A 54780-nucleotide genomic window follows, 5' to 3' on the forward strand; every position below is an offset into this window, starting at 1 on the left:
GGCAGCGTAGCGCCCGAAAGTGTCCGAGTGCTCAAAGGGCTCTTTCCGGACGCCTGCGGGTCAACGCCCCCGGAGTGACGCGCGCTTGCGCCACGCTACGAGCACCGCGGCCAGACCGGAGACCGCGATGAAGGCCGTGGAGATCAGGAAGGCGGGCGAGGTGGGCGTCGCGGCCTGGGCGCCGGCGATGACGTACGCGGCCGTGTTCGGCACACTGCCGAGCGTGGTGGCCAGCAGGAACGCTCCCCAACCCATGCGGGAGACCGCCGCGCAGTAATTGGTGGCGCAGAACGGCAGGCCGGGGAAGAGCCGGATCGCCAGCATGGAGCGGAACCCGTGTTCGCTGAGCTGCCGGTCGGCGGCGGCCAGCCAGCGGGCCCGCAGAAAGGGCCGCAGTGCGTCCTGGCCCAGCAGCCGGCCGAGGGCAAAGGCCAGGCCCGCGCCGAGGACCGTACCGGCCAGGGCCGACAGGAAGCCGGACAGGCTGCCGAAGATGGCGCCGGCCGCCAGGTTCAGGACCGGCCGGGGGACGAAGGCGGTGGTGCACACCCCGTACGCGAGGCCGAAGATCACTACGGCGCTGCCGCCGGCCCACTCGGGCGGCCAGCCGTGCGCCAGCAGCCGCTGCGGCTGCCAGACGATCATCGCGGCCGCGGCGCCGGCGAGCAGGACGAGGAGTACGGCGAGGCGGGCCCAGGGGGAGAAGAGCACACGCGTGCAGCGCGCGGCGAGGCCGTCGGGCGTTGCGGCGGGTTCGAGCATCCCGGGAGCGTAACCGACAAGCGTGGCGAGGAGGTGTATTCGCGATCGCTGTGGGGTGAAGTGGGGGGGAGTGAGGAAGGGGAGAGGGGGAGGTAGGGGGTGGGGGTGGTGAGGTGGATGAGGGAGGAGAGGGAGAAGGTGGAGGGGATGAAGGCGGATGTGGGGCGGTGATAAATCGTTCGACGTGGCGCGCCGCGCACGAGATCCTTGGCGCATGTTCCGGCAGCCGTACCTCGCGCTCACGTCCGCAGTCGCGGACGCGCCGAAGGCTGCCGTCGACTCGCTCGCGGCCCTGATCGCCGCGCTCAAGGCCGAAGCCGCCGTCGACACCGTCGCGGCAGGCACCACCGTCGCCCCCGCCGCGGCAGGCACCACCGCAGCCGCAGCCGCGGCAGGCACTGCCGCCCCCGTCTCCGGCGGCGCGCGAAGCTGACCCTCTCCGGATCGACCGGCGAACCCCGCAGGGGGAGGGTCGGTGGGGTTCAGGGGTTCCCACGGTGGCATGTCACGCCGACGCCGCCGTATTCACCGCATTGCTTCGCGAGGAAGAACAGCCATGCCCAAGACGGCATACGTGCGGACCAAGCCGCACCTGAACATCGGCACCATGGGCCACGTCGACCACGGCAAGACCACCCTGACCGCCGCGATCACCAAGGTGCTCAGCGAGCGGGGCAGTGGCACCTTCGTGCCCTTCGACCGGATCGACCGGGCCCCGGAGGAGGCCGCGCGCGGCATCACCATCAACATCTCGCACGTCGAGTACGAGACGGACACCCGGCACTACGCCCACGTCGACATGCCGGGCCACGCCGACTTCATCAAGAACATGGTCACCGGCGCGGCACAGCTCGACGGCGCGATCCTCGTCGTCTCGGCGCTCGACGGGATCATGCCGCAGACCGCCGAGCACGTCCTGCTCGCCAAGCAGGTCGGCGTCCGGTACGTCGTCGTCGCGCTGAACAAGGCGGACGCGGGCGACCCCGAGCTGACCGACCTGGTGGAGCTGGAGGTCCGCGAGCTGCTGACGGTGCACGGTTACGACGGGGACCACGTACCCGTCGTACGGGTCTCGGGGCTGCGCGCTCTGGAGGGCGACCCGCGCTGGAGCCAGGCCATCGAGGCGCTGCTCGACGCGGTGGACACGTACGTGCCGACGCCGGAGCGGTACCTCGACGCGCCGTTCCTGCTGCCGGTGGAGAACGTCCTGACCATCACCGGCCGCGGCACGGTCGTCACCGGCGCCGTCGAGCGCGGCACGGTACGCGTCGGTGACCGGGTGGCGGTACTGGGCGCCGACGCGGAGACGACCGTCACCGGCGTGGAGACCTTCGGGAAACCGATGGAGTCGGCGCAGGCCGGTGACAACGTCGCGCTGCTGCTGCGCGGCCTGCACCGGGACGAGGTGCGCAGGGGGCACGTCGTCGCGGCGCCGGGCAGCGTGACGCCACGACGGCGTTTCACCGCCGAGGTGTACGTCCTGTCCACGGAGGAGGGCGGCCGCCGCACACCGCTGTCCACGGGCTACCGCCCGCAGTTCTACATCCGTACGGCGGACGTGGTCGGCGACATCGACCTCGGCGAGCGCGGTACCGCCCGGCCCGGCGAGACGGTGACGATGACCGTCGAGCTGGGGCGCGACATCCCGCTGGAGCCCGGGCTGGGCTTCGCCGTCCGCGAGGGCGGCAGGACGGTGGCGGCGGGGACGGTCCGTACGGTCGCCGAGGTCTAGCCGGAACCGTCTGGGCCGGGGCTGGCCGGGCCGGGCCGTAGGTGGGTGTGGTGCGGGTGCGGTAGGAGTACTGCGCCCGCACCACACTCGAACCGCGCCTGCTCCGCACCCGTACCGCACCCGTACCGCGCCTGCTCCGCACCCGCCGGTGCGCCGGGTCCCGGAACGGTGCGGCTGCCACACTGCCGTACGAAGCCGCTGTACCGCGGCGACCGGGACGCGACCGGAGAGGGGACCGCGATGACGGGCACGGCGTTGGTACTGGGCGGCGGGGGATACACCGGCATCGGATGGGAGATCGGCATGCTCGCCGGGTTCGCCGAGGCCGGCGTGGACCTCGCGACGGCCGATGTGGTCATCGGGACCTCGGCCGGTTCGATCGTGGGCGCCCAGCTCACGTCGGGCCGGCTGGCACCGGACGAACTCTTCACACGTCAGCTGGCCCCGGTCACGGGTGAGACCGCGGCGCGTATGGGGACGCGCGAACTGGCGCGGTTCGCTTACCTGGCGCTGCGCTCGCGCGACGCCGTGGACTTCGGCGCACGGATGGGGCGCCTCGCGCTGGGCTCCCGCGCGGCCGCGGGCCCCAGCCGTCGCGACGCCGTCGCCCGGCGCCTGGTCAGCCACGACTGGCCGGCGCGTCGGCTGATGGTCACCGCGGTGGACGCGACGACCGGGCAGCGGACGGCCTTCGACGACACGAGCGGGGCGGACCTGGTCGACGCGGTCAGCGCGAGCTGCGCCGTGCCCGGTGTGTGGCCGCCGGTGCGGATCGGCGAGAAGTGGTGGATCGACGGCGGGGTGCACTCCAGCGCCAACGCGGACCTCGCCGCCGGATACGGCCGGGTCGTCGTCCTGGCGCCCGTGGCGGCCGGCGGCGGACCCATCGCCACCGCGCGGGCGCAGGGCGCGGCCCTGGCACGGCGGGGCGCACGGGTGTGCGTACTGGTGCCCGACCGCGCGGCCCGCGCCGCCTTCGGCCGCAACGTCCTGGACCCGGCGAAACGCGCCGCCGCGGCCCACGCCGGACGCCGCCAGGCAGCGGCACATCTGAAGGAGGTTGGTTCGGTGTGGGGGGAGTGACGGGGCGAGGAGGAGTGAGGAGGTGAGGGGGAGCGAGGGGGCGGGAGGGGGCGGGAGGTGCGGAGAAGGCTGTGGCGGCCGGTTCGAGGAGGGTCGTCGCGCGCCTTCGTACCGGCACAATGGGACGGTGGACGAAGCAGCCGAGCAGATATCGGGCACGCCGGTCGAGGGCGGGGCGGTCGAGCCGGTCCCCGGGGTGATCGTTCCCCGTACCCGTGCCCGTACCGGTCCTCCCGGCCTGGCGGCAGCAGCGGCGCAGGCCGTGGCGTCGGCGGCACCGGACGACCTGGCCGCACCGGCAGGTCCGCCTCCGCCGACCGCTTCCCAGGCCGTGCCGGAGACCGGCCCCGGCCCCGACCTCGATTCCGCCCCCGCCTCCGGCTCCGGCCCCGGCCCTGACTCCGATCCCGATCCCAGTCCCGATCCCGGTCCCGGTCCCGGCCCCATTCCCGTCACCCGCGCCGTCGACTGCGGCACCGCCAAGCTGATGCCGGACGTGGACCGGCCGCGTGCCTGGCTGCTGACCGTGGACGGTGCCCCGCAGTCGTATGTCGACCTCGACGCGCCGACCGACCTGGAATTCGAGTACGCGCGCCGGCTCGCGGCCGTACTGGACGCGGCCGCCGACCCGGCCGAGCCGCTCGACGTACTGCACCTGGGCGGCGGGGCGCTGACCCTGCCGCGCTATCTCGCCGCGACCCGCCCCGGCTCCCGCCAGGACGTCGTCGAGGCCGACCGCGGGCTGCTCGCGCTGGTCGCCGAACAACTGCCGCTGCCTCCGGACTGCGGGATCACGGTACGGGCCGAGGACGCCCGTACGGCACTGGAAGCGGCGCCCGGGCACAGTGCGGACGTGATCGTGGCGGACGTCTTCGGCGGCTCGCGGGTGCCCGCGCACCTGGCCTCGGTCGAGTACGCGCGTGCTGCCGCCCGCGTGCTGCGTCCGGACGGGATCTACGCGGCGAACCTCGCCGACAGCGCGCCCTTCGACTTCCTGCGGTCTCAGTTGGCGAACCACGCGTCCGTCTTCGGCCACCTCTGTGTGATCGCGGAACCGGCCGTGCTGCGTGGCCGCCGCTTCGGCAACATCGTGCTGGCCGCGTCCCGCGTCGAGCTGCCGCTCACGCAGGTGGCCCGGCGCGCGGCCGCCGACGTGTTCCCCGCGCGGGTCGAGCACGGCGCCGCGCTACGGCGGCTGATCGGCGACGCCGTGCCCGTGCACGATGCCCAGGCCGTGCCGTCGCCCCGCCCGCCGGACGGAGCCTTCAGCATCGGCTGAGCCCACCGGGCCTGAGGCGACCCTAGGGAGCGGACGCGCCGGACCCGCTCCCAGCAGCCGACGCACCCGCAACCCCCGCATCACGCGCATCACCCGCAACACCGACCGGCGCCACCGGCCCGCCCCCCTCAGCCCCCGCGGCCGATGCCCCGGAGAGCCCTGGGGCCGCGGCGGGGCGGCGCGTGAGGCGACGGACGTCCGGCACGCACAGCACCGCCGCCGTCAGCAGCGCGATCAGCGCGGAGCAGCCCCACAGTGCGGCGGTCCGCCCGATGAGGTCCTGTACGGGCCCGGCCAGCGCGGTGGCCACCGGAGTGATCGCCAGTGAGCCGAACCAGTCGTACGACGAGACCCGGGAGAACTTCTCCTCCGGTATCTCCTGGTGCAGCGCCACCATCCACATCACGCCGAACACTTCGAGCGCGATGCCGGTGCCGAACATCACCAGGAGGAGGGCGGTCACCGGCACCGGCACGGCGAGCGCGGCCGAGGGAAGGGCGAGCGGGAAGACGCACAGGATGCCGGTGAGCAGGATGCGGCGGGGCTTGAGCCGCATCATGAGCAGCGCGCCGCCGACCGTGCCCGCGCCGAAGGCGGCCAGCGCCAGGCCCCACGGCCGGGGGCCGCCCAGGTGTTCCTCGGCGACCATCGGCCCGTACACCGCCTCGGCCGCCACCACGACGGCGTTGACGACCGCGAACTGACCGACCACGGCCCACAGCCAGGGCCGGGAGACCACCTCGCGCCAGCCGTCGCGGAGGTCCTTGAGAAGTCCGGCCGTGGGGGCGCGCCCGGGGATGTGGTGGACGTCGAGGAAGGCGCGCAGCGCGCCCGCGACGGCGAAGGCGGCGGCGTCGACGGCCAGCACCCAGCCGGGCCCGACGGCGGCGACCAGGGCGCCGCCGAGTGCGGCGCCGCCGATGTTCGCGCCGTTCATGCTCATCCGGAAGAAGGCGAAGGCCCGGCTCGCGTGCTCGCCGGAGACGCTGGAGAGGACCATCCCCTCGGAGGCCGGCGCGAAGAACGCCTGGCCGGTGCCGCCGAGGGCGGCCAGCACCGCCATCTGCCACAGACGCGCCTCGCCGGTCAGGACCAGGACGGCGAAGAGGCCCTGGGAGACGCAGTTGAGCGCGTTCGCGGCGACCATGACGCGGTGGCGCGGCAGCCGGTCGGCGACCGCGCCACCGATCAGCAGGAAGACGACGAGCGGAATCGTTCGGGCGGTGGCCACCAGGCCGACGTCGGTGGCCGAACCGCCCGTGCCGAGCACCGCGAACGCCGCCGCGATCAGCGAACCGGCGCTGCCGAGGTTGGCGACCACGGCGGCGGTGGTCAGCAGGGTGTAGTTGCGTCCCGCCCAGGCGGGGCGGCGGAAACGGCGGCGAGTGCCGTCGCGGCCGTCCGTACGAGAGGTCAGCACGGCCGCTCCCGGGTCCGCCACGGGGCCGCGTGCCGCGCGGGATTCGGGTTCTGCTCGCCTCCGGGCGGCTGCTGACCTGGCCACATGAGCCACCACGATAAGCGTCCCGGGTGGTGGGGCGGAACGCCGGGCGGGGCTTCCCCCAGCAAGCTACTCGTAGGTAACATGCCGCCATGTCCTCCGAGACCAAGCCGTCGATCGGCGAAATGATGGCGGCCACCGTGCCGATGGCCCGTACGCTCCACCTGGAGTTCACCGAGACCAGCCCCGAGCGGGCCGTGGTCCGGCTGCCCGACCAGGCGGATTACCACAACCACGTCGGCGGCCCGCACGCCGGCGCGATGTTCACACTCGCCGAGTCGGCCAGCGGCGCGATCGTGCTCGCGGCCTTCGGCGACCAGCTCTCCCGGGCCGTACCGCTCGCCGTGCGGGCCGAGATCGGCTACAAGAAGCTCGCCATGGGCCCGGTCACCGCCACCGCCGAGCTCGGCCGGCCGGTCGCCGAGATCGTCGCCCGGCTGGACGCGGGGGAGCGGCCCGAGTTCCCGGTGAACGTCGCCATCACCAGGGAGGACGGCGCGGTCACCGGCGAGATGACCATCGTCTGGACACTGCGTCCGAACGCTCCCGCCGCGTAGGGCTTCCACAACTTCCTCCGGACCCGAGGCAACTCCATGCCCCCGAGGCGCGTCTCGTACGGAGAAATGGCCCGGTCACCGGCCCGCCGACCGATGCGTCACCCCCGGCCCGTCGCGCACCCCGCGACGGGCCGGGGCCACGACGCCGGACAGCGGGGCGGCCCCAAGAGATCGAGTAGGCTTCCCGGGCGCGCCGTGGCGCGCGGACGCGGGGAGAATCGCGATCATCGACGGCGTCGTCGGACGCCGGGCGGCGGCCCACGGGGGCCCTACACCTAGTGGAGGATGCGGCGTTGCAGATGGAGTGGCTGGAGACGGTACCGGCCGTGAGCGTGTACCTCCTGGTGGGGTTGGTCATCGGCCTGGAGAGCCTCGGCATTCCGCTGCCCGGTGAGATCGTCCTGGTGAGCTCGGCGCTCCTGGCCGCGACGACGACGGACCACATCGATCCGCTGGTGCTGGGCGCCTGCGCGTCCGCCGGCGCGATCATCGGGGATTCCATCGGCTATCTGATCGGCCGCAAGGGCGGACAGCCGCTGGTCAACTGGGCCGGGCGGAAGTTCCCGAAGCACTTCGGGCCCGACCAGGTGGCGATGGCCGAGGAGAAGTTCGACAAGTGGGGCATGTGGGCGGTCTTCTTCGGCCGCTTCATCGCCCTGCTGCGGATCTTCGCCGGTCCGCTCTCGGGTGTGCTGAAGATGCCGTACTGGAAGTTCCTCATCGCCAACGTGCTCGGCGGCGTCGTCTGGGCCGGTGGCACGACCGCGCTGATCTACTACGTCGGTGTCGTCGCCGAGTCCTGGCTCAAGCGGTTCTCCTGGGTGGGCCTGGTGGCCGCGGTGCTGTTCGGCGTCGGTTCGTTCGTCGTGATGAAACGGCGCGCGGCGAAGGCGGCGGCCCGGCGCGAGGTGGCCGCGGCCCAGCCGGCCGACGCGATGGCGGAGTGACGGGTGGAGAGCCCGGTGGAACGGCCGGTGGCGTGACGGGCGGATGTCCCGTCGGACGCGTCAGGTGAGACGGAGCCCGCGGCGGGTCCCTGGGAAGGGGCCGCTGCGGGCTCCGTCGTGTGCGGCAGGGGGCATGGCGGTGCCGCGGCCAGTGGTGGTCGCGCCCTTCACGGCAGCGGGTGCCAGGGCGGGCGCGGGTGCGGGCGCGGGCGCGTTCGTCGGCTCCGGTGCGGCCAGAGTGATGGCGAGCAGAACCTGGCTGTGGGCCGGCCCGGGCCCGTACCAGGCGTCCTGATACGTGTGCTCGGCTGCCCGCCGTAGGCACGCGGCGGCGGTACGGGGGTCCGCGCGACGGAGCGCGAGGAGGCCGCGGGCGTGTGCGACGCGGGCCAGCGTGTCCGGGTCGGCGTGCCGGGCGGCCGCCCGGCCGGCCCGGTCGAGCAGCGACTCGGCGGTGCGGTGGGCGTGGTCCTGCGCGGCGAGCCAGCCCGCCAGCCACAGGGCCCGGGCCCGTACGGCGGTGTCGTCCCGGGAGTGCCGCAGCAGCCGGGCCAGGTGGGCGCGCCCCTCTCCCCGACGGCCGCAGTCGGCCCACCGGAACCACAGGGAGACGGCGGTGTCCAGCGCGGTGAGGGCGTCCGCCGCGTCCTGCGGGGGCAGGGTCAGCGCCGCGCGCAGATGGTGCCGCTCGGTCTCCGCCAGGTGGACGGCCACCCGGCGGTCGGAGCCCTGCCAGGCGATCTGCGCCTCGGCGGCGAGCGCCGCGCAGGCCGTCCGGAAGGCGCGCAGCGTCGCGGCCTCCTCGCCCGCCGTCCGGAGATGCGCGAGGCCCACGGCGCGGGCGGCGGCGGGCAGGCGGTAGCGGGGCGGACGCGGTGGCCGGGCCGGGGTGGGGGTGTCGGTGGGTTCGAGGCCGGGGGGACGGGGGCTCGGGGCGGCGTCCGGTGCCTGCCGTACCAGGGCCAGTACGGAAGCCCTGAGCAGGCGGCCGAGCGCCGCCTCGACCTCGTGCGCAGAAACGTCACTGCGACCGGCCACGCACCCCGCCAGCCACCCGTCGAAGTCCCCGGGGAGGACGGACAGCCGCGCCCACACCAGCCGGTCCGCGGGGGAGCAGGCACCGAGCGCGGCAGCCGGGGCGCGGATTGCCACGTCGTAGGGAGCGGACAGCGCACCGCCAGCCGATGCGCGGGGCATCTCGTACGCAGCAGTTGGCGCGGACAGCGTCGTCCTGCCGCCCCACCGCACAGGAAGCGGCCGCGCATGAAGCGGCCGCACCGCGAGGACACGTTCCGCGCCGAGCCCCAGCGGCTGCCGCGCGGTGGCCACGATCCGCAGCCCGGCCGGTACGGCGGCCCCGGCTCCGGCCCACGGCCGGAGAACCGCCCCCGCTCCCGTCCCCGCCCGCAGCAACTGCCGCACCAGCCACGCACACGCGCCGGCCATCGGGTCGCAGTCGTCCAGCAGGACGGTCAGGCCCCGCCGGGCGCAGTGGGCGGCCAGCGTCTGCGGCGGAGTGTCGTACGGCAGGCCCGCCGCCCGGTTGAGGGCCGCGGCGACGCCCGAAGCGTCCACGTCCTCCCGGCAGCCGACCCGCACGAAGCCGCCGCCAAGGAGGCCGCCGGCGCGGCCGTCGCCCCGCGTGGCCTCTTCCAGGACGGCGCGGGCGAGTGTGCTCTTGCCCACGTTCGCGGGGCCGGTCACGGTCACCAGCGGCGTACGGGCGAGCAGCCCGCGCAGTGCGCTGCGCTCCGCCGCGCGCCCCGAGATCCCGGGCGGCGGCGGGTCCTCGGCCCCTGCGCTCATCGGTCACCCCGTCCGTGGCACCGTCTCGTGCCGCCCCGTCGCCAGTCGGAAAAACACGATGCCCAGAGCCGGTGCGCGAATCAACCACAACCCGGCATACCGATCGAGGGAACCTGAACCCGCCTGTTCGACATCCATACCCCTGGAGACGCACGACGGAGTGCGCGACCGTGCCGCCGTCGTACGGCGGGCGGCCGGACCGGCACCCCTGGGGGAGCCGCGGACGGCCGGCCGGCTGATCTTATTCTGGTGTCTTTCGCCTGAAGCGGTGGAGGTGGAAACCGCTGCCCCCGCCCGACACGAGTCTGCAAGGAGTTCGTCCCGATGAAGCGCCTGCGTACCAGTACCGCGGCCGTCGCCGCGGTGAGCCTGTTGGCGATGGGGCTCGCGGCCGGCTGCGGCAGCAAGGACCGGGACGAGGTCGACGCCTCCCACGTGCCGCAACTGCGGCAGCAGGCGCGCGAGGCGAGCAGCGGGACCGCCAAGGTCGTCCAGCCCACCGGGCCGCGTTCGCACTTCGTGACGCAGCGCACCACGGGTGACGACGGGACGAAGATAGTCAAGACCCGGTGGCACGGGGAGAAATCCGGATTCACCGGCGACATATGGTCCTGGGTGCCGCCGCAGTACGACCAGCCCCAGTACGCCAAGAGCGGCTTCCCGGTCCTGATAGCGCTGCCCGGTTCGTACGGATACCCGAACAACTACTGGATCGGCGGTGACTTCAAGCTGGAGGAGAAGATCGCCGAATGGTCGCAGTCCGGCAAGACGCTGCCGTTCATCCTGGTGATGCCGGTCCTGAACCCGAAGAAGAAGTACCACGACGGCAGTGACATACCCGGGCAGCCGAAGATGGGCACCTGGCTGACCGAGGACGTCCCGGCCTTCGCCCGCGCCAACTACCGCACGTACGACAGCCGTGACGGATGGGCGTTCATGGGTTCCTCCTCGGGCGGCTTCGCGGGCCTGAAGGCCGTGCTGAAGCACCCGAAGAAGTTCAAGGCGGTCATCGCGAACGGCCCCGACACCGTGCCGGACTCGCCGATGTGGAACGGTCACCCCGCCGAGAAGCGCGCCAACGACCCGCGCTGGCTGGCCGAGCAGCTCAAGGCCCGGGGCGGCCCGGACGTCTACCTCGCCTTCGAACTGGGCTCGAAGGAGGAGGCAGTGCCGTACGTGGAGAAGTTCATCCGGGAGCACACCGGCGGCCCCATCCACCACACACTGTTCGAGATCCCCGACGGCAGGCACAGCGGGCACACGTACATCCAGCGGATGCCGGAGTCGCTGCACTGGATCAGCGAGCAGATGCTCGGGCCTGTCCCGATGGAGACGCGGCCGAAGTCCTGAACCGCGCGGAGGGCCAGACGGGCGCAGGACGTGGGTGTCTGTAGCCCAGGTCGCCGAGTCGGCGGCCCGTGCCGTCTCAGCTCGGTGAGCGGGGGCGGGCGGTGGTGTGCAGCCAGGGCCGTGCCAGTCGGCGAAGGGATAGCGACCCTGGACGGTTTCCAGTCCGGGCCTGTTGTCTGTGGTGGGCCGCAGCGGGGCGGTCCGGATGCTCGGGCATGGCTCGCCTCCTGACGTCGGGAGGGCGGAGCCAGCCGAGGCCCGGGAACGGCCGCTTCCTGCGAAACCACCACCGGGACTCGGATGTCCCGCCCCACGATCCGCAGTCCCGCCCGCGCTGCCCGCGGCCCCGTCGCCTACTGTGCCCCCGGGCGCGAGTCCGAACGGCAACGGTACGGTCCGGTGACGAGGAGTACGGGTATGGAGCAGCGAGCACTGATCGCGGGCGTGGGCGGCAAGGCGCCGTCGGTCGATCCGGCGGCCTTCACGGCGCCGACCTCCGTCGTGGTCGGTGATGTCACGCTCGGGCCCGGTGCCGGGGTCTGGTATCACGCGGTGCTGCGCGCCGACTGCGGCCCGATCGTGCTGGGCGCGGACAGCAACATCCAGGACAACTGCACCGTGCACGTCGACCCGGGCTACCCCGTGACGGTCGGTGAGCGGGTCTCGGTCGGGCACAACGCCGTGCTGCACGGCTGCACGGTCGAGGACGACGTACTGATCGGTATGGGCGCCACCGTCCTCAACGGCGCGCACATCGGCGCCGGGTCGCTGGTCGCGGCGCAGGCGCTGGTGCCGCAGGGGATGCGGGTGCCGCCGGGGTCGCTGGTCGCCGGGGTGCCCGCCAAGGTCAGGCGTGAGCTGACGGAGGAGGAGCGGGACAACATCCGGCTCAACGCCACGATGTACGTCGAGCTGGCGAAGAGCCACGGGGTGGTGGCGGAGGGCCGGTAGCGGCCCCTCGCGTCCGGTGGCCGGGTGCGGGGCCGCCGCCGATCATCGGGGGCATGGATCCGTCCTCCGCACCGTCCGTCCTGCGGCCCATGCTGGCCACCCCCGGACCGTTGCCCGCTCCCGGGGAGGAGCGGGAGTGGGCGTTCGAGGCGAAGTGGGACGGGGCGCGGTGTCTGGCCGACGCGCCGGGTGACGGGACGTTGCGGCTGGTCACCCGGGCGGGCAACGACGCGACGGCGACCTACCCCGAGCTGGCGCCGCTCGGTGAACGCCTGCGGGACCGGCCCGCGGTCCTCGACGGCGAGGTGGTCGTCATGAACGCCGACGGGCGGCCGGACTTCGGGCTGCTCCAGCGCCGGATGGGCGTCACGAACCGGCGCCGCGCGGCCGCGCTGGCCGGGGAGCACCCGGTCCACCTCGTCCTGTTCGACGTCCTGCGCCTCGACGGGCGGCCGCTGCTGGAGCTCCCGTACGTGGACCGCCGCGCCGTCCTGTCCGGGCTCGGGCTCGACGGCGGGCCGCACTGGTCGGTCCCCTCGTACGTGACGGGCCACGCACAGGCGACCTGGGAGGCGACGCTGGACGCCGGCTTCGAGGGGGTCGTCGCCAAACGGCTGACGTCCCGCTACGCGCCCGGCGTCCGGTCGTCCGAGTGGCGCAAGACGAAGCACCTGGTGACCCTTGACGTGGTCATCGGCGGCTGGACGGAGGGCCGCGGCGGCCTCGCCGGGCTGCCCGGCGCCGTACTGGCGGGGGTGGACGAGCCGGGCGGGCTGCGGTACGTCGGTTCCGTGGGCTCGGGGCTCTCCGGCCGCGAACGCCGGGAACTGGCCGGGTACCTGGAGGTCGTACGGCGGGACACCTCACCCTTCAGGAACGCGGTCGACGTGCCGGGCGCCCACTGGGCGGAACCACGGCTCGTCGCCGAGGTCACCTTTTCCGGCTGGACCTCGGCCGACCGGCTCCGGCAGCCGACCTGGCACCGGCTGCGCCCCGATCTCACCCGGCTGGACTGACGGGGCCGGAGAGGGGCTGGTCGGGGCCGGTCAGCGGTGCACTCGGCACGGCACGGGAAGCACCGCCGCGCAAGTCGTCGAACGGGCTTCCGGTCGGGCCGGGAGCGGGGCGGCGACCGGGCGCACCGCGCCGGCCTGCTGCTTTCCCGCTCGGCGGACTCCGGGCGCGGCGGGCGGAAAAGGTGCAGCGCACGGGACCGGTGGAGTGGTCGGTCCTGCCCGGTGGTTTGCCGTGTCGCCGTGGGGTGACCCGACAGACGACGTGAAGCTCCAGCCAGCGTGTACGACCGGCAAGGAAGGGAGCGGCCATGCCCTTGCTCGCCGCCCTCTGGCCTCTGGCGATGCTCGGACTCGTGATTGCCCTGGGCCGGTACGAAGACGCCCTGCTCCGCCCCCGTCGGCCGCACCGGCCGCCCCCGGCCGAGCCGTCGGACGCGGCCGCCCGCGGTCGGCAGTACCGCAGGCCGGGCCCGTACGGCCGGGCCGCCTCCATCGACCGTTACCGGCACTCCTCGCCGCTGACCAGGCTGCCCGCCCACCCGCTGGTCCTCCGGACCGGCGCGCCCCAGCGGCTTCCCCGGAGCCACGGGCACCGGCCGTCCTCCTGACTGACCTCTCTCGACGAGCGGGTTGTCCGGGAGGGTCCCGGCGGGTGGCGGGGAGCGGCGCCGGCGGCTGTGGTCTCAACCGGCCCGGCGCCTGCCTTCCGGCGGCCGCTTGCGGAAGGCTGGGGGACGGGTAACTCACCGCACCAGTCGGTAAACACCCCTTTTGAGTGATGGTTCGCGTGACGGTGGGGACGAGGGGGCCCGTACTGCCCCGCAGGGATGAGGGCGGGCACGTCGCGCGGGGGCTACGCCGCGGCGAGAGCGTCCGCCAGTGAGCTGTGCAGCGGGATGGTGCGGTGCACCCCGGTCAGCCGGAACGCCTTGCGGACCATGGGGCGGTCCGCGGCCACGCTCAGCGTCACACCGCGCTCCCGCGCGGTCCGCTGGCAGCGCAGCAGGGTCTGTAGTCCGGCCACGGTGATGATGGGGGCGCGCAGATCGATGACGACCCCGTTGGCCTGGGGTTCGCGCAGCAGGCCCTGGAGGCCGGCGTCGACCTGGCCGGTGTTGGCTATGTCGATGATCTCGGGAACCTCGATCACGAGGCGGTCGGCGATGCGGTAGTTCGACAAGTACATGATGACTCCGGCACGGGGCGCGGAACGCCCGGTGTGGTTCGGCATGGATGGTTCGGCATGGATGGTTCGGAGCGGTCCAGGAGCGGTTGGAGTGCGGTCACGGGAGCGGTTGGAGCGGTTCCGGAAGCGGGGGAGGGCGGATCCGGAAGTGGCAAGGCCGGTGCCGGTCCCCGAGCGGAGCCCGGCTTCGCGGGCGGGGCGCTCACGGCCGTGGCACCGGCCCGTACGTACGGATGCGGTCAGTCGGCCGGCGCCCGGCCGAGCGGCAGACGGCGCGGCACGCGCGGCGAGGTCCCGCTGCCGGTCGACGGCCCGGTCAACAGGCCGGTCGACCGGCTGGGCAGCGGTCCGGACCCGGCGCCCTCCTGCCGCGGCACCGGGCTCGGCCACCAGTCCTGACCGCCCTGCTCCAGATGGCGCAGCAGTACGCCCTCGCGCAGTGCCCACGGGCAGATGACGACCCGGTCGATCCCCATGCTCTTCATCGCCTGGTGGGCGACGACGGCCCCGGCCGGCGCCTGGCGGCAGCGGGCGGCGGAGATGCCCGGCAGCTCCGCCCGCTCGGCCGCGGTCCGCTGGGAGAGCCGCCGCACCGCCTCCCTCAGGTCGGTACGGGCCAGCCCGCGCGTGACGAACGGGCCGTCGCGGCCGGGCGCGGCCCCGCACAACCGGGCCAGTTGCTGGAACATCCGGGACGTGGCCACCACGGTGTGCGGCTCCTCCCAGCGCACCCGGGCCGCCACGTCCTTGAGCGTGGCACGTACGTACCGGCGCAGCTCCCGCAGCCCCTCGCGGCCGGGTCTGCCCTTGCCCGGCAGGAACTCGCGGGTCAGCCGTCCCGCCCCCAGGGGCAGGGAGAACGCGAAGTCCGGGAGGGCGCCGCGGCCGAAAGCGACCTCCAGCGAACCCCCGCCGATGTCCAGCAGCGCCATCGGACCGGCCTGCAGCCCGACCCAGCGCCGCGCCGCCCGGAACGTCAACTCCGCCTCCACCTCACCCGGGAGCACCGCCAGCCGCATCCCGCTCGCGGCACGCACCGTCTCCAGCACCTCGTCGCGGTTCGCGGCGTCCCGGACCACCGCCGTGGCGTAGGCGAACAGCCGGTCGCAGCGCCACCGGCCCGCGTGCTCCCGGGCCTGTGCCACCGCCTCCGCCAGCCGCTGTGCCGCCTTCGGGGGCACCGTTCCGTCCACGGTCACCTGCTCGGCCAGACGGACCGGGCTCTTCAGGGAGTGCGCGGGCAACGGCACGCCGCCGACGACCTCGCTGATGAGCAGATGTACGGAGTTCGACCCGGCGTCGAGGACGGCTAAGCGCATGTCTGTGCGGGTACCCCTTCCGGCCTGTTTTAGCGCCCTGGTACCAGCCAGGCCGGGGCGTTCGCTGCCGGAGGGACGTGCCATGGGCCGGAGGCGGACGTTCCGGACTCCGGGGGGCGGATGTTGCGCGGTGCGGGGGCCGCACTCCGGCGCGGGGTGCGGCCCCCGCGCCCCGGTGCACGCCCGCACTCCTGCCAGGAGCTTGTACGGCCGGTTCCGGGATACCCGGGGGCACATCCGGGGCGGCCCTTTCGCCCCAAGAGCGACAGGCCGCCGGAGCGGCCTGTCGAAGGGAGTGCCTGCCATGTCAGCGTCCGACCGGGAAGAATCGCTGATCACCGCCTTGCTGGAACTGGCCGACCCGGCCACGGGGCAGGACGCGGCCGGGTCCGTGGAGCGGCTCGCCGAGTACTGCGTACGGCTCCCGGGGGTGCAGGCGGGCGGTGTGCTGGTGGCGTGCGACCGGCAGCCCGCGCTGACGGTGGGTTTCGGTGACGCGGGCGTGCGACTGGAACGCGTCGAGGCCGCGCTCGACGAGGGGCCTTGCCGGGACGCCTGGCGTACGGGGCGGAGGCTCACCGACGTACCGCTGAGCCACCCGGACTACCGGGCCCGCTGGCCGCGCTTCACCACCCAGGCGCTGGACGAGGGATTCAGCGCGGCCACCGCCCTGCCGGTGCGCTACCGGAGCCGGCGGCTGGGTTCCCTCAACTTCTTCCACCAGCACCGGGCGCTGGCGCGCAGGGAGGTCACGACGGGGCAGGCGCTGGCCGACGCGGTGGCCATCGGGCTGGCGTACCGCGGGGACCTGCGCGACCTCAGGGTCCGGGCCGGGCAGCTCCAGACCGCCCTGGACAGCAGGGTGATCATCGAACAGGCCAAGGGCGCGCTCGCCGAGCGCCAGGGCCGTACCCCCGAGGACGCGTTCCAGGTGATGCGCAGCTACGCCCGCTCCCACCAGCGCAAGCTGACCGAGGTTGCCCGGCAGGTCATCGGCGGACCGGCCGAATCCGGCCCGTTCGCCCGGCCCTCGCCCCGCTGACCGGCGCGTTCGCGCCGGGACCGGCCGCCGGGGCGCTGGTTGCCGGGGGGCCGGCCGTTCTTCCCGCGTTCCCTCGTTCGCTCTCGGCTTCGGGCTGTTTCGCGAAAGGGCCAACGGGCACTCCGTACCGCATGGCACGGGAGGGCTGAGACGTGCGGGGCGGGAACGGAAAGACATCGGTGAGTCCTGGAGGCAGAGAAGCAATGGATCACGGTACGAACAAGGCCGGCCCGGCCCGGGACGACATGATGAAGAAAGAACTCCAGGGCGAATTGAAGGCCGACCGCGCACTGCGCGCCGAAGAGGACCACGAACTGGAGCCCTCGGGAGAGGACCAGCCCGGGGTGAGCCGGACGGCCGGTGGCACGGCGCCGGGCAGCGTTCCGGACGGTATGACGCCGGAGGCCGTGGAAATCCGTACCGAAATGGCCCAGCACCTGCGCCGGAGTCTGTATCCGGCCGACCGCGACACCATCATCAGCACGCTGCGGGAGAACAACGCCCCGGACCGTCTGGTCGCACTGGCGCAGCGCCTTCCGGAGAACGAGCGGTACGAGAACGCACAGCGCATCGTGGAATCACTGGGGCTCAGCAGGTAGCGGCGCACCGCGACCGCAGGAGAACCCGAACGACCGTCACCGACGGTCACCGACGTCGCCGGAGAACGCCTGGCACGGCGGGCCGTGAGAAAGGGCCTGCCGCGGGCAGGAGACCGGCACCGCGCTGGAAAGAGAGCTGTCATGTCCGATGAAGCGATGGGCGACGAGGTGTATCAGCCGTCCGCGTCCGACAACCAGGGAACGTCCGACGAACTCGACATGGAAGACGCTCTCGACGAGCCGGACTACGACGACATGCTGGACCAGGGCTACTCGCCCCCCGAAAAGCCGCTGGCCGTGAATCAGAGCGGTACCACCGCCAACGAGCAGCGCGAGGGCGAGAGCCTCGACGAACGGCTCGCCAAGGAGGTACCGGACGTCGAACCGCCGGACGGCGACGGCATCGGCGACCAGCCGGACGCCGAGGGCGAACCGGTGGACCGCCAGGTCGGCGACGAGCGCGCCGGCCGGATGACCGGCACCGACGAGGGCGACGCGCTGCGGCTGCGCAACGACGAGATCGGCCGTGATGTGGGAATCGACGGTGGCGCGGCGTCGGCTGAGGAGGCCGCGGTGCACATCGTCGACGATCCCGACCTCTCGCGTTGACAGTACCGACCTCGCGGGCCGAGGGCTTGCCCACGGCCCGCAGCGGAGGCGGCCGCGCTTGACGCGCCGCAGGTCAGGATGCCTTCGCGTGGCTCCGGCCGTCGCCGCTGCCGGAGAGGGCTTCGACAAGATCGGCACGTGTCATCGAGGACCGGCCCTGGAGGTCGGCCTCGGTGGCGCGTTCGTACAGTTCGGCCTTGCTGAGCTGTGACAGGTCGGCGGTGGATTTCCGGCCGCTGTTCCCGCCCTGCCGGGAACGGTGTCCGCCGGTACGGCGCTTCGCCGGCTCCTTTCTCCCCTTTCCCTTCCGCTGTTGCGCCGCCGAGCCCCTGGCCGTGTCCACACTGGCCTGCAAAGCGCTCATCAGATCCACGACATTCGTGGACGCCGGCGCCTCCTGGGCCTTCTCCACCGTTTCGCCCTTGCGCTTGGCCTCGATGAGCCGGCGCACCTGTTCCTGGTAGGTGTCGTGGTATTCCTCGGGACGCCATGCGGTACTCAGGGCCTCGACGAGCTGCACCGCGGTCTTCAGTTCCCGGTCCGGGATCTTCGTCCGGCCGGGCAGGTCAGCGATCTCGTCGCGTGGGTCACGGATCTCGTCCGCCCAGTGCAGGGTGTGCAGGACCAGGATGTCGCCCTCCGCCTGCACCGCCACCAGATAGGCGCGGTTGCGCATGACGAAGGTGGCGATGCCGGCCTTGTGGGACTCCTTCAGGGCCTGGTGCAGCAAGGCATAGACCTTGCCGTAGTCCTTGCCGCGTGGACCGAGGTAGTAGGTGGTGTCGAAATACACCGGGTCCACCTCGTCGAGGTCGACGAAACCGCTGATCTCGACCGCCTTGGACCGGCCGGGCGCGATGTCGTCCAATTCCTCGGGCTCGACCAGCACGTACGCGTCACCCGCGTCGACCCCTTTGACGATGTCCTCGGCGGGCACCTCTTTGCCGGTGCGTTCATTGACCCGCTTGTTGCGGATCCGGTCGGACGTTCCGCGCTGGATCTGGTGGAAATGCACGGTGTGGCTCTCCGTCGCCGCGTACATCCGCACCGGCAGATTGACCAGACCGAAGGACAGGGACCCGCTCCAAATGGCTCGTGCCATGGCCTGCACCACCTCCGAAAACCATCGCACGCCGGATACCGGCCCGCCGCATCCCGGCGGCGGCACACGGATCGAACCGGAGCGGTACACGGGCCGGAAAGGACGGAAAGTCGGCACGTGTTCGCGACGGCAGGGCGGGTACCGGCGTAGACACATCAGCACGTGGAGGTATCGACCATGACCGGGAACGACCAGCGGAATCCGGTGGACGAGCACCCGAAGCCGGAATTCCCCCAGCAGGACCAGCCGCATCCCGGCGCGACGGACGACATGACGCCGCGGCCCGACCACGGTGAGACGTCGTACGAGGGTGCCGGGCGGCTGCGGGACCGCCGCACGCTGATCACCGGCGGTGACTCGGGCATCGGACGCGCGGTCGCGCTCGCCTTCGCCCGTGAAGGGGCGGACGTCGCCTTCACATATCTGGAGGAAGAGGAGAAGGACGCGAAGGAAACCGTCCGGCTGGTCGAGGAAGCGGGGCAGCGGGCGCTGGCGGTGTCGTGCGACATCCGTACGGAGGAGCAGTGCCGCGCGCTGGTGGACCAGGTGGTGCGGGAATTCGGCCGTATCGACGTCCTGGTCAACAACGCGGCTTACCAGATGGCGCAGCCCGAGGGAATCGAGGGCATTTCCACGGAGCAGTTCGACCGGGTGCTGCGCACCAATGTCTACGGCATGTTCTGGCTCTCCAAGATGTCGCTGCCGCACATTCCCGAGGGCGGCAGCATCATCAACACGACGTCCGTACAGGCGTACCAGCCGAGCCCGCAGTTGCTCGACTACGCGACCACCAAGGGCGCCATCGTCACCTTCACCCACGCGCTGGCCGGCGACCTCGCCGAGCGCGGCATCCGCGTCAACGCGGTGGCCCCGGGGCCGGTGTGGACCCCGCTCATCCCCGCGACGCTGCCGGACACCACCGGATTCGGCAAGCAGAGCCCGCTGGGGCGGGCGGCACAGCCCGTGGAGATGGCCCCCGCCTATGTCTTCCTCGCGTCCCAGCAGGCCAGTTACATCACTTCGGAGATCGTCAACGCGACCGGCGGCACCCCGCTGCCGTGATCGCGGTCGTCCGACCAGGGAGGTTCCCATGCTCAGCGCCATCGCCGACGTGTTCCGCGCCATCGGGAGCACGCTCGCCTCCGTCGTCACCCTGCCCTTCCGCGCCCTCGCCCGCCTCTTCGGCGGCGCCTCGCGCGGTGCCCGGTGAGCCGTCGGCACCGGCCCGGACCGCGGACCGTCGTCATCACCGGCGCCAGCGCCGGCATCGGCCGCGCGACCGCCCGGCTCTTCGCCGCGCAGGGCGCCAACGTCGCCCTGGTCGCCCGCGGCCGCACCGGACTCGACGCGGCGGCGGCCGAGGTCGAGGAGCGGGGCGGCCGGGCGCTGGTGCTGCCCGCCGACGTGGCCGACGCGGACCAGGTCGAAGCGGCGGCCCAGGCGGCGGAGGACGCCTTCGGGCCGATCGACGTATGGGTCAACGACGCCTTCAGTACGGTGTTCGCGCCGTTCACGGAGGTCGACGCGGAGGAGTACCGGCGCGCCACCGAGGTGACGTACCTGGGGTTCGTCAACGGCACACGGGCCGCGCTGCGGCGGATGCTGCCGCGGGACGCGGGCGCGATCGTGCAGGTCGGCTCCGCCCTCGGCTTCCGCTCCGTACCCCTTCAGTCGGTGTACTGCGGCGCCAAGCACGCCATCAACGGCTTCACGTCCAGCGTCCGCACCGAACTGCTGCACCAGGGCAGCCGGGTCGCGGTCACCGTCGTCCAGATGCCGGCCGTCAACACGCCGCAGTTCGACTGGGTGCTGTCCCGGCTGCCGAAGACTCCCCGACCGGTCGCGCCGGTCTACCAGCCGGAGGTCGCCGCCCGTGCCGTGCTGCACGCGGCGGACCATCCCCGGCGCAAGCAGTACTACGTCGGCCTTTCCACGGTGGCGGCCATCCTGGGCAACCGGGTCGCGCCCGCGCTCCTGGACCGCTATCTCGCCCGTACGGGGTACGCCTCGCAGCAGACGGAGCAGCAGGCGGAAGCCCACCGGCCGCAGAACCTGTGGCAGCCGGCGGACGGCTCTGACGGTGTCGACCACGGCGCACACGGTGTCTTCGACGACACCTCCCACCCGCGCTCGCCCCAGGCGGCCCTCGCGCGGCACCCCGTACTCGTGGCGGCCGCCTCGGCCGCGGCGGGAGCGGCGGTGGGCGCCGTACTGGGGCCCGTACGACGCAGCAGGCGCGGCAATTAGCGCACAGCAGGGGCCGCCGGCCCGCCGGCCGGTCTCTCAGGAGGACGACGGCGGGTAGGCGTACTGGCGGAGCAGCCGCACCAGGTGCACGGCGTTCACCGCCAGCGTGCGCGTCGTGGCAGCCACGTTCTTCGGCCGTTCGTCCAGGTCCTGGTAGTCCGTGCCGTGCTGCGCCTCGCCCACCCAGTACGTGACGGCGTTGGGCGCGAGGGAGACGCCGAGGTCGTTGAGGCCCTGGAACAGGTCGGCGCTCACCTTGTGCGCGCCGTCCTCGTTGCCGACGACGGCCACGGCGCCGACCTTGCCGTACATCAGCTGCCGCCCCTGCTCGTCCGTCTCGGCGATGTCGGCGTTCATCCGCTCCAGCACCCGCTGGCACAGGCTGGACGGGTGACCGAGCCAGATCGGGGTGGCCAGCAGCACGATGTCGGCCGCCAGCAGCTTCTCGCGCAAGCCCGGCCACGCGTCGCCGTCGCCCATGTCGGTGGCGACGCCGGGGCGGATGTCGTGGTCGGCGACGCGTACCGACTCGCACTGCACCCCGAGGTCGCCCAGTTCGGCCAGCACCTGGTCCGCCAGAAGCTGGCTGCTGGAGTCGGTGGGGGACGGGTTCAGGGTGCAGACGAACGCCAGGGCGCGGATCATGGCAGCTCCTCGGGGGATCGACAGGGTGGGAACACACCGTGGTGCTCCGGTCACCTGTGGTGTGGACCGTACCCCGGGTGCCCGCGCCCCGCCGTTCGACACGGAGCGGAGGTACGGCGCCGCACGGCGGCGTTCACCTGTCGCGCGCGTACCGGCGCCGTGCCCATGCGGGCAGCGCGAACCAGCACAGCAGGAACCACGCGACCAGACCCGAGACGATCCACGGGACGGCGCTGTCGTGCAGCGCGATGCGCAGGATGAGCAGGAACGCCGAGATGATCGTGGCGAGCAGCAGCACGATGCCGACGATGGTCAGCCGGGACGCCCAGGTGACCGTCTGCGCCTTCAGGTGCAGCCCGGTGACGAGCCGGTGGAAGGCGACCGGCCCGATGAGGGCGCCGTTGGCGGCCGCGCCCAGGCACAGCGTCACCACGTAGATCGCCTTGTCGGCCGGTTCGAGGGAGGCGAAGCGGGGGGTGAAGACGACGGTGAGCAGGAAGCCGAAGAGGATCTGCACGCCGGTCTGGGCCACCCGGACCTCTTGCAGCAGCTCGTTCCACCGCCGGTCGGCCCGTTCCTCGGCGGACTCCCGACGGCCGTCGACAGCCTGCGCGGCCGGTTCCATGTCCCAACGATAGGCGGGCCGCCGGGCACTGTCCCGTCGGCGCCCGGGGCCCGGCCGGACGACGCCCGGCGGCCGGTGGGGTGAAGATCACAGGGGACGGCGGGGCGGCCGGCGCACCGGCCTGAGTACGGTGAGCGGGTGCCGAAGAAGAACGTGTTCTCATCCGTGGCGGCCTGGCGCCGCCGGACGGTGTCCCGCGCGGTGCACCGCGGAGCGCGCTGGGTACGGGAGGCGGGCGCCGTCACCGCCGAGCGCCCGGGACCGTACCGGTTCCGCCGGCTGGGGGCTGGAGCCCGGCTGGCCTTCCCGCAGGGCACCGTCTTCGGCGACCCGTGGATCGAGATCGGCGACCACTGCATCATCGCCCAGGACGTGACGCTGACCGCCGGGATGATGCCCGACCTCGACCTCGGCGCCGACCCGATCCTCACCCTCGGCAACGGCGTCGTCCTGGGCCGCGGCAGCCATGTGATCGCCGACGTCCGGCTGACCATCGGCGACGACTGCTTTTTCGGCCCCGGCGTGTACGTCACGACCACCAACCACAGCTACGACGACCCGGAACTGCCGGTCGGCAAGCAGTGGCCGCGCAGCGAGCCCGTCTCGATCGGCCCGGGCGGCTGGGTGGGGACCGGGGCGGTGATACTGCCGGGCGCCCGGCTGGGCCGCAACGTGGTGGTCGCGGCCGGGGCGGTCGTACGGGGCGAGGTGCCGGACCACGCGGTGGTGGCCGGGGCGCCCGCCAAGGTGGTCCGCTCCTGGGACCCGGAGGCGGGGTGGCAGCCGCCGCTGCGCACTCCGGCGCCGGTGCCGGTGCCCGAGGGGGTGACGTCCAGGGAACTGATGGCCCTGGCCGCGCTGGAGGCGGGGGCGGACGGTGCGCCGCCGGTGGAGCCGAGGCACGGCACGGTGGTAGCCGGGCGCGGCACGGCGGTGCCGGGGGCGGCCGCCGACGCTTCCTGAGGGCGTGGGGGCGGCTCGCGTCCCCTGTCTCACCCCTGCGCGGCAGAGCCGTCCCGGGGTGCGGCGGTACCGGTCGCGGCCGCGGCGCCGCCGAACTCACGTACCGCCGCGTCGACGACGGCCTCCAGGCGCGCGTGGTGCGCGCCGTGCCAGTACACCCGGTCGCAGACGGTGCACTGGGCGAACACGTCGTACGTACGCCGCGTACCGCCCTCCAGCCGCTCCTCGACGGTCCCCTTCGCCGCCTCCTTCAGCAGACCGTTGCAGGCGGTGCAGCGGGTCCACGGCGCGAGCTCCGGCGCGAAGCGGCCCAGCACGTCGCGCAGTTGTTCGTCGGGGCGGTCGCTGTAGACGTACGCCCCCGCCCAGTTCTCACGCCGTCGCAGCAGGCCCCGGTCCCGGGACAGCAGCACCCGCCGCTCGGCGGCAGACCGCGCGGCCAGGGCCGGGTCGCCGATGTCCTCGCTCTCGTACGCCGCGTCCACACCCAGCAGCCGCAGCCGCCGCGCGAGGGTCCCCAGGTGCACGTCGAGCAGGAACCGCAGCGGCGCGCCCGGCACCTCCTGCGGCCGTCCGACCGCGCACACCTCGACCGACTCACCGTCGCGCGGGACGTGGGACACCGGCACCTCCTGCCCGTCCACGAGCAGGCGGCCCACCTCGGTGAGCGGGACACCGAGCGATTCCACGACGTGTCCGAGGGTGGAGGTCCCGTCGGTGCGCAGGGCGGTACGGCCCTGGCGCCGGCCGGCGGGGACGAAGAGCCGCAGCTCGGGGGCGACGGTGCAGTGGATCTCGGGTCGGTTCACGCCGTCAGGATGCCACCACGCCGCGGCGCGGTGCGTACCGGGCCGCCCGGGGCCTCCGGGACCGCACCGGGCCTCGGCGACCCGGCACCGCGCCGAGGCCCCTGGCCGCCTGCGCCCTCTCGCCACACGGCCGTTCCTGTGGTGTTCTCGACGGACGGGGCGCCACTGACGGGAGGACGGCGGTGCGAGCGAGGAAACGTACGGGGCCGACGGGAAGACGTACGGCGCTGGCGGGTAGACGTACGGTGCTGACGGGACAACACAAGGCGCCGGCGGGTAAACGTACGGCGCTGACGGGACAACGCAAGGCGCCGGCGGGAGTGGCGCTGGTGTGTCTCCTGCTGGCAGGCGTGTCGAGCGGCTGCCAGCAGGGCGGGGCGTCCGACGGGCGTTCGCCGTTCACGGGGAAGGCGGCGCGGGCCGCCCCGGTGCTCGCCGTGAAGATCGACAACGTACGTGCCGCGCGCCCTCAGACGGGCCTCGACGCCGCCGACATCGTCTACGTGGAACGGGTCGAGTCGGGGCTGTCGCGGCTGCTGGCCGTCTACTCCTCCCGGCTGCCGCAGGCCGTCGGTCCCGTACGCAGCGCCCGCGAGTCGGATCTGGAACTGCTGCGCCAGTTCGGCCGCCCCGCCTTCGCCTACTCCGGCACGCAGGCGAAGCTGGAGCCCGTCGTCGAGGCGGCCCCGTTGTACCCGCAGCCTCCGGGGAAGACCGCCGAAGCGTATTTCCGGGGCCGTGACCGCGCGGCGCCGCACAACCTCTACCTGCGCCCCGAACGCGCCCTCAAGGCGGCTTCCGGCGCGAGCACCGTCCAGGACATCGGCTTCCGTTTCGGCGCCGCGCCGTCGGGCGGACGCAACACCGCCTCGTACACCGCCCGTTACCCGGCCGCCCGCTTCTCCTTCGACTGGTCTGCGGAGCGGCGCGGCTGGCTGGTGTCGATGGACGGCGCCCCGGCCGAGACCGCCTCCGGGCAGCGGCTCGTGGCCCCCACCGTCGTCGTCCAGGGCGTACGGATCCGTCCCTCGCGCTACCACGACCGCTGGGGCGCCTACTCCCCGTACACCGAGTCCACCGGTTCCGGGCCGGCGCGGGTGCTGCGGGACGGCAAGGCGTACGAGGCCCACTGGTCGCGGCCGACCCCCGACAGCGGTACGGACTTCACCACGGCGTCTGGCAGACCGCTCAACTTCGCGGCGGGCCAGGTGTGGGTGGTGTACGTACCGGAGGAGGCGGTGAGCGGCGGAACCGGATAGGGCGGCGCTTGCCCGTACGGACACGCGCTCCGGTACGGACACGAGCCTGCGATGCGGACGCGCGTCCCGGCACGGGCCGGATCACCGCGGCCGGTCGTCCGGGGCCGGTGGGGGCCACGGCCCCTGGGGCTCTTCGGTGAGGGCGCGGGCGAGGTCGGGCAGGGGGGAGTGGTGCCGGAGGGCCTGGGCGGTCAGCGCCTCGAAGGCGGCCTCCGGGGACAGGCCGAGACGCTGGGCGAGGATGCCCTTGGCCTGCTCGGTGGCGACACGGGCGGTGAGGTCCCGCCGCAGATGCTCGGCCCGCAGTCGCCGGGCCCAGAACAGCAGCAGGCCGATGGTGGCCGCGTGGGCCAGTTTCCGCGCACGTTCCTGCTGGTGCGGGGGCAGGAGCCCGGTGGTGCGGCGGTAGAGGTTGACGGCGCCGACGGAGTGTTCGAGATGGCGCATCGGCTGGGCCCACATCGCCTGGTAGCCCGCGGCCAGCACCCGCGGCGCGAGGCCGGGCCAGCGTGCGCCCGCCACGGTGAAGTCCGCGACGCCGCACGAGCGGCCGGTGAACAGGGCCTCGACGCACGGGCCCCGCCCGGTGCCGGCCTCGTACAGCTCCACCTCGCGGAGGGCCTCGTCGGAGCTCGCGGCCACGTCGACGCGGCTCCCGGCGGGCCGGACACCCGTCTCGGCGACCGGGGCACCGGGGGCGGCCGGATCCAGGAGCATGACGCCGGCGGCGTCGACGGGCAGCAGGTCGACGCAGTACGTGACCAGACGCCGGGTGAGCATGGCGGGTGTGGTTCCGGCGCGGATGTCGGTCAGGTCCGCGAGGGCCGCGCCGAGAGCCCGTGCCTTCTCCCCGGACGAAGGGTCGCCGGACGGGACGTCGCCGGAGGGAGGACCGATGAGGTCAGGCATCGAAGCGCTCCTGGGAAGGGTCGTGCGGGGGGCCGCGTCGGCGGCGTCCGGGCGGGAGGCCGGACGGATCACCGGAGCCCTGACCGGCCGGCGCCGCGCGCGGTTCCGTACCGGAAGGGCCGCCGGTCATGCCGATCGTCCCGCCCCGCAGCCGCATCGCGCTGGTCCGCACCGCGCGGAACCCGGCGTCCTGGGCCGCGGGGGCGGAGGGCGGCCACCAGGTGTGCGTGGGTGCCAAGTCGGGGCACTGCGGGCCGCGGCCGGTGTGGAAGGAGACCACGCACGGACCTTCGGGACGGCTCCGCCGCGAGACGCGGGTCAGGGTGTCGAGGATGCCGGGGATGCCGGCGCGGGCGCGCGGGGGGCCGCCGGCCAGGTCCGCCAGACGGTGGCGGAACCGGCATGTGTTCGCCTCGGAGCCTTCCACGGTGTCCCCTTGTCCGGCACGAAGTACTGCGTCACGGAGCAGTTCAGGCCCAACGCCCAGTCAAGCAGGCTCCGTTGGCCGGGGCATCGACGTCGGAGCAACGCCGCATCAGCGCGGCCGACACCATCGGCCCACCGTTGCCGTCATGCTCCGAACCGCCGCGGGCGACGCCTGAGGGCTTCACCGTGGCGGACGCGCCCGACGCCCGGCAGGTACGGGCCCACGGTGGGCCGATCGGGGCCGCGAACTCTCGGCCGCCGGCGTCCGTACACCGAGCATCACGACCGTACGCGGCTTCGGCCACCGGCTCGACATCATGGCGCAGGACTCCTGAACGGCGCCCTGGACGAGGTGGGACGCGCGTGACACCCGATACCGTCCGGTTCCCGACCCGCACAGGTCCGGCGGCCCCCACCACTGCCGCCCCCGCCTACCGCGCCCTGCTGGAACGGCACGGTGACGAGGTGACGGTCGGCTTCACCGGCCGCGCCGGGCCGGCCGCCGCCGACGCGTTCCGTCACACCTCGACCAGCAGGCCGCGCAGCCACCGGATCACGAAGTTCGGCTTGCGTTCCGGGACGGCGGCCAGCCGTAGCGACGGAGCCCTGCGCAGCGACGCCGCGAGCGAGGCCGTCAGTTCGAGGCGGGCCAGGGGAGCGCCGATGCAGTAGTGGATGCCGGCGCTGAAGGAGATGTGCGGATTGTCCTTACGGGTGAGGTCCAGCTCGTCCGGCCGGGCGAAGACCGCCGGATCGCGGTTGGCCGACCCGAAGAGCAGCGCCACTTCGCTGCCGCGCGGGACGACCGTGCCGTCGATCTCGATGTCGTCCAGCACCCAGCGCTCGAAGAGCCGAAGCGGCGTGTTGTAGCGCAGCAGTTCCCTCACGGCCGTGGGCAGCAGCCCGGCCGGGTCCGCGCGCAGGGCCGCGAGCTGCGCCGGGTGGCGGAAGAGCGCCTACCAGTCGTTGGCCGTGGCGTTGACGTTCGCCTCGTGACCGGCGTTCAGCAGCAGGGCGCAGGTGGAGACCATCTCCTGCTCGATGAGCGACTCGCCCTCGTCGTACGCGGCGATCAGCCCGGAGACGAGGTCGTCCCCCGGCACCGCCCGCCGGGCGGCGATCAACGTGCGCAGGTAGTCGGAGAACTCACGGGAAGCGGCGCCCGCCCGCCCTGCCGTACCGGCGGACGGGTTCAGCTCGTACATGCCGCAGATCGCGGCCGACCACGGCCGCAGCAGATGCCGGTCCGCTTCCGGCACACCGAGCATCTCGGCGATCACCGCGACCGGCAGCGGTTCCGCGACCCGCGCCGCGAGGTCTCCGCCGCCGTCCGCGACCAGGTCCCGGACCAGCCGGTCCGCCAAGCCCTCGACAACGGCCGGAGCCGCTCGACGTACAGGGCGTGAACGCCTTAGCGACCAGGCGGCGGATACGGGTGTGGGCGGGCGCCTCCAGGTCGAGCATCCCGTTGTCGTTGAGGACGTGGAACGGCTCGTGCTCCGGCGGCGGCGCGGTGCGCCCGAACTCCTCGTGGGTGAAGCGGTGCCGGGAGGTACGGCCCAGTCGGCGGTCGCGGAGCAGGGCCGAGACGTCCGTATGGTGCGGGACGAGCCACTGGTCGGAGGGTGCGAAGTGCCGCACCCGGCCGCGGGCCCGCAGCTCGGCGTAGGCGGGGTACGGGTCGGCGACGGAATCCGGCGACCAGGGATCGAAGACTGCCCGGGCTCCTGCCATGCGCGGACGCCAGCCGCCGGCGCCCGTCGTGGCCACCCCGGCCGTACGGTGTGTCAGGAGCGGCGGGCGACTTCCCGCAGCCGGCTCGGCTGGCTGCCCCAGTTACGGGTGCGGGCCAGGATGTGGCGCCGGTGGCCGAAGGCGTGCAGGCGCTCCACGAAGTGCAGACCCGCCGAGTCCATGAAGGTGACCTCCGCGATGTCCAGGGTGACACTGCTGGTCATGGACGGCAGACCGGCCAGAGCCTGGTCGAGCAGGCGTACGGAAACGCAGTCGATCTCTCCTCTCGGGCTGAGCACGGCCCGATCGCCGTGCAGACGGGTGCGGACCGTCAAGATGTTCAGGAAGTCCGGGCCAGACAGTTCTGTCTCAGGGGCCATGCCTTTACCGTGTCAGGGTCGGACGAGCCTGTCCACAATCATCACCACGTTGTCAGGGGGACACGATGGCTCCAGGGGACGCGACGGCCGTCGGATCGACGGTGCCGGCAGTCCGTCCGCCCGCCCAGGCGCGTGAGCGCATCCTGGAGACGGCCTACGAGCTGTTCTCCCGGCGCGGGATCCGCGCGGTCGGCGTCGACGAGGTGATCGCCCGCTCCCGTGTGGCCAAGGCCACGCTCTACCGCAACTTCCCCTCCAAGGACACTCTGGTGCTGGCGTTCCTCGAACGCCGTGAGGAGCGCTGGACCCGCGGCTACGTGGAGGCCGGGGCACGGCGGCTGGGCGCGGACCCGGAGGAGCGGCTCCTCGCCGTCTTCGACGTGTTCGACGAGTGGTTCCGCCGGCCCGACTTCGACGCCTGCACCTTCATCAACGTCCTGCTGGAGATGGGCTGGGAGCACCCGCTGGGGAAGGCGAGCATCGTCCACCTGGAGAACATCCGCGCCATCGTGCGGTCCCTGGCCGAGGAGGCCGGGCTCCGGGACACCGAGAACTTCGCCCGGTCCTGGCACATCCTCATGAAGGGGGCGATCATCTCGGCGGCCGAGGGGGACACCGAGGCCGCCCGGCGGGCCCAGGACATGGCCCGTACGCTCATCGAACGGCACCGGCCGGCCGCGGGTGACGACGTCCCGGCCGCTTGCGACGACGTCCCGGCCGCTTGCGACGACGACCCGGCGGCTTGTGAAGACGACGGCACCGCGCACCCCGGCGCCGGCCCGCCCCCGCCCGCCCGCTGAGACGGCACGCCGTACGGTCCGGCCGGACTGTTAGCTTGGCGCCATGCCCGAGCCCATGGACGCCTTCGACGACGTACGCCCTGCCCTCGACTGTCTGGACCTGCTGCCCGGCCCGGTCGCGGCCGCGATCCGCGGCTGGCGGGGGACCGTGCCCGTCGAACAGTTCCACTACGTGGACACCGACCCCGCGATCGCGGACACCGCTGTCCTGGTCGAGCAGCACGGCCCCTGGCTCCTGGAGCAGTCGGCGAACTGCGTCGTCGTGGCGGGCAAGCGTGGCGGCGCCGTCACGCTCGCCGCCTGCGTGGTCCTCTCGCACACCCGGGTCGACGTGAACGGAGCCGTACGGCGCGAGCTGGGCGCCCGCAAGGCGTCCTTCGCCCCCATGGACACCGCGGTCGGCGAGAGCGGCATGGAGTACGGCGGCATCACCCCGATCGGGCTCCCCGAAAGCTGGCCGCTGCTCCTGGACGCGGCCGTGGCGGACACCCCGTACGTGCTGATCGGCAGCGGCAGCCGGCGCGGCAAGCTCGTCGTGCCGGGCAAGGCCCTGGCCGAACTGCCTGGTGTGACCGTTCTTGACGGGCTGGGTACGGTGCCGGGGGAGTAGGGCGACTGCTCGCTGTCCGAAAATGTCACCTGGGGCGGGGTGCGGTCGGGGCGATCGGTGCAGCGTCCGGAGGGGACGTTGGCTGAGTGTCGGCTGTCCGGCGTCGCTTGCGGTCTGTCCGGAGCGTCCCGGTGTCCGGGGCGTCCGGGTGTCCGGGGCGTCCGGGTGTCCGGGGCGTCCGGGGCGTCCGAGGGGGCGTTGTCGCGGGTCCGGGCTGGTCGGCGCGCTGTCCGGAAGATTCCGGGTGCGTCCGGTTTGAGTCCGGTCGCGGTCCGGATTCTGCCCTGTTGCTGTCCGGAAGTGCGCAGCCTTGGCGGAATCTCCTGTAGCCGTACGGGAGGCGTCACCCCGATCATTCGCGCCATGGACACCAGGGGGAACACGGACCCGGCCGAGGCCCGTGACGTGGCCGAATTTCTCGCGATGCTGCGGGAACTGAAGGAGCGCCGGGGGCTGACGTACCGGCAGTTCGAACAGCGCGCCGCCGAACAGGGCGAAGTGCTGGCCCGCAGCACTCTCGCGGACGTCCTGAGCGGCAGACGTCTGCCCCGCCCGGAGATCCTGTCCGTCTTCGTACGCGCCTGCGGCGAGAGCGGCGACCGGGCCACGGCTTGGCGGCGACGCCCGCGCGGGTGTCGCCGCCAAGGCCCGCACGGCGAAAACGGAACCCGCCCCGGTGGAGTCGGCCGCGACGGAACAGACGCCGCCCCGTGCCGCTGCGGCGCCCGAGGACGCCGCAGCGTCCGCACCCACAATCGGAACCGACGCCCGGCCCTCGCCGCCGTCCCACCCCACCAGGACCCGCAGCACCCGGCGCGCGCCTCTCCTGATCGTGTCGGCGATCGCTCTCGCCCTGGCCACCGCCGCCTGGATGGCGACCTCCGGCACCCCGACCTCCGGCAACCCGCCCTCCGATCCGGCTCCGCAGCCCGAAGCCCCGTCCCGGAACGCCGCGGTGCCCGCCGGCTGGATACGGATCCGCCCGGCCGCGGCTCCCACCCTGTGCGTGACCGACGGCCGCGTCCAGGACGGCCGGTACGCCTCCCTCGTGGCGGTGCAGCGGCCGTGCGGGGGCGTCGCGCCGCAGCGCACCGAACTCGAACCGGTGGGTACGGACACCTACCGCATCGCGTGGGTACACCCCAGCGCGGAAGGGGCTGCCTGAAGGCCCTGTCGGGCGGAACGGCGGACGGCCTGCTCGAACCGTGGGAGTCCTGCGCCCAGGCCAGCAGCTTCCGTATCGAGCCCGCGCCTGCCTCCGCCCCCGACTCCGCGCCTGCCTTCGCCCCCGGCCCCGTTCCTGGCTCCGGCTCCGAACCGTTCGGAACGGCCCGGCAGGCGAACGGTGGGAAGACCGCCCGCTACATCTTCCGCGCCGACGGCGGGCAGTGCCTCGGCGTGCGCGGCGCCCGGACGGCCACCGGGGCCGAGGTGACCCTGCAACGGTGCACCGGACGCGAGAGCCAGACCTTCCTCGTCGACCCCGCGCCCTGACCCCGACCTATCCTGACCCGGCCCACCCGGAACCCGACGGAACTCACCCTCGTCCGTCGGCCCGCTCACCCCCGGGAACGCACATCCAGGGACAGCGGCGTGGAGTGCTCCGCGAATCCAAGGCTCCGGTAGAGCCGTTCGGCGTCGGGCGTGGCGTGCAGATCCACCCGCGAGACACCCCGCTCAGCGAAACACTCCAGCAGCGCCTCGGTCGTGGCCCTCGCGTAACCGCGCCCCTGGTACGCCGGATCGGTGCAGACGGTGAACACGAACCCGAACAGTCCCGAAGGATGCCCCGGAGCCGGCAGCCGCTCCTCGACCCGCCCCACCGCACACGCCGCCAGCCCGGCGCCGTCACCGGCCTCCACGACGAACCCGACAAGAGACGGCACCTCTTCCGAAAGCTGTCGCCGCGCACTCTCGATCGCGTTCCGCTCCCACGCCCCGCCCTCGTCCCGTCCGTTCATGGCCCGGAACATCAACCGGCGCAACCGGACGATCTCTTCGGCGTCCGCGGGCCCCGCAGCACGTATCGCGATCATGCCCGGACGCTAACCCATGCGCGGCGCGTCGGGCACCGGGTCCCTGGCGGCCTCGACGCCGAGTTCGCCGAGCAGGGCGCGCACGCGCTGCTCGATGGTGTCGCGGAGGGGGCGGACGGCGGTGATGCCTTGTCCGGCGGGGTCGTCGAGCTGCCAGTCGCGGTACTGCTTGCCGGGGAAGTACGGGCAGGCGTCGCCGCAGCCCATGGTGATCACGATGTCGGAGCGGTCCACCGCCTCGGTGGTGAGCAGCTTCGGCGTCTCGGCGGAGAGGTCGATGCCGACCTCGTGCATGGCTTCGACGACAGCGGGATGAACGGCGTCGGCGGGGGCGGAGCCCGCGGAGCGGACCTCGACACGGTCGGCACCGAGGTGGGTGAGGAAGGCGGCGGCCATCTGGGAGCGCCCGGCGTTGTGGACGCAGACGAACAGTACGGACGGCCTGTCCGCCGGGCCGCGGGTGTCAGGCACGGGTCGATCCTTCCGTGACGGTGGCTGATTCGGCCTTCGGGAGAGGGGCGGATGCGGCCGCGGGGAAGTAACGGCGGGCGGCGAGGGCGACGTGGACCAGGCCGATCAGGACGGGCACTTCGATGAGGGGGCCGACGACACCGGCGAGGGCCTGGCCGCTGGTGGCGCCGAAGGTGGCGATGGCGACCGCGATGGCCAGTTCGAAGTTGTTGCCCGCCGCGGTGAAGGCGAGGGTGGTGGCGCGCGGGTAGTCCAGTCCGGCCGCGCGGCCCAGGGCCATGGACCCGGCCCACATGAGGGCGAAGTACACCAGCAGCGGCAGGGCGATGCGGGCGACGTCCAGGGGCTGGGAGGTGATGGCGTCGCCCTGGAGGGCGAAGAGCACCACGATGGTGAACAGCAGCCCGTACAGGGCGAACGGTCCGATCCGGGGGATCAGCTTCGTCTCGTACCAGACGCGGCCCTTGGCCCGTTCGCCCAGGCGGCGGGTGAGGAATCCGGCGGCGAGCGGGATGCCGAGGAATATCAGCACGGAGCGGGCGATCTCCCACACCGACACGTCCAGCGCGGTCTGTTCCAGGCCGAGCCAGCCGGGCAGGAGGGACAGATAGAACCAGCCCAGCAGGCTGAACGCCAGGACCTGGAAGACGGAGTTGAGGGCGACCAGGACGGCGGCGGCCTCGCGGTCGCCGCAGGCCAGGTCGTTCCAGATGATGACCATGGCGATGCAGCGGGCCAGCCCGACGATGATCAGACCGGTGCGGTACGCGGGCAGGTCCGGCAGGAAGAGCCAGGCCAGGGCGAACATCAGGGCCGGGCCGACCAGCCAGTTCAGCACCAGGGAGGGGACGAGCAGGCGGCGGTCGCGGGTGACCGTACCCAGGCGGTCGTAGCGGACCTTGGCCAGCACCGGGTACATCATCACCAGCAGCCCCAGCGCGATGGGCAGCGAGACCCCGGTGACGGTGATCTTCGCCAGTACGTCCCCCAGACCGGGTACGAGGCGGCCCAGACCGAGGCCGGCGGCCATCGCGGCGATGATCCACATTGCCAGCCAGCGGTCGGTGAACGACAGTCGGGCCGCCACCGGTGCCGTGTCGGCGGCGGGGGTGGGGGCGGCGGGGGCGCTCATGCGTCGGTCCGGCAGGCGGAGACGGGCAGCGGGGCGCCGGCGGGGCGGGTGAGGATGCCCGCGAGGCGGTCGGTCATCTCCGGTACGAGCCAGTAGTGGACCCAGGTGCCCCGGCGTTCGCAGTCGATCAGCCCGGCCTGCCGCAGCAGCTTCAGGTGGTGGGAGATCGTCGGCTGGGACAGGTCGAAGGCCGGGATCAGGTCGCAGACGCACACCTCGCCACCGGCACGGGAGGCGATCAGCGACAGCAGCCGCAGCCGCACCGGGTCTCCCAGCGCCTTGAACACCTTCGCCAGCTCCACCGCCTGGTCCTCGTCCAGTGGCGTGGTCAGCAGGTCAGGGCAGCACACCGTGAGGCCGTCCTCGCCGAGCAGCCCGAGCTCTTGATTCGACATGCTTCTATATTGACGAACTTCGATCCGAGGCGCAACCTTGTATCGACATACATCGATCCAGTCTCTTGGGAGTCCGTGATGCCGCGTGTCCAGCTCGCCCTGCGCGTCCCCGACCTGGAGGCGTCCGTCGCCTTCTACACCAAGCTCTTCAACACCGAACCGGCCAAACGCCGCCCCGGCTACGCCAACTTCGCCATCGCCGAGCCGCCGCTGAAACTCGTACTCCTCGAAGGCCGGGAAGCCGACGAGACCCGGCTCGACCACCTCGGCATCGAAGTCGGGAGCACCGGCCAGGTCACCGCCGCCACCACCCGCCTCAAGGACGCGGGCCTGGCCACCTTCGAGGAGAACGACACCACCTGCTGCTACGCCCTCCAGGACAAGGTCTGGGTGACCGGCCCCGGCAAGGAGCCCTGGGAGGTCTACGTGGTCAAGGCGGACGCCGGCTCGTGACCCCCGGGCTCAGCCCAGCCTGGGTATTTCGATGGCGGGGCAGCGGTCCATCACCATGTCCAGACCGGCGGACCTGACCTTGTCGTACGCCGCTTCGTCGATCACGCCGAGCTGGAACCAGACTGCCTTGGCGCCGATTCCGACCGCTTCGTCGGCGATACCGCCCGCGGCGTCGCTGTTGACGAAGACGTCCACGACATCGACGGGGAACGGGACGGCGGCCAGGCTCGGGTAGCCCTGCTCGCCGTGGACCGCTTCGGCTTTCGGGTGGACCGGGACGACGCGCTTGCCGTAGCGCTGGAGGACGCCGGCGACGCCGTACGCGGCGCGGTTCCGGTTGGTGGACAGGCCCACGACGGCCCAGGTGTCGCCCGAATCCCGAAGAATCCTGCGGATCGTCGCCGGATCGCCGTACACAACTGCCTCCCGTGGTTCGGGCCTGGGCCCGTCGGATGCGACCGCGTGCCGGCGGCCGTCTGGTGTCGAGAACGTGTACGCGGGGGGTGAAGATTCCCGTGCGCTCAGCATTCCCAGCGTTCCCAGCGATCTCAGCGGGCGCCGGTCGCCGATGTGTGCGCGGTTTCGCCTGAGTGCCGCAGGACGGGGCGCGTACGGGGATGCGCCGGGCGCTACCGGCGGCGCATAGGGTGGCCTGATGCAGGAGCAGTACCGGACTCTCGCGCGCGAGGGTGTTCACGAGATCGAGATCAACAAGTCCCGCTTCATCTGCGCGCTCGCCCCCGTGGCGACCGAGACCGAGGCCCAGGACTTCATCGCGCGTATCCGCAAGGAGCACCCCACGGCGCGGCACAACTGCTTCGCGTACGTCCTGGGGGCCGACGGCGGGGTGCAGAAGGCGAGCGACGACGGCGAACCGGGCGGGACCGCGGGTGTGCCGATGCTGCAGATGCTGGTGCGCCGCGAGGTCAGGTACGTCGTCGCCGTCGTCACCCGCTACTTCGGCGGCATCAAGCTCGGGGCGGGCGGTTTGATCCGCGCGTACGGGGGCGTCGTGGGGGAGGCTCTGGACGCCCTTGGCACGGTCACCCGGCAGCGCTTCCGTCTGGTCACGGTCACCGTCGACCACCAGCGCGCGGGGCGGGTGGAGAACGACCTGCGGACCACGGGCCGGGCGGTGCGCGAGGTGACGTACGGGTCCGACGTACGTATCGAGGTCGGGCTGCCGGAGTCCGACCTGGACGCCTTCCGTGCCTGGCTGGCCGATGCGACGGCGGGTACGGCGGGTCTGGAGCTGGGTGGCGAGGCGTACGGGTAGAGCCCGGGGCCGGGTCGGGAGACAGGCCGGGATCAGGCCGGGACCGGACCAGGGTCAGGGTCAGGCCGGGGTGCGGAGCAGGTCCGACACGGTGTCGTAAGCCCGCTGGACGAACGGGGCGCGCAGGCCCGGCGCGCAGTTGGCCAGGGCGACCAGCGCGGTGTCGTGCCGAGGACTGAAGGCGACGAAGGCCGTGCAGCCGCGGGTGCCGCCCGAGTGGTGGTAGAGGCCGCAGCCGTCGGCCCGGAGGCGGATGTTCCAGACCAGGGCGAGCTGGGACGTGGTGCGGGGGAGGACTAGGCGGGGGCGGGTGACGTCCTCCAGGGCGGTGCGCAAAGGCGCCGAGAGGACACCGGGGAAGGCCGCGCTCCCCGGACCGAGGATGCCGGTGGCGCCCACGCCCGTGACGTCCGTGACCTCCGCGTTCCCCGGGCTGATCAGCGCCTCGGCGACCGTCAGCAGGTCGCGGGCGCTGGAGCGGACGGCGCCGGCGCCGGGCAGGCCAGGAATGTCGAACGGCGGCCGAGGGCGGCCGTGGCCGTAGCCGGTGACCTGCGTGCCGCCGGGAGGCGGGTCGGCGATGGCGCTCGTGTCGTGCAGGCCGAGGGGCCGCAGGACCCGGGCCGCGAGCAGGTGCTCGTACGGGAGCCCGCCGGCCGCCCCGCACAGGGCGTGCCCCAGGAGGCCGACACCGAAGTTGGAGTACCGCACGCGGGTGCCCGGCCGGGCCCGCAACCGGGTACGGGCCAGGGCACGCAGCACGTCCGCGCGCGTGAAGCCCGCGTAGGGGTTGGTCGGGAGACGGCGGATACCGGAGCGCAGCAGCCCCGGAGGCAGGCGGGGCAGGCCCGAGGTGTGGGTGGCCAGGTGGGTGAGGGTGATGTCCGTACCGCGTACGGGGACGCGCGTACCCGCGGGCAGATGGCGGGCGGCCGGATCGTGGTGGCCGACCTCGCCCCGGGCGGCCTGCTCGGCGAGGAGCAGCGCGGTGAACGTCTTGCTGAGCGAACCGACTTCGAAGCGGGTGGACGGCTCCACCGGCACCCCGTCCTCGCGGGCGGTGCTGCCCCGGACGAGGAAGGACCGCTGCCCCCGCCGGTACAGGCCGACGGCGACGGCACTCGCGCCCGGGGCGGCCGACAGCAGCGCTTCCGGCAGCTCCCGCGGCAGCCCCTCGGGCAGGCCGGGCGCTGCCGCGGCCGGTGCCCCCGGCGGGGTCATGGGCCGGGCTGCCCCGCGCCGCCCAGCGCCCGGGTGAGGGCGACGGTGCCCGCGACGACGGCCACGACGGTGGGGTGCTGGTGGGCGTCGAAGAGTTCGGCCGGGTCGCCCTCGACGGGCTGGTCGTCGCGGGGCACCAGCCCGTCCTCGCGCTGCAGGCCGACCAGCCGCTGCCAGTCGTCGGTCTCCGTCCAGGGCTCCGGCAGGCAGGCGCCGACGATCATCAGCTCGGCCATCAGGTCCCACTGACCGCATTCCGCCCAGATATCGGTCCAGACCGGGAGCCACCGGGTGAGGTACTCCGCCAGCTCGGCGGGGAGGCGGTCGGGCAGACGGCCCCAGTCGGTGAGGTGGAAAGCGACGTGGGTGACGCCGTAGCCGGTCAGCCAGTCGATGTGCCAGGGTTCGGGCGTGGCGCCGAGCCAGGTCGCCCGGGTCAGCGTGGCCCAGTCGTAGGCTGCCGGGCCGTGGTCGAGGCCGATGACGCGCGCGGAGTTGGCGACCGCGAGCCGTCGGTTCGGTACGTGTTCCACGGCGTGCGTCGAGCGCAGCGTGACCGTGTGGGCGGCCAGTCGCTCGAACTGCGGGTGGCGGTAGCCGCCGCGGACGAAGTGTGCGTAGGTCTCCACCGGGTCGGTCTTGAGCGGGTGCCGCAGCAGCCGCTCGTACAGCAGCGCACCGTTGTCCACCTGCTGCCAGCAGAACTCCAGCAGCTCGCGGGCCAGGGCGAGTTCCGCCGTTCCGGCGACGCCGCTGCGCAGGACCAGGGAGGCGGCGAGCGCCGATTCGCCCAGGCCTTTGTACGTGTCGGCGTCGTCGACGAGGTCCGCGCGGGGGCAGTCGGAGAGCTTGCCGTGCTCGCGGTGGGCGTGCAGCCAGGCCAGGGCCCGGGAGCTGATGGTGTGCGCGGTCTGTGCCGCGGCCGGTCTCACAGGTCCTCCAGGCCGAGCAGCCGGCGGGCGACTGCGGTGTCCAGCGCGGGGCGATCGCCGCCGCCGAGCAACCCGATGTGTTCGGTCAGGGGCGCCGGGTCGAGCGGCAGTGCGACCCCGTCGGCGCGGAGCCAGGCCAGCCAGCGGGTGATCCGGGCGGCGGTGGGGTGGTCGCGCCGCAGGGTGGCGCGGGTGGCACCGCGGGCCAGGCCCAGGGCTCCCGCCCGGGCGGCGTCGTGCACCGGTCCGTCCAGTCCCGGCAGGGCCAGTGAGGCCAGCTTCCCCATGCGTACGGACCAGGAGACCCAGCCCTCCTGTGCGCCGCCGTCCGCGTCCGTGGTCGGCGGCAGATTGCGGGGCGTGGCATCGTCGCACCGTGGAGGGCCCTGGGGGAGGGGTGCTGTGCGTACCGGCGCATCGGCGGGGTCGAGGCGGGCCTGCACGGCGGCGAGGCCCCAGTCGATCCAGGCCATGATCCACGCTTCCTCGGTGCCCGCGGGAGGTGCCGGAGGCGGCGTCTCGTCGGGTGGCAGGGCACTGAGTGCCAGGCCGATGGCGGCCGTATCGCCCGCGGGAGGGGGCTGGCCGGTCAGTACGTACGGTGCGAGGACGTCCGCCCCCAGAATGCGGACGGCGCCCAGCGCCACCGCCGGGTCGCCTCCGGCCTCCGCCGCCGCGGCCTCCACATGGATCGCGGCCACGGCGGCGCCCCCGGTGCCCCGGAGGGCATCGAGGGCGCGACGGGCCAACTGGTCGGCCGATTCGCTGTGGGCGGTCCGTGAACGCTCGGAGATCACCGGCGCTTCGTTTCCTTCGGCTCCTTGGGCGAGATCAGGAGGCCCAGGAGCAGAACTCCCCATGCGGCGCCGTGCGGTGCGGGGACCGGTGCGTCGCTCAGCGGGGCTTCGGGCTGGGTCGCCACCCACCCCAGTGCTTCCTTGTCGAGTGTGAGGCCAGTGGGCTGGAGGGTCTGGGCAAGCATCATTCGCTCCCTCGAAGAGACGTCATCACCAAGATCGGTGATGCCCCCGATGCCACCTCCCAAAGTACTCCTAAATCGACATATCGACCATTGGTGGACAAGGGTGCTGTCAGGCCCTTTCGTCGCGCCGGAGCGGCGGCATTGCCGGTTCGAGACGCGGGGGGGGGCACGCACGGGCCCGTACGGATCCGTTCAGGCTCGTACGGCCCGCTCGGTGTCGCGCTGTGGGCGGTGCCGGTCGCAGCCGTACTGCTCGTCACCGTCGCCGCGTGCGCCAACTTCCGCGCGTGGCAGGCCTTTTCGTGCCCGCCACGCGTATCCGACCTGACGGCCGGCCGTCATCCCGCACCCGGCATCACCCGAACAGGGACTCCGCCGTCGAGTCGGTCACGTCCGCGCCCATGTTGCGCTCCATCATCCGCAGCGCGGCGTCGGCCAGGTCGGCGTGGATGTGGGCCACCGCGTCGCGCGGGACCGTGACGTCCAGGTGGCGGATGTGCGCGTCGAGGGCCGAGTACAGGACGCACTGCTCGGTCACCTGGCCGCAGAGCACTGTGCGTCCGATGCCGTGCTGGCCGAGGAGGTACTCCAGCGGCGTCTCGTAGAAGATCGAGTGCCGGGCCTTGACCACGAACAGCGAGGCGTCGTCCGGGCGGAGGGGCTCCACCAAGTCGGAGTGGGGTCCGTCCAGCGCCGTACGGAGGATCTCGTCGTGGTGCGAGCGCCACCGGCCGAAGTTGTCGTTGACGTAGATGACTTCGACGTCCGACTCCTTCGCGCGGGCCCGCTCCAGCACGCGCAGCATGCCGGGCAGGGCGTCGTGCACCGACGGCAGCAACTGCTCGGCGTCCGCGTGCTCGTAGGTGTTGATCATGTCGATCACGATGAGGGCCGTCCGCATGTCAGCCGTTCCCTTCGACGAGGACCCGTACCGTCTTCAGCTCGGGATCGGCCGCGTCGGGTACGTTCATCCCGGCCCGCACCCCGCTCGACAGATACCGCACCACGGGCCCGTCGAGCCGTTCGCCGGGCAGCGCGGCCGGGATGCCCGGCGGATAGGGAGTCAGCATCTCGGCCACGATGCGGCCGGCCGCCGCGTGCACCGGCACGTCCTCGACCTCGCCGAAGTAGGCGTCGCGCGGCAGGCACACCTGCTCCAGCCGCAGCTCGCCCGGCGTCGGCACCTCGACCTCCGGGGCCGGGCGCAGGTCCGCAGCGTGCCGCGACAGATCGCGCAGGGCGTCGAGCAGGATCCCGGCGGTCGCCTCGTCGTCGGCGTGTGTGAGCTGGGCGCTGATCCGCCGGTGGTCGGCGAGATGAGCGTCGACGGAACGGTGTTCGCGCAGCCAGTCCGCGGCCCGGTAGCCCGACGTGCCGAGCCCGCTCACGTCGATCACCACGGGCAGCGGGTCGAAGTCGTCGGCCAGCCCCGGACCGCAGAAGTCGGCCCGGTCGTTGACGTGCAGCCCGTCGATCTCCTCGATGGCGGCCCGCACCCGCGCGGCCAGGTCCAGGGCCCGGCCCAGGAGGTCACGGCCCCGCAGGGCCATCTGCCGCCGCCAGCCGTCCAGGCCCGCGTACAGCAGCACCGAAGGGCTGGTCGTGCCGAAGAGGTCCGCCCGTGACTTCAGTACGGTCGGCTGTACCAGGTCGCCCCGCAGGTGGAACACCGAGCCCTGCTCCAGGCCGCTGCCCATCTTGTGGATGCTCGTCACGCAGACGTCGGCGCCGGCGTCCATCGCCCAGGACGGCAGGTCCGGATGGAAGGGCAGATGTGCTCCCCACGCCTCGTCCACGACCAGCGGGCGCCCCCGCCGGTGGCACACCCGCGCCAGCCCGTCGAGGTCCGCGCAGGCGCCGTACGGCGTAGGGCTGGTGACCAGCGCACCGCGGGCGTCGGGGTGCTCCTCGAAGGCCCGCTCGAACGCCTCGACCGACGGCGGATGGGCGATCCGGCGCTCCTCGTCCCACTGCGGGTCCACCCAGATCGGCCGCACACCGGACAGGATCAGGCCCGACACCACCGACTTGTGCGCGTCCCGCCCGACCAGCAGCTTCTCGTGCGGGCCCGCGACGGACAGCATCGCCGCCTTGACGGACAGGGAGCTGCCGCAGGTGGAGAAGAACGTGTGCGAGGCGTGCACCGCGTCCGCCATGAGCGCTTCGGCCCGCTCCAGTACCTGGCCGGCCCCCAGCCGGTCGTCGAGGCCGCCGGAGGCCAGCAGGTCGCCGTGGAAGACGGCGTCGCCCAGCACCTCCCGCACCAGAGGGTCGGCACCGCGGGCCTGTTTGTGGCCCGGCGGGGTGAAGGAGACCTCTCCGGCCTGTCGGTAGCGGGACAATGCCTCCAGAACCGGTGCCTGTGTGTGATCGACAGCCATGCGGCAGGGGTTCCCCGGGGGCGGGCGGGTCAATCACCGGGCGCGTTGCGCGCGAGGGTTCGCGCTGACGCGCGGCTCGCACCGCGTTCGTTGTGGGGACGGGGCACGCAGGGGGCCAACGCTCCCCAGCCTTCGGCCGAAGCCCACGGCAGGGAATTCTTCGGTTGCCCTGGTGCCCGTCCTCCTGGTGGTGAGGCGCACGGGGCGCGTGGCGGAAGGGCGGCGCTCACCCGTACGGCCACGGAACGAGTCCTCCTGAGCGTCCGCGACGGCTTCGGCCGGGCCGCTCCCGTACCTCTTGGACCTTTGCCGCTCCGTACGGGTTTTCCCTGGCCAGTGCGGGGAACCCGCCCTCGCGCCGCCGGTCGGCTGCCGGCGGCACCGGCCTGCCGCCGCCGGGGGCCGCCTGCCGCTCCCGCTCGCCGCCGGGGCTCCGGCGGGCGAGTCTTTGAGGAGGCAGCCGCCGTGGCAGACCGCAGACCCGCTGGAGGACAAGCGATGGGCGTGCGCAAACGGGTTCGCGAGTGGCCCGTGTACCGGCAGCTGACCGGGGGCGACCCGCTGGGCCGGGGCCGCGCCGCGATGTCGCCGTACACGGAGCGGCTGCGCCCGCGCACGGACTCCGCCGACCGGATGGTGCGCTCCGTCTGCCCGTACTGCGCGGTCGGCTGCGGCCAGCAGGTGTACGTCAAGGACGAGAAGGTCGTCCAGATCGAGGGGGACCCGGACTCGCCGGTCAGCCGCGGCCGGCTCTGTCCCAAAGGTTCGGCGACGCTCCAGCTCACCACCGGCTCGTCCCGCCGCCACCAGGTGCTCCACCGGCGTCCGTACGGGACGGACTGGGAGCCGCTGGACCTGGAGACGGCCATGGACATGGTCGCCGACCGGGTCGTCGAGACCCGCCGCCGCACCTGGGAGTGGGAGTCCGACGAGGGGCTCTGCACGGCGCGGACCCTGGGCATCGCCAGCCTGGGCGGCGCCACTTTGGACAACGAGGAGAACTACCTCATCAAGAAGCTGCTGACCGGCCTCGGCGTGGTCCAGGTGGAGAACCAGGCCCGGGTCTGCCACAGCTCCACCGTCGCCGGCCTCGGCACCTCCTTCGGGCGCGGCGGCGCGACCACCTTCATGCAGGACCTCCAGCACGCCGACTGCATCGTCATCCAGGGTTCCAACTTCGCCGAGGCGCACCCCGTCGGCTTCCAGTGGGTGATGGAGGCCAAGGCACGCGGCGCCCGCGTCATCCACGTCGATCCGCGGTACACGCGGACCAGCGCCTTGGCCGACCTGCACGTCCCCCTGCGGGCGGGCAGCGACATCGCCTTCCTGGGCGGGATCATCCGTCACGTTCTGACGGAGGAGAAGGATTTCCGGGAGTACGTCCTGAACTACACCAATGCCGCCACCCTGGTCGGCGAGGAGTTCCGGGACACCGAGGATCTGGCCGGCGTCTTCTCCGGCCTGGGTGCGGACGGTACGCACTACGACACTCTGACCTGGCAGTACGAGGGTGTCGACGTCCAGGCGCCGTCGGGTGAGGTGGACGAGCTGTACGAGGCCCGTGTGCAGGAGGCCGGCGGCCCTGAGCAGCACGGTTCCGGCGGAGCGCGCACCGGAGGGCAGCCGCCGCGCGACGAGACGCTCCAACACCCGCGCTGCGTCTACCAGATCCTCAAGCGGCACTACGCCCGCTACACCCCCGAGATGGTCGAGCGGATCTGCGGAGTGCCGCGGGAGACGTTCCTACGGGTGTGCGAGGAGCTGACCGCTCACTCGGGCCGCGACCGCACCAGCGCCTTCGTCTACGCGGTCGGCTGGACCCAGCACTCGGTCGGCGCGCAGTACATCCGGGCCGCCAGCGTCCTGCAACTGCTCCTCGGCAACATCGGCCGCCCCGGCGGCGGCATCCAGGCCCTGCGCGGCCACGCCTCCATCCAGGGCTCCAGCGACATCCCCACCCTCTTCAACCTGCTGCCCGGCTACCTGCCGATGCCGCACGCCCACGCGCACGAGGACCTGGACACCTTCGTCCGCACGAGCCGCACCGAAAAGGGCTTCTGGGGCAACATGCGGGCCTACTTCGTCAGCCTGCTCAAGGCGTACTACGGCGACGCGGCCACCGCCGACAACGACTACTGCTTCGGCCACCTGCCGCGCCTGACCGGCGCCCACGCCACGTACGAGACCGTCATGGCGCAGCTCGACGGCACCTGCAAGGGCTACTTCCTGATGGGGGAGAACCCCGCCGTCGGCTCCGCCAACACCCGCCTGCAACGCCTGGGCATGGCCAACCTGGAGTGGCTGGTCGTCCGGGACTTCTCGCTCATCGAGTCGGCGACCTGGTGGCAGGACGGCCCGGAGATCGACACCGGCGAGCTGCGCACCGAGGACATCGGCACCGAGGTGTTCTTCTTCCCGGCCGCCGCGCACACCGAGAAGTCCGGCTCCTTCACCAACACCAACCGCTGGGTGCAGTGGCACCACGCGGCCGTCGAACCCGAGGGCGACGCCCGCAGCGACCTGTGGTTCATGTACCATCTCGGCCGGCGCATCAAGGCGAGGCTGGCCGCCTCCACCGACCCCATGGACCGGCCCGTACAGGATCTGACCTGGGACTATCCGGTGCAAGGGCCGCTGGAGGAGCCGGTTGCCGCCGCCGTCCTGGCGGAGATCAACGGGACTGGCCCGGACGGCGGCCCGCTCTCCGCGTACACGGAGCTGAAGGACGACGGATCGACGAAATGCGGCTGCTGGATCTACTGCGGCGTCTACGCGGACGGCGTCAACCAGGCGGCCCGCAAGAAGCCGCACACCGAACAGGACTGGGTGGCCGGGGAATGGGCCTGGGCCTGGCCCGCCAACCGCCGCATCCTCTACAACCGCGCCTCGGCCGCCCCGGACGGCACACCCTGGAGCGAGCGCAAGGCGTACGTGTGGTGGGACGCCCAGAAGGGGAAGTGGACCGGACACGACGTGCCGGACTTCATTCCCGACCGCGCCCCCGACTACGAGCCGCCGGACGGCGCGACCGGCCCCGACGCCCTGCGCGGCGACGACCCGTTCATCATGCAGGCGGACGGCAAGGGCTGGCTGTACGTGCCGGCCGGCCTGGTGGACGGGCCGCTGCCCACCCACTACGAGCCGCAGGACTCCCCGTTCGGCAACGCCCTGTACCCGGCCACGCCGCGCTCACCGGTCCGCCGCCTGCACCCCCATGAGGGAAACCGCTATCACCCCAGCGGCGACGAACCGGGCGCCGACGTCTACCCGTACATCGTCACCACCCACCGGCTCACCGAGCACTTCACCGCCGGCGGCATGAGCCGCTGGTCGCCCTACCTCGCCGAACTCCAGCCGGAACTGTTCTGTGAGATCTCCCCGCAGCTCGCCGCCGAACGCGGCCTGGAACACCTGGGCTGGGCCACCATCATCACCGCGCGCAACGCCATCGAGGCGCGTGTCATGGTCACCCGGCGGATCTCCGCCCTGACCGTTCAGGGACGCACCGTCCACCAGATCGGGCTGCCCTTCCACTGGGGACCCAACGGCGTGGTCACCGGCGACGCCGCCAACGAACTGGTGGCCATCGCCCTCGACCCCAACGCCCACATCCAGGAGGACAAGGCGCTCACCGCCGACATCCGGCCGGGCCGCCGGCCCCGCGGGCCCGGCCTGCCGGAACTGGTCGCGGCCTACCGGCAGCGCGCCGGCATCGACGAGACCACCGGAACGGAGCCCCGCCCGTGACCGACCACCTGCTCGGCCACCACCTGCTCAGCGGCGTCGAACCGGACCCTGCCGGAGACGCCGGCCACTCCGGCGCACCGCCCCGGACGGGCTTCTTCACCGACACCTCCGTGTGCATCGGCTGCAAGGCGTGCGAGGTGGCCTGCAAGGAGTGGAACGCCCTGCCCGAGGACGGACTGTCGCTGTCCGGGATGAGCTACGACAACACGCAGGGGCTCGGGGCCTCGACGTGGCGTCATGTGGCCTTCGTCGAGCAGGAGGTTCCCGCGCGCGACGGGCCGGCGGCGCCGGTGCGTGGCGGGCCGCCCGCTGCCGACGGGCGTACACAACTGCCGCTGGCCGACACGAACGACGGTACCGGCGGCGGTTCCGACAACGCGGCCGGCGGCGACCTGCGCTGGCTGATGGCCTCCGACGTCTGCAAACACTGCACCCACGCCGCGTGCCTGGACGTCTGCCCCACCGGCTCGCTCTTCCGCACCGAGTTCGGCACCGTCGTCGTCCAGGAGGACATCTGCAACGGCTGCGGCTACTGCGTACCCGCCTGCCCGTACGGCGTCATCGAGCAACGCCCCTCCGACGGCCGCGCCTTCAAGTGCACGATGTGCTACGACCGGCTCGGCGCCGGACAGGAACCCGCCTGCGCCAAGGCGTGCCCGACCGAGTCCATCCAGTACGGACCGCTGGACGAACTCCGCGAACGGGCCGCGCTCCGCGTCGACCAGTTGCACGCGGCAGGCGTCACCGACGCGCGGCTGTACGGGCACGAGCCGGCCGACGGCGTCGGCGGGGACGGCGCGTTCTTCCTTCTCCTCGACGAACCCGAGGTCTACGGACTGCCACCGGACCCCGTCGTCACCACCCGCGACCTGCCCGCCATGTGGAAACACGCGGGTGCCGCGGCGCTCTCGCTGGCGGGAGGCATCGCGCTGGCGTTCGCCGGGCCCGCGCTGAAGCAGCTCGGCGGTGCCACCGGACGGAAGGGACGGCGATGACGGAAGGGCAGGAGCGATGACGGAAGGAGAGGCGATGAACGGCTCCGATGTCACCCGCGAGGGCTCCGAGGGCGGGCGGCCGGGCCGCGCCGCCGCGCCGGAGATGCTGCGCGGCGGGCCGGGCGCCGACGGGAGAGGACGGCGCAAGGGCGGCAAGCGCGGCCGCGGCGGCCGTGGTGAGCAGCTCATGGCGCCCCCGGCCGACTTCCGGTCGTACTACGGCCGGCCGGTCATCAAGGCTCCTGCCTGGCGCGCCCGGGACATCGCCGGGTACTTCTTCCTCGGCGGTCTGGCTGGCGCCGGATCGGTGCTGGCGGCCGGGGCCCACGCGACGGGCCGCACCACCACCGCCACCGCGATGAAGGGCTCCTCCCTGGCGGCGGTCACCCTGTCCACCGCCGCACTCGTCAACGACCTCGGCAGACCCGGCCGGTTCGCGAACATGCTCCGGGTCGTCAAGCCGACCTCGCCGATGAGCGTCGGCTCCTGGCTGCTGGCCGCCTACGGGCCGACAGCGGGCGCCGCGGCCGCCTCGGCCGTCACCGGAAAGCTGCCCAGGGCAGGCGCCCTGGCCACCGGCTTCGCGGCGCTCCTCGGACCGGCCGTCGCCACCTACACCGCGGTCCTCGCGGCGGACACCGCCGTCCCCGCGTGGCACGGCGCGCACCGCGAACTCCCGTACCTCTTCGCGGCATCGGCGACGGCCGCCGCCGCCGGGACGGCCCTCGCCGTCGCTCCCGTACGGGAGACGGCGCCCGCCCGGTGCGCCGCGGTACTGGCCGCGGTCGCCGACGAAGCGGTCACCAAGGCCGTCGAACGGCGCCTCGGCATGGTCGCGGAGACCTGGCACCAGGGGCGGGCCGGCACGCTGCTCCGCACGGCGCGGACACTCACCGCGGCCGGAGCCGCCGTCGGCGCCGCCTTCGGAGGCCGTTCCCGCACGCTGGCCGCCGCGAGCGGGCTGGCCCTGCTCGCCGGTTCCGTGTGCACCCGCTTCGGGGTCTTCGCGGCCGGCATCGCCTCCGCCGAGGACCCGAAATACACCGTCGTACCCCAACGGGCGGCCAAGGAAGCCCGCCGCACCACATCGACGCACAGCGCGGAGAGGACACAGCCCACATGACCCGCACACCCCATACCGACGAGCCGGCCCAGGTCGTGCTCAGCGCCCAGACACCGGCCGATGCCGAGGCCGTGTTCAGCACGCTGCGCAGCTGCTTCGACTCCGACCGCGCCGACGGCGACACCGCCCACGACCAGCCGCACCGGTCCGGTCACCCGACCGTCTGGACCGAGACCTTCGAAACCTCGGAGGTCCGCGGCGACGTCCGGCCGAACGCGGACCTGTCCGCCGCCGTCACCGCCGACCTCCAGGGCAGCCACTTGGCGGTGGACCGGCTGCGGGACGTGCTGACACGCGCGTTCTCCGTCCGTACGGAAGGCACGGTGTCGGGCGACCAGGAGGTCGAGCTCCAGATCGTCCTGGAGAGCACGGGGCAGAGCTGACCCCTTCCGGTGCACCATGTGTGCCGCGGGCGGGTGCGGAGCAGCCTCAGTTCTGCTCCGCACCCGCCCGACGGACGTCCGGGGCCCTCACCCCGGAGTCTGCACGCCCCGTACCAGGTACTCCGCATACACCTTGACGGTGCGGCACGCCGCCAGTTCGCGCCGACCATACGGAGACTCTGACAGTGGCGCCGAATGCCAACAACCATGGCCCCGTGCCAACTTCTGCGCATCTTCCCGCCCGCCCTTGCGAAGACTGCCAAGCCGTTCACGTGGCGGCGCGCTCCCTCCGCCACGCCACCGCGTCGGCAGTCAGCGGCGCCTGGATGTTATAGACGTCGCCGACCCGCAGGTTGCCCGGTGTGCTGAATTCACCGTGGCAATTGATGACGGAGACGGCGACCTGGGAATTCGGCTGCCAGAACGTCCGGTAGTACGGCGCGTTCGCCGCATCCGGGATCTCCAGCAACGGGACGCCGCGCCGCTCCAACAGACGCCGCAGCTTCTCGAACCGCAGCCGGGGGGCGAAGCGTCCGTACCGGGTTCGCAGCACCTCGTCGACGGACTTGTGCTTCCGGTGGGCCAGTCTGTGCACCTGCAAGGTGAAATGGTGCCCCGACCAGAGGGCGTCGGTGGATTCGCGTTCCCAGAAGAACTCGGGCAGGCCGTAGGAGTAGCCCAGGCCGGTTTCCCCGAACCTGTTCTCGCCGAAGTCCGGCCCCAGGTTTTCGGCGACGCGCTCGGGAGAATCGGTGTGGCGCAGGCCGAGCACGGCGCCGGTGGTCACGACGTCCATGTAGAACGCCAGGGAATACGGGGTCAAGTGATGTTCCTCGATAAGTGCGGGGAGAGCAGTTTACGGCCCGCCGGCCGGCCGTTCCCGAGCCGGCCGGCGGGCTGCCCCCCCGGGTCACCCCCATGAACCGGTTCTAGCTGTGGAGTTCGAAGGTGATCACGACGTGGGCAGCTCCGCGCGCACCGTCCGCGCGGCCGCGACGAGGTTCTCCAGCGAAGCACGGGTCTCGGGCCAGCCCCGGGTCTTCAGACCGCAGTCGGGATTGACCCACAGCCGCTCGGCCGGGATGGCGCCGAGGCCCTTGCGCAGCAGGCTCGCCGCCTCCTCGGCGCTCGGCACGCGGGGCGAGTGGATGTCGTACACGCCCGGGCCGGCCTCCCGCGGATAGCCGTGTTCGGCCAGTTCACGGGCCACCTGCATGTGTGAGCGGGCCGCCTCCAGGCTGATCACGTCGGCATCCAGATCGTCGATGGCCTGCACGATGTCACCGAACTCGGCGTAGCACATGTGTGTATGGATCTGCGTCCGGTCCCGCACCCCGCCGGTGGTGAGGCGGAACGCCTCGGTGGCCCAGGCGAGGTAGGCGGGACGGCCGGCGGCGCGCAGCGGCAGCGTCTCGCGCAGCGCCGGCTCGTCGACCTGGATGACCGAGGTGCCGGCCGCCTCCAGGTCGCCGACCTCGTCACGCAGGGCCAGCGCCACCTGCCGGGCGGTGTCGCCGAGCGGCTGGTCGTCCCGGACGAACGACCAGGCGAGCATGGTGACCGGGCCGGTCAGCATCCCCTTGACCGGACGGTCGGTGAGCGACTGCGCGTACCGCGTCCACCGCACCGTCATCGGCTCGGGCCGCGAGATGTCGCCCGCGAGGACCGGCGGCCGGACGTACCGCGTGCCGTACGACTGGACCCAGCCGTGCTGTGTGGCGAGATACCCCGTCAGCCGCTCGGCGAAGTACTGCACCATGTCGTTGCGTTCGGGCTCGCCGTGCACGAGGACGTCGATGCCCGCCTCCTCCTGGAAGGCGAGCACCTCGCGGATCTCGTTCCCGATGCGTTCCTCGTACCCGGCCGTGTCCAGGCGTCCCGCCCGCAGGTCGGCGCGGGCGGCGCGCAGTTCGGCGGTCTGCGGGAAGGAGCCGATGGTGGTCGTCGGCAGCAGCGGCAGGCCGAGGTGGGCCCGCTGGGCGACGGTCCGTTCCCCGTACGGCGCCGAGCGGCGGCCGTCGGCGTCGGTGACGGCGGCGGTACGGGCCCGTACGGCGGGGTCGCGGGTGATCGCGGAACCGGCGCGGGACGCCAGGTCGGCGCGGTTGGCGGCCAGTTCGGCGGCGATCGTGTGGGTGCCCTGCGCGAGGCCGCGGGCGAGCGTGGCGACCTCGGCGGTCTTCTGCCGGGCGAACGCGAGCCAGCGCAGGACCTGCGGGTCGATGTCCCGCTCGGCGGTGGCGTCCAGCGGCACGTGCAGCAGCGAGCAGGAGGCGGCCACGTCGACCCGGTCGGCCAGACCCAGCAGCGTACCGAGCGTGGCCAGCGACTTCTCGTAGTCGTTGATCCAGATGTTGCGGCCGTTGACGACTCCGGCGACCAGCCGCTTGCCGGGCAGGCCGCCGGCGGCGGCGAGCGCGTCCAGGTTGCCCGCCGCGGCCTCGGTGAAGTCCAGCGCGAGACCGTCGACGGGCGCCTTGGCGAGTACCGGCAGGGCCTCGCCGAGCTGGTCGAAGTACGAGGCGACCAGCAGCTTCGGGCGGTCGGCGAGCGTACCGAGGACGCGGTAGGCGCGCTCGGCGGCGTTGAGGTCGGCCGGGGTGCGGTCCTGCACCAGGGCGGGCTCGTCCAACTGCGCCCACTCGGCGCCGGCCGCGCGCAGGTCCGCCAGTACCTCCGCGTAGACGGGCAGGAGCCGGTCGAGCAGGGTCAGCGGGTCGAAGTCGGCGGCCACACCGGGGGCCGGCTTGGACAGCAGGAGGTAGGTGACCGGGCCGACGAGGACCGGGCGCGGGGTGTGACCGAGCGCGAGTGCCTCCCGCACCTCGCCGACCTGCTTGGCGGAGTCGGTGGAGAAGACGGTGTCAGGCCCCAACTCGGGCACGAGATAGTGGTAGTTGGTGTCGAACCACTTGGTCATCTCCAGCGGCGCCACGTCCTGCGTCCCGCGCGCCATCGCGAAGTAGCCGTCCAGGGCGTCGGCCTCGACGGCGGCGCGGTGGCGTTCCGGGACAGCGCCGACCATGACGCTGGTGTCCAGCACATGGTCGTAGTACGAGAAGTCACCGGTCGGCACCTCGTGGATGCCGGCGTCGGCCAGCTGCTGCCAGTTGGAACGGCGCAGGTCCTTCGCGGTCTCCCGGAGGGCGTCCGCGGTGACGCGGCCCTTCCAGTACCCCTCGACGGCCTTCTTCAGTTCCCGGTGCTGTCCCTGGCGGGGGTAGCCGTACACGGTGGCCCGTGCTGCCGCGGCTGCGGGCTTCGCTGTCACGGAACTCTCCTTCGCGAGCGTGATCTTCTCCGAGCCCGGTGACGGGACGAGAACGCGAAGGAATGACGCACCGGACGGGCCACCCGGCGCCGAACGGCACCCATGCCCGCCTGCTGTGGTCGCCGACCCGCCCTCGAGGTCACCGGAAGGTCCGCGCACGTACGGACGCGCGCGGGCAACGGGCAGGTCTTCGGACTCGCGGGCACGCCTGCCGGACCATCGTCCGGCGGACACCTATTGGCCGTCGCTTCCCGGATCCGCGGCCCGGATCCAGTGCGTATGACGGCGGTCGTTCCCGCTCACCGCTGCGGGGCAGTCCCGGATTCCCACCGGGTTCCCTCTTACGACGCGCCTGCCTGGCGGGCAGGGCGAACCAGCTGCACCGGACAGCGTAGATCGGTCGCACCCGGTAGGGACACCCTTGTTCACATGGTGGTACGTGAGATGGGACACGGGGGGGAGGGGTGGGGGCGGGCGGGGGCGGAGCCGGGCGGGACGGCGGGGACGGGGACGGGCGGAGCCGGGTCGGACGGGCGGGGCCGAGGCTCCGTACGGCGTCCCGGATGTGTCCGGATCGGCGCTCACCGGGCATGCCGGGGGTCTGAACAATGGGACATCTCCCGGCCGGGCCGCTTACCGGCGGGCCGTTCGCCGAGGCCTGGTGCCGTACACCGGGGGGCCGGCACCGCACACCGGGGCGGCACCGCCATCGCTACCGATACCGGCACAGGCACCGGCGCCGGCATCGGCACCGCAGAAGGAGGACCCGCCATGCCCGGCACCCACGAACACCCGCCCTCGGAGGCATGGAAGTCCGCGCTCACCGTGCTGCAAGAGGTCGTCCCGCCCGCCATCCCGGAGGGCGCGCACGTGTCGACCGTCCAGATCGAGTACCCGCCCGGCGACCAGGGTGCCCCGCCGCACCGCCACCCAGGGCCGGCCTTCGGGTACGTGCTGGAGGGCGAGATGCGCTTCGAACTGGAAGGTGAGCCGGAGCGGATCGTCCGCGCCGGGGAAGCGTTCTGGGAGCCCGGCGGTGACGTCATCCACTACCAGGACGGCAACGCCCTCACCGACACGCGGCTGCGCTTCGTCGTCACCATGCTCTGCGTACCGGGGCAGCCCATGTCCGTCCTGGTCGACGACGAAGAACTCAAACAGCGCGCTCACCTGCGCGCACCCCGGGAGCCCTGACGCCTCTCCGCCCCAGCGGGCGCCAACAGCGCGAGGAGCAGACGAAGTGAAGATCGTGGTCATCGGAGGCACCGGCCTCATCGGCGGCAAAGTGGTCGGCAGACTCACCGAGCGCGGACACGAGGCCGTGCCCGCCGCGCCCAGTACGGGCGTCAACACCCTCACCGGCGAGGGCCTCGACACCGCGCTGGCCGGAGCCCAGGTGGTCGTGGACGTGGCCAACTCGCCCTCCTTCGAGGAGTCGGCGGTCCTGGAATTCTTTACCACCTCCACCCGCAACCTGCTGGCCGCCGAGGCCACGGCGGGCGTCACGCATCACCTGGCGCTGTCGATCGTCGGCATCGACGACCTGCCCGACAACGGCTACTTCCGGGCGAAGGTGGTCCAGGAGCGGCTGATCAAACAGGGCCCGATTCCCTACTCGATCCTCCGGGCGACACAGTTCTTCGAGTTCGTCAGAGGCATCGCCGACGCCGCCACCGACGGCGACACCGTGCGCGTACCACCCGTGCTCTTCCAGCCCCTGGCCGCCGAGGACGTCGCCGAGGCGGTGACCAAGGCCGCCGTGGAAATCCCGCAGAAAGCCACCACCGAAGTGGCCGGCCCCGAAGTCTTCCGCTTCGACGAACTCGTCGCCCGGGCCCTGCACGCCTGGCACGACCCGCGCACGGTCGCCCCCGACCCGCACGCCCGCTACTTCGGCTCCGAACTCACCGAACGCAGCCTCGTCCCCGACGAGGGCAGCGCCCGACTGGCCACCACCCGCTTCGAGGACTGGCTGCGTACGTCTTCCTGAACACGGCGAGGCAGGCATACACGTTGCTCGCGGTCCGAGGACGGGTTCGATCAGATCAAGCGACACACCGCGCGTGCCGCCAGGTCCGGTGGGTGGGGGCGCTCACACCCTTCACTGCGAGCATTTCTACGTTGTGGGCGAACGCGGAAAGGTGTCCGAAGTGCAGACTCGGACCGCTCAGATGGAAACGGCCGGCGGCCGCATCGACCTGCGGCATGCCGGGCAGGGAAGGAACTTGTTGTTCGTGCACGGTCTGATGGTCGACGGACACCTGTGGGACCCGCTGGCCCCGGGACTGCACGACCGGTTCCACATCGTGCTGCCCGACATGCCGTTAGGGGGACACCGCACGCCGCTCGAACCGGACGCGGACTGTTCCCTGGAGGCGCACGCTCGGTCGCCATCGCGGAGCGTTCACGCGCCTTCGTGTCGCTCGACGAGCCGGACCGGCTCGTCGAGCGTCTCCTCGAATTCATCGACGACGGCAGACCATCACAGGACGCGACGTAAAAAGGAGGGACACATCGCACCCACCGACCCCACGGCCGAGAAACTGGAAACTACCCACCCCTGAACGGTTGTCTCCCGGCCTTGACCGAGTGCAGCGCTCCGCGACGTCACCCAGTTACCGCGAGTAGCTGAGCGTTCCAATGCCGATCACATCCCCATCGCACCCCCCTCGCATCCCCATCACCCCCAACCGAAAGGCAGGGCATGCAAGACGTACGCCGGGCCCGTACGACCGACCACACCACCCTCGTGGAGTGCGTCCAGCGCTGGTGGGGCGACTCACGCACCCCGGAACAAGCGAGGGAACTCTCCCTGCTGCTGCCACGCCTCTTCCTGCAACACTTCGCGGACACCAGTCTGGTGCTGGAGGACGTGCGGGGAATCCGGGCGTTCCTCGTAGGCTTCCACTCCGCCGACCACGCGGACCAGGCGTACATCCACTTCGTCGGAGTGGACCCCGAGTTGCGCCAGCAGGGCGTCGCTCGCCGCCTCTACACCACCTTCTTCGAACGCGCGGCAGCAGCCGGCCGCACCGAGGTACGCGCCATCACCTCGCCGCACAACACCGGTTCCATCGCCTTCCACAGGGCCCTGGGCTTCACCCCGTCGGCCCCGATCGCGGACTACGACGGTCCCGCGCTGGACCGGGTGACTTTCCGCCGCGCCCTTTGAAGAGGCGGAGGTGGCGGGCGGGCATCCCCTGTGTGGGGCCCGCCCGTTGCCCGGCGGGTAGGACCATCCCCGCACGCGCGGGGACCGCAGGATGCGGAGGCGCCGTTCGGTGTCGGGAGTGGGACCATCCCCGCACGCGCGGGGACCGCAGGCTTCGACCAGCGGTTTCGTCAGGCGTGGTGGTGGTTTTTCCTTACTTTCAGGGAATCCGGCGAATGCTGCGAAAGCTGCCTCTTCTTGGTCATTCCGTCGCTGCTCCCCTCGGGAAGGCCCCTGGGCCGAAGGCGAATCGACTTCGGTGGAGCAGGATAGGCCCTCCTGGTTGACGAGGTGGCAGCCGTGGGGCCGGGGCGAATGCGGAGTGCCGGGGAGAACCCCGCGTTCGTGCGCGTCACGCGGCTCGGCGTTTGCGTTGGCGGTAGGTGGTCAGCTTGCGGCGTTCCTCCTCGTCCGTGGCGCCCCAGATGCCGTAGAAGAGACCGGCCGGGCCCGTAACCCACCGCGATGGGTGGTCGAAGGGCGTTGACCAGGCAGATCGATCTTTCGCGCCGATGCCCGTTGA

Annotated in this window: 56 protein-coding genes, 3 pseudogenes and 1 riboswitch; of the genes and pseudogenes, 33 read left to right on the top strand and 26 right to left on the bottom strand. The window is 72.6% G+C overall.

Features of this window, described 5'->3' with window-relative positions; translation table 11 throughout:
* Positions 1-60: 60 nt before the first annotated feature.
* Positions 61-762 (bottom strand): TVP38/TMEM64 family protein, encoded by a 702-nt coding sequence (locus AB0A97_RS35990; RefSeq protein ID WP_361158400.1) that lies wholly within the window; start codon positions 760-762, stop codon positions 61-63.
* A 214-nt stretch (positions 763-976) separates the two neighbouring features.
* Between AB0A97_RS35990 and AB0A97_RS35995 the strand changes: the two genes are divergently transcribed.
* From AB0A97_RS35995 to AB0A97_RS36010, 4 genes are all read left to right on the top strand, one after another.
* A complete protein-coding gene (locus AB0A97_RS35995; RefSeq protein ID WP_361158403.1) occupies positions 977-1195 on the top strand; it encodes a hypothetical protein in 219 nt (72 codons plus the stop codon).
* Positions 1196-1318: 123 nt separating this feature from the next.
* Positions 1319-2494: an elongation factor Tu gene (gene tuf / locus AB0A97_RS36000; RefSeq protein ID WP_361158406.1), complete on the top strand. Its 1176-nt coding sequence runs from the start codon at positions 1319-1321 to the stop codon at positions 2492-2494.
* A 240-nt stretch (positions 2495-2734) separates the two neighbouring features.
* Positions 2735-3577, top strand: coding sequence for a patatin-like phospholipase family protein (locus tag AB0A97_RS36005; RefSeq protein ID WP_361158409.1), 843 nt, complete (start codon positions 2735-2737; stop codon positions 3575-3577).
* Positions 3578-4064: 487 nt separating this feature from the next.
* The gene (locus AB0A97_RS36010) at positions 4065-4856 is read left to right on the top strand and encodes a fused MFS/spermidine synthase (protein ID WP_361158568.1); all 792 of its coding nucleotides are present in this window, start codon (positions 4065-4067) and stop codon (positions 4854-4856) included.
* A 22-nt stretch (positions 4857-4878) separates the two neighbouring features.
* Here AB0A97_RS36010 and AB0A97_RS36015 read toward each other — a convergent pair whose 3' ends face one another.
* Entirely contained in the window at positions 4879-6276 is a 1398-nt protein-coding gene (locus AB0A97_RS36015; protein ID WP_361158412.1) for an MFS transporter, read from the bottom strand.
* A gap of 173 nt (positions 6277-6449) precedes the next feature.
* On the opposite strand from AB0A97_RS36015, the gene AB0A97_RS36020 reads away from it, so the two are divergent.
* Together AB0A97_RS36020 and AB0A97_RS36025 are read left to right on the top strand one after the other, a co-directional pair.
* Positions 6450-6914 carry a DUF4442 domain-containing protein gene (locus AB0A97_RS36020; protein ID WP_361158415.1) on the top strand — a complete coding sequence of 155 codons (465 nt, stop codon included), beginning with the start codon at positions 6450-6452 and terminating at the stop codon, positions 6912-6914.
* A 299-nt stretch (positions 6915-7213) separates the two neighbouring features.
* A complete protein-coding gene (locus AB0A97_RS36025) occupies positions 7214-7861 on the top strand; it encodes a DedA family protein (RefSeq protein WP_361158571.1) in 648 nt (215 codons plus the stop codon).
* Between the two features lie 60 nt (positions 7862-7921).
* On the opposite strand, the gene AB0A97_RS36030 is transcribed toward AB0A97_RS36025, so the two are convergent.
* On the bottom strand, positions 7922-9667 hold the full coding sequence (locus AB0A97_RS36030) for an ATP-binding protein (protein ID WP_361158418.1): 1746 nt from the start codon (positions 9665-9667) through the stop codon (positions 7922-7924).
* Between the two features lie 324 nt (positions 9668-9991).
* On the opposite strand from AB0A97_RS36030, the gene AB0A97_RS36035 reads away from it, so the two are divergent.
* The 4 genes from AB0A97_RS36035 to AB0A97_RS36050 all read left to right on the top strand — a co-directional run bounded on the left by AB0A97_RS36035 (position 9992) and on the right by AB0A97_RS36050 (position 13592).
* Entirely contained in the window at positions 9992-11017 is a 1026-nt protein-coding gene (locus tag AB0A97_RS36035) for an alpha/beta hydrolase-fold protein (protein ID WP_361158422.1), read from the top strand.
* 417 nt (positions 11018-11434) lie between these two features.
* Positions 11435-11968, top strand: coding sequence for a gamma carbonic anhydrase family protein (locus tag AB0A97_RS36040; protein ID WP_361158426.1), 534 nt, complete (start codon positions 11435-11437; stop codon positions 11966-11968).
* Between the two features lie 53 nt (positions 11969-12021).
* Positions 12022-12984 carry a non-homologous end-joining DNA ligase gene (ligD, locus tag AB0A97_RS36045; RefSeq protein WP_361158429.1) on the top strand — a complete coding sequence of 321 codons (963 nt, stop codon included), beginning with the start codon at positions 12022-12024 and terminating at the stop codon, positions 12982-12984.
* A 308-nt stretch (positions 12985-13292) separates the two neighbouring features.
* Entirely contained in the window at positions 13293-13592 is a 300-nt protein-coding gene (locus tag AB0A97_RS36050; RefSeq protein ID WP_361158433.1) for a hypothetical protein, read from the top strand.
* A 245-nt stretch (positions 13593-13837) separates the two neighbouring features.
* On the opposite strand, the gene AB0A97_RS36055 is transcribed toward AB0A97_RS36050, so the two are convergent.
* Positions 13838-14170: an STAS domain-containing protein gene (locus AB0A97_RS36055; protein ID WP_361158436.1), complete on the bottom strand. Its 333-nt coding sequence runs from the start codon at positions 14168-14170 to the stop codon at positions 13838-13840.
* A 239-nt stretch (positions 14171-14409) separates the two neighbouring features.
* Positions 14410-15489 carry a Ppx/GppA family phosphatase gene (locus tag AB0A97_RS36060; protein ID WP_361158439.1) on the bottom strand — a complete coding sequence of 360 codons (1080 nt, stop codon included), beginning with the start codon at positions 15487-15489 and terminating at the stop codon, positions 14410-14412.
* A gap of 304 nt (positions 15490-15793) precedes the next feature.
* Here AB0A97_RS36060 and AB0A97_RS36065 point away from each other — a divergent pair, with 304 nt between their 5' ends.
* The 3 genes from AB0A97_RS36065 (at position 15794) to AB0A97_RS36075 (ending at position 17739) form a co-directional block, all read left to right on the top strand.
* Positions 15794-16531 carry a GAF and ANTAR domain-containing protein gene (locus AB0A97_RS36065; RefSeq protein ID WP_361158442.1) on the top strand — a complete coding sequence of 246 codons (738 nt, stop codon included), beginning with the start codon at positions 15794-15796 and terminating at the stop codon, positions 16529-16531.
* A 203-nt stretch (positions 16532-16734) separates the two neighbouring features.
* Positions 16735-17130, top strand: coding sequence for a DUF2795 domain-containing protein (locus tag AB0A97_RS36070; protein WP_361158445.1), 396 nt, complete (start codon positions 16735-16737; stop codon positions 17128-17130).
* Positions 17131-17271: 141 nt separating this feature from the next.
* Complete coding sequence (locus tag AB0A97_RS36075) at positions 17272-17739, top strand: DUF5709 domain-containing protein (RefSeq protein ID WP_361158448.1); 468 nt, start codon at positions 17272-17274, stop codon at positions 17737-17739.
* 73 nt (positions 17740-17812) lie between these two features.
* On the opposite strand, the gene AB0A97_RS36080 is transcribed toward AB0A97_RS36075, so the two are convergent.
* Complete coding sequence (locus AB0A97_RS36080) at positions 17813-18841, bottom strand: Ku protein (protein WP_361158451.1); 1029 nt, start codon at positions 18839-18841, stop codon at positions 17813-17815.
* Positions 18842-19018: 177 nt separating this feature from the next.
* On the opposite strand from AB0A97_RS36080, the gene AB0A97_RS36085 reads away from it, so the two are divergent.
* Genes AB0A97_RS36085 through AB0A97_RS36095 form a run of 3 tightly spaced genes read left to right on the top strand, consistent with a single transcriptional unit; the run spans position 19019 to position 21088 of the window.
* Positions 19019-19903: an SDR family oxidoreductase gene (locus AB0A97_RS36085; protein WP_361158454.1), complete on the top strand. Its 885-nt coding sequence runs from the start codon at positions 19019-19021 to the stop codon at positions 19901-19903.
* A 28-nt stretch (positions 19904-19931) separates the two neighbouring features.
* Positions 19932-20051, top strand: a complete 120-nt coding sequence (locus AB0A97_RS36090) for an LPFR motif small protein (protein ID WP_275126499.1) — start codon at positions 19932-19934, stop codon at positions 20049-20051.
* Positions 20048-21088 carry an SDR family oxidoreductase gene (locus tag AB0A97_RS36095; protein ID WP_361158459.1) on the top strand — a complete coding sequence of 347 codons (1041 nt, stop codon included), beginning with the start codon at positions 20048-20050 and terminating at the stop codon, positions 21086-21088. The genes AB0A97_RS36090 and AB0A97_RS36095 overlap by 4 nt, the downstream gene beginning before the upstream one ends.
* 36 nt (positions 21089-21124) lie before the next feature.
* Here the strand turns inward: AB0A97_RS36095 and AB0A97_RS36100 are convergent, their stop codons facing one another.
* Both AB0A97_RS36100 and AB0A97_RS36105 read right to left on the bottom strand, forming a co-directional pair.
* A complete protein-coding gene (locus AB0A97_RS36100) occupies positions 21125-21733 on the bottom strand; it encodes an NAD(P)H-dependent oxidoreductase (protein WP_361158462.1) in 609 nt (202 codons plus the stop codon).
* 133 nt (positions 21734-21866) lie between these two features.
* Positions 21867-22358 (bottom strand): DUF6328 family protein, encoded by a 492-nt coding sequence (locus AB0A97_RS36105; protein WP_361158466.1) that lies wholly within the window; start codon positions 22356-22358, stop codon positions 21867-21869.
* 138 nt (positions 22359-22496) lie between these two features.
* On the opposite strand from AB0A97_RS36105, the gene AB0A97_RS36110 reads away from it, so the two are divergent.
* A complete protein-coding gene (locus tag AB0A97_RS36110) occupies positions 22497-23321 on the top strand; it encodes an acyltransferase (protein ID WP_361158469.1) in 825 nt (274 codons plus the stop codon).
* Positions 23322-23350: 29 nt separating this feature from the next.
* Here the strand turns inward: AB0A97_RS36110 and AB0A97_RS36115 are convergent, their stop codons facing one another.
* Positions 23351-24130, bottom strand: a complete 780-nt coding sequence (locus AB0A97_RS36115; protein WP_361158472.1) for a Mut7-C RNAse domain-containing protein — start codon at positions 24128-24130, stop codon at positions 23351-23353.
* Between the two features lie 326 nt (positions 24131-24456).
* On the opposite strand from AB0A97_RS36115, the gene AB0A97_RS36120 reads away from it, so the two are divergent.
* Complete coding sequence (locus AB0A97_RS36120) at positions 24457-25389, top strand: DUF3048 domain-containing protein (protein WP_361158574.1); 933 nt, start codon at positions 24457-24459, stop codon at positions 25387-25389.
* 81 nt (positions 25390-25470) lie between these two features.
* Here the strand turns inward: AB0A97_RS36120 and AB0A97_RS36125 are convergent, their stop codons facing one another.
* The 4 genes and pseudogenes from AB0A97_RS36125 to AB0A97_RS36140 form a co-directional block, all read right to left on the bottom strand.
* On the bottom strand, positions 25471-26298 hold the full coding sequence (locus AB0A97_RS36125) for an ANTAR domain-containing protein (RefSeq protein ID WP_361158475.1): 828 nt from the start codon (positions 26296-26298) through the stop codon (positions 25471-25473).
* Positions 26291-26725, bottom strand: a complete 435-nt coding sequence (locus AB0A97_RS36130) for a hypothetical protein (protein WP_361158478.1) — start codon at positions 26723-26725, stop codon at positions 26291-26293. The genes AB0A97_RS36125 and AB0A97_RS36130 overlap by 8 nt, the downstream gene beginning before the upstream one ends.
* A gap of 517 nt (positions 26726-27242) precedes the next feature.
* Positions 27243-28458: pseudogene (locus AB0A97_RS36135) on the bottom strand (cytochrome P450).
* 53 nt (positions 28459-28511) lie between these two features.
* The gene (locus tag AB0A97_RS36140; protein WP_361158481.1) at positions 28512-28838 is read right to left on the bottom strand and encodes an STAS domain-containing protein; all 327 of its coding nucleotides are present in this window, start codon (positions 28836-28838) and stop codon (positions 28512-28514) included.
* Positions 28839-28903: 65 nt separating this feature from the next.
* Here AB0A97_RS36140 and AB0A97_RS36145 point away from each other — a divergent pair, with 65 nt between their 5' ends.
* From AB0A97_RS36145 to AB0A97_RS36165, 5 genes and pseudogenes are all read left to right on the top strand, one after another.
* Positions 28904-29638 carry a TetR/AcrR family transcriptional regulator gene (locus AB0A97_RS36145; RefSeq protein WP_361158484.1) on the top strand — a complete coding sequence of 245 codons (735 nt, stop codon included), beginning with the start codon at positions 28904-28906 and terminating at the stop codon, positions 29636-29638.
* A 43-nt stretch (positions 29639-29681) separates the two neighbouring features.
* Positions 29682-30248, top strand: coding sequence for a YbaK/EbsC family protein (locus AB0A97_RS36150; protein ID WP_361158487.1), 567 nt, complete (start codon positions 29682-29684; stop codon positions 30246-30248).
* A 423-nt stretch (positions 30249-30671) separates the two neighbouring features.
* Positions 30672-30842: pseudogene (locus AB0A97_RS36155) on the top strand (helix-turn-helix domain-containing protein); the annotation flags it as partial.
* Between the two features lie 238 nt (positions 30843-31080).
* Positions 31081-31413, top strand: a complete 333-nt coding sequence (locus tag AB0A97_RS36160; RefSeq protein ID WP_361158577.1) for a hypothetical protein — start codon at positions 31081-31083, stop codon at positions 31411-31413.
* On the top strand, positions 31380-31742 hold the full coding sequence (locus AB0A97_RS36165) for a hypothetical protein (RefSeq protein ID WP_361158580.1): 363 nt from the start codon (positions 31380-31382) through the stop codon (positions 31740-31742). The genes AB0A97_RS36160 and AB0A97_RS36165 overlap by 34 nt, the downstream gene beginning before the upstream one ends.
* A 65-nt stretch (positions 31743-31807) precedes the next feature.
* Here the strand turns inward: AB0A97_RS36165 and AB0A97_RS36170 are convergent, their stop codons facing one another.
* The 4 genes from AB0A97_RS36170 to AB0A97_RS36185 are packed head-to-tail and all read right to left on the bottom strand — an operon-like array spanning position 31808 to position 34282.
* The gene (locus AB0A97_RS36170; protein ID WP_361158490.1) at positions 31808-32284 is read right to left on the bottom strand and encodes a GNAT family N-acetyltransferase; all 477 of its coding nucleotides are present in this window, start codon (positions 32282-32284) and stop codon (positions 31808-31810) included.
* A gap of 9 nt (positions 32285-32293) precedes the next feature.
* Positions 32294-32755: an arsenate reductase ArsC gene (locus tag AB0A97_RS36175; RefSeq protein ID WP_361158493.1), complete on the bottom strand. Its 462-nt coding sequence runs from the start codon at positions 32753-32755 to the stop codon at positions 32294-32296.
* A complete protein-coding gene (gene arsB, locus AB0A97_RS36180; RefSeq protein ID WP_361158496.1) occupies positions 32748-33887 on the bottom strand; it encodes an ACR3 family arsenite efflux transporter in 1140 nt (379 codons plus the stop codon). Before arsB ends, AB0A97_RS36175 begins: the two co-directional genes overlap by 8 nt.
* Positions 33884-34282, bottom strand: a complete 399-nt coding sequence (locus AB0A97_RS36185) for a metalloregulator ArsR/SmtB family transcription factor (RefSeq protein ID WP_361158499.1) — start codon at positions 34280-34282, stop codon at positions 33884-33886. The genes arsB and AB0A97_RS36185 overlap by 4 nt, the downstream gene beginning before the upstream one ends.
* Before the next feature lie 78 nt (positions 34283-34360).
* Here AB0A97_RS36185 and AB0A97_RS36190 point away from each other — a divergent pair.
* Positions 34361-34726 (top strand): annotated as a pseudogene (locus AB0A97_RS36190) (ArsI/CadI family heavy metal resistance metalloenzyme); the annotation flags it as partial.
* An 18-nt stretch (positions 34727-34744) separates the two neighbouring features.
* On the opposite strand, the gene AB0A97_RS36195 reads toward AB0A97_RS36190, so the two are convergent.
* Positions 34745-35152, bottom strand: a complete 408-nt coding sequence (locus AB0A97_RS36195) for a CoA-binding protein (protein WP_361158502.1) — start codon at positions 35150-35152, stop codon at positions 34745-34747.
* A 238-nt stretch (positions 35153-35390) separates the two neighbouring features.
* Here AB0A97_RS36195 and AB0A97_RS36200 point away from each other — a divergent pair, with 238 nt between their 5' ends.
* On the top strand, positions 35391-36011 hold the full coding sequence (locus AB0A97_RS36200) for a YigZ family protein (protein ID WP_206505848.1): 621 nt from the start codon (positions 35391-35393) through the stop codon (positions 36009-36011).
* Positions 36012-36071: 60 nt separating this feature from the next.
* On the opposite strand, the gene AB0A97_RS36205 is transcribed toward AB0A97_RS36200, so the two are convergent.
* From AB0A97_RS36205 to AB0A97_RS36230, 6 genes are all read right to left on the bottom strand, one after another.
* Positions 36072-37232: a serine hydrolase domain-containing protein gene (locus tag AB0A97_RS36205; RefSeq protein ID WP_361158505.1), complete on the bottom strand. Its 1161-nt coding sequence runs from the start codon at positions 37230-37232 to the stop codon at positions 36072-36074.
* Positions 37229-38164 carry a hypothetical protein gene (locus AB0A97_RS36210; RefSeq protein WP_361158508.1) on the bottom strand — a complete coding sequence of 312 codons (936 nt, stop codon included), beginning with the start codon at positions 38162-38164 and terminating at the stop codon, positions 37229-37231. The genes AB0A97_RS36205 and AB0A97_RS36210 overlap by 4 nt, the downstream gene beginning before the upstream one ends.
* Complete coding sequence (locus AB0A97_RS36215) at positions 38161-38961, bottom strand: hypothetical protein (RefSeq protein WP_361158511.1); 801 nt, start codon at positions 38959-38961, stop codon at positions 38161-38163. Before AB0A97_RS36215 ends, AB0A97_RS36210 begins: the two co-directional genes overlap by 4 nt.
* A complete protein-coding gene (locus tag AB0A97_RS36220; protein ID WP_032926801.1) occupies positions 38958-39149 on the bottom strand; it encodes a hypothetical protein in 192 nt (63 codons plus the stop codon). Before AB0A97_RS36220 ends, AB0A97_RS36215 begins: the two co-directional genes overlap by 4 nt.
* 352 nt (positions 39150-39501) lie before the next feature.
* Positions 39502-40047 (bottom strand): isochorismatase family cysteine hydrolase, encoded by a 546-nt coding sequence (locus AB0A97_RS36225; protein ID WP_361158515.1) that lies wholly within the window; start codon positions 40045-40047, stop codon positions 39502-39504.
* 1 nt (position 40048) lies between these two features.
* Positions 40049-41527 carry an ornithine decarboxylase gene (locus AB0A97_RS36230; RefSeq protein WP_361158518.1) on the bottom strand — a complete coding sequence of 493 codons (1479 nt, stop codon included), beginning with the start codon at positions 41525-41527 and terminating at the stop codon, positions 40049-40051.
* A gap of 498 nt (positions 41528-42025) precedes the next feature.
* Between AB0A97_RS36230 and fdh the strand changes: the two genes are divergently transcribed.
* Genes fdh through AB0A97_RS36250 form a run of 4 tightly spaced genes read left to right on the top strand, consistent with a single transcriptional unit; the run spans position 42026 to position 47775 of the window.
* Positions 42026-45274, top strand: a complete 3249-nt coding sequence (fdh, locus tag AB0A97_RS36235; RefSeq protein ID WP_361158521.1) for a formate dehydrogenase — start codon at positions 42026-42028, stop codon at positions 45272-45274.
* Positions 45271-46269 (top strand): 4Fe-4S dicluster domain-containing protein, encoded by a 999-nt coding sequence (locus AB0A97_RS36240; protein ID WP_361158524.1) that lies wholly within the window; start codon positions 45271-45273, stop codon positions 46267-46269. Before fdh ends, AB0A97_RS36240 begins: the two co-directional genes overlap by 4 nt.
* A gap of 34 nt (positions 46270-46303) precedes the next feature.
* Positions 46304-47392, top strand: a complete 1089-nt coding sequence (nrfD, locus tag AB0A97_RS36245; protein WP_361158528.1) for an NrfD/PsrC family molybdoenzyme membrane anchor subunit — start codon at positions 46304-46306, stop codon at positions 47390-47392.
* On the top strand, positions 47389-47775 hold the full coding sequence (locus tag AB0A97_RS36250) for a hypothetical protein (RefSeq protein ID WP_361158531.1): 387 nt from the start codon (positions 47389-47391) through the stop codon (positions 47773-47775). Before nrfD ends, AB0A97_RS36250 begins: the two co-directional genes overlap by 4 nt.
* 268 nt (positions 47776-48043) lie before the next feature.
* Here the strand turns inward: AB0A97_RS36250 and AB0A97_RS36255 are convergent, their stop codons facing one another.
* Entirely contained in the window at positions 48044-48598 is a 555-nt protein-coding gene (locus tag AB0A97_RS36255) for a hypothetical protein (protein ID WP_361158535.1), read from the bottom strand.
* Between the two features lie 129 nt (positions 48599-48727).
* Positions 48728-51046 carry a 5-methyltetrahydropteroyltriglutamate--homocysteine S-methyltransferase gene (gene metE / locus AB0A97_RS36260; protein WP_361158538.1) on the bottom strand — a complete coding sequence of 773 codons (2319 nt, stop codon included), beginning with the start codon at positions 51044-51046 and terminating at the stop codon, positions 48728-48730.
* A 184-nt stretch (positions 51047-51230) separates the two neighbouring features.
* Positions 51231-51390: riboswitch (cobalamin riboswitch) on the bottom strand.
* A gap of 427 nt (positions 51391-51817) precedes the next feature.
* Here metE and AB0A97_RS36265 point away from each other — a divergent pair.
* The 4 genes from AB0A97_RS36265 (at position 51818) to AB0A97_RS36280 (ending at position 54218) form a co-directional block, all read left to right on the top strand.
* Positions 51818-52240 carry a cupin domain-containing protein gene (locus AB0A97_RS36265; RefSeq protein ID WP_361158541.1) on the top strand — a complete coding sequence of 141 codons (423 nt, stop codon included), beginning with the start codon at positions 51818-51820 and terminating at the stop codon, positions 52238-52240.
* Between the two features lie 46 nt (positions 52241-52286).
* Positions 52287-53036: an SDR family oxidoreductase gene (locus tag AB0A97_RS36270; protein WP_361158544.1), complete on the top strand. Its 750-nt coding sequence runs from the start codon at positions 52287-52289 to the stop codon at positions 53034-53036.
* A 160-nt stretch (positions 53037-53196) separates the two neighbouring features.
* Complete coding sequence (locus AB0A97_RS36275) at positions 53197-53610, top strand: hypothetical protein (RefSeq protein WP_361158547.1); 414 nt, start codon at positions 53197-53199, stop codon at positions 53608-53610.
* A 140-nt stretch (positions 53611-53750) separates the two neighbouring features.
* Entirely contained in the window at positions 53751-54218 is a 468-nt protein-coding gene (locus tag AB0A97_RS36280; protein WP_361158550.1) for a GNAT family N-acetyltransferase, read from the top strand.
* The last annotated feature ends 562 nt before the right edge of the window (positions 54219-54780 follow it).

Source organism: Streptomyces sp. NPDC045470 (assembly GCF_040646595.1).
GTDB lineage: Bacteria > Actinomycetota > Actinomycetes > Streptomycetales > Streptomycetaceae > Streptomyces.

Excerpts from the sequence above, each read along its gene's own strand:
- AB0A97_RS35990 (WP_361158400.1), bottom strand. The coding sequence starts at position 762 with ATGCTCGAACCCGCCGCAACGCCCGACGGCCTCGCCGCGCGCTGCACG.
- AB0A97_RS35995 (WP_361158403.1), top strand. The coding sequence starts at position 977 with ATGTTCCGGCAGCCGTACCTCGCGCTCACGTCCGCAGTCGCGGACGCG.
- tuf (WP_361158406.1), top strand. The coding sequence starts at position 1,319 with ATGCCCAAGACGGCATACGTGCGGACCAAGCCGCACCTGAACATCGGC.
- AB0A97_RS36005 (WP_361158409.1), top strand. The coding sequence starts at position 2,735 with ATGACGGGCACGGCGTTGGTACTGGGCGGCGGGGGATACACCGGCATC.
- AB0A97_RS36010 (WP_361158568.1), top strand. The coding sequence starts at position 4,065 with ATGCCGGACGTGGACCGGCCGCGTGCCTGGCTGCTGACCGTGGACGGT.
- AB0A97_RS36020 (WP_361158415.1), top strand. The coding sequence starts at position 6,450 with ATGTCCTCCGAGACCAAGCCGTCGATCGGCGAAATGATGGCGGCCACC.
- AB0A97_RS36025 (WP_361158571.1), top strand. The coding sequence starts at position 7,214 with ATGGAGTGGCTGGAGACGGTACCGGCCGTGAGCGTGTACCTCCTGGTG.
- AB0A97_RS36030 (WP_361158418.1), bottom strand. The coding sequence starts at position 9,667 with ATGAGCGCAGGGGCCGAGGACCCGCCGCCGCCCGGGATCTCGGGGCGC.
- AB0A97_RS36035 (WP_361158422.1), top strand. The coding sequence starts at position 9,992 with ATGAAGCGCCTGCGTACCAGTACCGCGGCCGTCGCCGCGGTGAGCCTG.
- AB0A97_RS36040 (WP_361158426.1), top strand. The coding sequence starts at position 11,435 with ATGGAGCAGCGAGCACTGATCGCGGGCGTGGGCGGCAAGGCGCCGTCG.
- ligD (WP_361158429.1), top strand. The coding sequence starts at position 12,022 with ATGGATCCGTCCTCCGCACCGTCCGTCCTGCGGCCCATGCTGGCCACC.
- AB0A97_RS36050 (WP_361158433.1), top strand. The coding sequence starts at position 13,293 with ATGCCCTTGCTCGCCGCCCTCTGGCCTCTGGCGATGCTCGGACTCGTG.
- AB0A97_RS36055 (WP_361158436.1), bottom strand. The coding sequence starts at position 14,170 with ATGTACTTGTCGAACTACCGCATCGCCGACCGCCTCGTGATCGAGGTT.
- AB0A97_RS36060 (WP_361158439.1), bottom strand. The coding sequence starts at position 15,489 with ATGCGCTTAGCCGTCCTCGACGCCGGGTCGAACTCCGTACATCTGCTC.
- AB0A97_RS36065 (WP_361158442.1), top strand. The coding sequence starts at position 15,794 with ATGTCAGCGTCCGACCGGGAAGAATCGCTGATCACCGCCTTGCTGGAA.
- AB0A97_RS36070 (WP_361158445.1), top strand. The coding sequence starts at position 16,735 with ATGGATCACGGTACGAACAAGGCCGGCCCGGCCCGGGACGACATGATG.
- AB0A97_RS36075 (WP_361158448.1), top strand. The coding sequence starts at position 17,272 with ATGTCCGATGAAGCGATGGGCGACGAGGTGTATCAGCCGTCCGCGTCC.
- AB0A97_RS36080 (WP_361158451.1), bottom strand. The coding sequence starts at position 18,841 with ATGGCACGAGCCATTTGGAGCGGGTCCCTGTCCTTCGGTCTGGTCAAT.
- AB0A97_RS36085 (WP_361158454.1), top strand. The coding sequence starts at position 19,019 with ATGACCGGGAACGACCAGCGGAATCCGGTGGACGAGCACCCGAAGCCG.
- AB0A97_RS36090 (WP_275126499.1), top strand. The coding sequence starts at position 19,932 with ATGCTCAGCGCCATCGCCGACGTGTTCCGCGCCATCGGGAGCACGCTC.
- AB0A97_RS36100 (WP_361158462.1), bottom strand. The coding sequence starts at position 21,733 with ATGATCCGCGCCCTGGCGTTCGTCTGCACCCTGAACCCGTCCCCCACC.
- AB0A97_RS36105 (WP_361158466.1), bottom strand. The coding sequence starts at position 22,358 with ATGGAACCGGCCGCGCAGGCTGTCGACGGCCGTCGGGAGTCCGCCGAG.
- AB0A97_RS36125 (WP_361158475.1), bottom strand. The coding sequence starts at position 26,298 with ATGCCTGACCTCATCGGTCCTCCCTCCGGCGACGTCCCGTCCGGCGAC.
- AB0A97_RS36140 (WP_361158481.1), bottom strand. The coding sequence starts at position 28,838 with ATGGCCCCTGAGACAGAACTGTCTGGCCCGGACTTCCTGAACATCTTG.
- AB0A97_RS36145 (WP_361158484.1), top strand. The coding sequence starts at position 28,904 with ATGGCTCCAGGGGACGCGACGGCCGTCGGATCGACGGTGCCGGCAGTC.
- AB0A97_RS36150 (WP_361158487.1), top strand. The coding sequence starts at position 29,682 with ATGCCCGAGCCCATGGACGCCTTCGACGACGTACGCCCTGCCCTCGAC.
- AB0A97_RS36170 (WP_361158490.1), bottom strand. The coding sequence starts at position 32,284 with ATGATCGCGATACGTGCTGCGGGGCCCGCGGACGCCGAAGAGATCGTC.
- arsB (WP_361158496.1), bottom strand. The coding sequence starts at position 33,887 with ATGAGCGCCCCCGCCGCCCCCACCCCCGCCGCCGACACGGCACCGGTG.
- AB0A97_RS36185 (WP_361158499.1), bottom strand. The coding sequence starts at position 34,282 with ATGTCGAATCAAGAGCTCGGGCTGCTCGGCGAGGACGGCCTCACGGTG.
- AB0A97_RS36200 (WP_206505848.1), top strand. The coding sequence starts at position 35,391 with ATGCAGGAGCAGTACCGGACTCTCGCGCGCGAGGGTGTTCACGAGATC.
- AB0A97_RS36205 (WP_361158505.1), bottom strand. The coding sequence starts at position 37,232 with ATGACCCCGCCGGGGGCACCGGCCGCGGCAGCGCCCGGCCTGCCCGAG.
- AB0A97_RS36220 (WP_032926801.1), bottom strand. The coding sequence starts at position 39,149 with ATGATGCTTGCCCAGACCCTCCAGCCCACTGGCCTCACACTCGACAAG.
- AB0A97_RS36225 (WP_361158515.1), bottom strand. The coding sequence starts at position 40,047 with ATGCGGACGGCCCTCATCGTGATCGACATGATCAACACCTACGAGCAC.
- AB0A97_RS36230 (WP_361158518.1), bottom strand. The coding sequence starts at position 41,527 with ATGGCTGTCGATCACACACAGGCACCGGTTCTGGAGGCATTGTCCCGC.
- fdh (WP_361158521.1), top strand. The coding sequence starts at position 42,026 with ATGGGCGTGCGCAAACGGGTTCGCGAGTGGCCCGTGTACCGGCAGCTG.
- nrfD (WP_361158528.1), top strand. The coding sequence starts at position 46,304 with ATGAACGGCTCCGATGTCACCCGCGAGGGCTCCGAGGGCGGGCGGCCG.
- AB0A97_RS36250 (WP_361158531.1), top strand. The coding sequence starts at position 47,389 with ATGACCCGCACACCCCATACCGACGAGCCGGCCCAGGTCGTGCTCAGC.
- AB0A97_RS36265 (WP_361158541.1), top strand. The coding sequence starts at position 51,818 with ATGCCCGGCACCCACGAACACCCGCCCTCGGAGGCATGGAAGTCCGCG.
- AB0A97_RS36280 (WP_361158550.1), top strand. The coding sequence starts at position 53,751 with ATGCAAGACGTACGCCGGGCCCGTACGACCGACCACACCACCCTCGTG.